The organism is Undibacterium sp. Di27W (assembly GCF_049340345.1).
In the GTDB taxonomy this organism is placed as follows: domain Bacteria; phylum Pseudomonadota; class Gammaproteobacteria; order Burkholderiales; family Burkholderiaceae_D; genus Undibacterium.
In genome coordinates, this window is the sequence record NZ_JBMPOS010000015.1 from 53,478 (window position 1) to 111,148 (window position 57,671).

The 57,671-nt window shown below is 50.4% G+C and carries 39 protein-coding genes (2 of these 39 cut by a window edge); 10 read left to right on the top strand and 29 right to left on the bottom strand.

What is annotated here, in order from left to right; all coding sequences use genetic code 11:
* The 3 genes from ACO0LF_RS25330 to ACO0LF_RS25340 all read right to left on the bottom strand — a co-directional run.
* Positions 1–538 carry the 5' portion of a hypothetical protein gene (locus ACO0LF_RS25330; protein WP_423019109.1) on the bottom strand. The gene continues 389 nt to the left of window position 1, outside the view, so 538 of the gene's 927 nt are visible here — the first part of the coding sequence; it begins with the start codon at positions 536–538; its stop codon lies off the left edge, out of view.
* A gap of 12 nt (positions 539–550) precedes the next feature.
* Positions 551–943, bottom strand: a complete 393-nt coding sequence (locus ACO0LF_RS25335; protein WP_423019111.1) for a flagellar protein FlaG — start codon at positions 941–943, stop codon at positions 551–553.
* Between the two features lie 213 nt (positions 944–1,156).
* Positions 1,157–2,023, bottom strand: coding sequence for a LysR family transcriptional regulator (locus ACO0LF_RS25340; protein ID WP_423019113.1), 867 nt, complete (start codon positions 2,021–2,023; stop codon positions 1,157–1,159).
* 124 nt (positions 2,024–2,147) lie between these two features.
* Between ACO0LF_RS25340 and ACO0LF_RS25345 the strand changes: the two genes are divergently transcribed.
* A complete protein-coding gene (locus ACO0LF_RS25345) occupies positions 2,148–3,149 on the top strand; it encodes a quinone oxidoreductase family protein (protein WP_423019115.1) in 1,002 nt (333 codons plus the stop codon).
* Positions 3,142–3,678: a lipocalin-like domain-containing protein gene (locus tag ACO0LF_RS25350; protein ID WP_423019117.1), complete on the top strand. Its 537-nt coding sequence runs from the start codon at positions 3,142–3,144 to the stop codon at positions 3,676–3,678. The genes ACO0LF_RS25345 and ACO0LF_RS25350 overlap by 8 nt, the downstream gene beginning before the upstream one ends.
* Positions 3,679–3,702: 24 nt before the next feature.
* Here the strand turns inward: ACO0LF_RS25350 and ACO0LF_RS25355 are convergent, their stop codons facing one another.
* The 3 genes from ACO0LF_RS25355 to murB form a co-directional block, all read right to left on the bottom strand.
* Positions 3,703–4,302, bottom strand: coding sequence for an HAD-IA family hydrolase (locus tag ACO0LF_RS25355; RefSeq protein WP_423019119.1), 600 nt, complete (start codon positions 4,300–4,302; stop codon positions 3,703–3,705).
* A gap of 54 nt (positions 4,303–4,356) precedes the next feature.
* Entirely contained in the window at positions 4,357–5,886 is a 1,530-nt protein-coding gene (locus ACO0LF_RS25360) for a C13 family peptidase (RefSeq protein ID WP_423019121.1), read from the bottom strand.
* A 134-nt stretch (positions 5,887–6,020) separates the two neighbouring features.
* Positions 6,021–7,049 (bottom strand): UDP-N-acetylmuramate dehydrogenase, encoded by a 1,029-nt coding sequence (murB, locus tag ACO0LF_RS25365; protein ID WP_423019123.1) that lies wholly within the window; start codon positions 7,047–7,049, stop codon positions 6,021–6,023.
* 88 nt (positions 7,050–7,137) lie between these two features.
* Between murB and ACO0LF_RS25370 the strand changes: the two genes are divergently transcribed.
* The gene (locus ACO0LF_RS25370) at positions 7,138–7,623 is read left to right on the top strand and encodes a YajQ family cyclic di-GMP-binding protein (protein ID WP_186957195.1); all 486 of its coding nucleotides are present in this window, start codon (positions 7,138–7,140) and stop codon (positions 7,621–7,623) included.
* 43 nt (positions 7,624–7,666) lie between these two features.
* Positions 7,667–8,305 carry a retropepsin-like aspartic protease family protein gene (locus ACO0LF_RS25375; RefSeq protein ID WP_423019125.1) on the top strand — a complete coding sequence of 213 codons (639 nt, stop codon included), beginning with the start codon at positions 7,667–7,669 and terminating at the stop codon, positions 8,303–8,305.
* A gap of 126 nt (positions 8,306–8,431) precedes the next feature.
* Here ACO0LF_RS25375 and aroG read toward each other — a convergent pair whose 3' ends face one another.
* The 12 genes from aroG to ACO0LF_RS25435 form a co-directional block, all read right to left on the bottom strand.
* Entirely contained in the window at positions 8,432–9,493 is a 1,062-nt protein-coding gene (gene aroG / locus ACO0LF_RS25380; protein WP_423019127.1) for a 3-deoxy-7-phosphoheptulonate synthase AroG, read from the bottom strand.
* 543 nt (positions 9,494–10,036) lie between these two features.
* The gene (locus ACO0LF_RS25385) at positions 10,037–10,459 is read right to left on the bottom strand and encodes a tetratricopeptide repeat protein (RefSeq protein WP_423019129.1); all 423 of its coding nucleotides are present in this window, start codon (positions 10,457–10,459) and stop codon (positions 10,037–10,039) included.
* Positions 10,460–10,517: 58 nt separating this feature from the next.
* Entirely contained in the window at positions 10,518–15,407 is a 4,890-nt protein-coding gene (locus ACO0LF_RS25390; RefSeq protein WP_423019131.1) for a cellulose synthase subunit BcsC-related outer membrane protein, read from the bottom strand.
* Between the two features lie 239 nt (positions 15,408–15,646).
* Positions 15,647–20,116, bottom strand: coding sequence for a cellulose synthase subunit BcsC-related outer membrane protein (locus ACO0LF_RS25395; RefSeq protein ID WP_423019133.1), 4,470 nt, complete (start codon positions 20,114–20,116; stop codon positions 15,647–15,649).
* A 244-nt stretch (positions 20,117–20,360) separates the two neighbouring features.
* Complete coding sequence (gene bcsA, locus ACO0LF_RS25400; protein WP_423019135.1) at positions 20,361–24,905, bottom strand: UDP-forming cellulose synthase catalytic subunit; 4,545 nt, start codon at positions 24,903–24,905, stop codon at positions 20,361–20,363.
* On the bottom strand, positions 24,906–25,673 hold the full coding sequence (gene bcsQ, locus ACO0LF_RS25405) for a cellulose biosynthesis protein BcsQ (protein ID WP_423019137.1): 768 nt from the start codon (positions 25,671–25,673) through the stop codon (positions 24,906–24,908).
* The gene (gene bcsP / locus ACO0LF_RS25410) at positions 25,670–26,509 is read right to left on the bottom strand and encodes a cellulose biosynthesis protein BcsP (protein ID WP_423019139.1); all 840 of its coding nucleotides are present in this window, start codon (positions 26,507–26,509) and stop codon (positions 25,670–25,672) included. Before bcsP ends, bcsQ (ACO0LF_RS25405) begins: the two co-directional genes overlap by 4 nt.
* 41 nt (positions 26,510–26,550) lie before the next feature.
* The gene (gene bcsD, locus ACO0LF_RS25415; protein WP_423019141.1) at positions 26,551–27,042 is read right to left on the bottom strand and encodes a cellulose biosynthesis protein BcsD; all 492 of its coding nucleotides are present in this window, start codon (positions 27,040–27,042) and stop codon (positions 26,551–26,553) included.
* 332 nt (positions 27,043–27,374) lie between these two features.
* Entirely contained in the window at positions 27,375–28,142 is a 768-nt protein-coding gene (bcsQ, locus tag ACO0LF_RS25420; protein ID WP_423019143.1) for a cellulose biosynthesis protein BcsQ, read from the bottom strand.
* Positions 28,143–28,185: 43 nt separating this feature from the next.
* Entirely contained in the window at positions 28,186–29,646 is a 1,461-nt protein-coding gene (tldD, locus tag ACO0LF_RS25425; protein WP_423019145.1) for a metalloprotease TldD, read from the bottom strand.
* A 158-nt stretch (positions 29,647–29,804) separates the two neighbouring features.
* Positions 29,805–30,599 carry a carbon-nitrogen hydrolase family protein gene (locus tag ACO0LF_RS25430; protein ID WP_423019281.1) on the bottom strand — a complete coding sequence of 265 codons (795 nt, stop codon included), beginning with the start codon at positions 30,597–30,599 and terminating at the stop codon, positions 29,805–29,807.
* Between the two features lie 37 nt (positions 30,600–30,636).
* On the bottom strand, positions 30,637–34,815 hold the full coding sequence (locus tag ACO0LF_RS25435; RefSeq protein ID WP_423019147.1) for a YhdP family protein: 4,179 nt from the start codon (positions 34,813–34,815) through the stop codon (positions 30,637–30,639).
* Positions 34,816–35,143: 328 nt separating this feature from the next.
* On the opposite strand from ACO0LF_RS25435, the gene glnE reads away from it, so the two are divergent.
* From glnE to ACO0LF_RS25460, 5 genes are all read left to right on the top strand, one after another.
* Entirely contained in the window at positions 35,144–37,912 is a 2,769-nt protein-coding gene (gene glnE, locus ACO0LF_RS25440) for a bifunctional [glutamate--ammonia ligase]-adenylyl-L-tyrosine phosphorylase/[glutamate--ammonia-ligase] adenylyltransferase (protein WP_423019283.1), read from the top strand.
* Positions 37,913–38,211: 299 nt separating this feature from the next.
* Positions 38,212–39,357, top strand: a complete 1,146-nt coding sequence (locus ACO0LF_RS25445; protein WP_423019149.1) for a histidine kinase — start codon at positions 38,212–38,214, stop codon at positions 39,355–39,357.
* Positions 39,350–40,459: a sensor histidine kinase gene (locus ACO0LF_RS25450; protein ID WP_423019151.1), complete on the top strand. Its 1,110-nt coding sequence runs from the start codon at positions 39,350–39,352 to the stop codon at positions 40,457–40,459. The genes ACO0LF_RS25445 and ACO0LF_RS25450 overlap by 8 nt, the downstream gene beginning before the upstream one ends.
* 24 nt (positions 40,460–40,483) lie before the next feature.
* On the top strand, positions 40,484–41,260 hold the full coding sequence (locus ACO0LF_RS25455) for a LytR/AlgR family response regulator transcription factor (RefSeq protein WP_423019153.1): 777 nt from the start codon (positions 40,484–40,486) through the stop codon (positions 41,258–41,260).
* A 435-nt stretch (positions 41,261–41,695) separates the two neighbouring features.
* Entirely contained in the window at positions 41,696–44,230 is a 2,535-nt protein-coding gene (locus ACO0LF_RS25460) for a TonB-dependent receptor (protein WP_423019155.1), read from the top strand.
* Between the two features lie 134 nt (positions 44,231–44,364).
* Here ACO0LF_RS25460 and ACO0LF_RS25465 read toward each other — a convergent pair whose 3' ends face one another.
* The 5 genes from ACO0LF_RS25465 to ACO0LF_RS25485 form a co-directional block, all read right to left on the bottom strand.
* The gene (locus tag ACO0LF_RS25465; RefSeq protein ID WP_423019157.1) at positions 44,365–45,507 is read right to left on the bottom strand and encodes an OmpA family protein; all 1,143 of its coding nucleotides are present in this window, start codon (positions 45,505–45,507) and stop codon (positions 44,365–44,367) included.
* Positions 45,508–45,580: 73 nt separating this feature from the next.
* Complete coding sequence (locus tag ACO0LF_RS25470) at positions 45,581–48,400, bottom strand: beta strand repeat-containing protein (RefSeq protein ID WP_423019159.1); 2,820 nt, start codon at positions 48,398–48,400, stop codon at positions 45,581–45,583.
* 529 nt (positions 48,401–48,929) lie between these two features.
* Positions 48,930–49,976, bottom strand: a complete 1,047-nt coding sequence (pbpG, locus tag ACO0LF_RS25475; protein ID WP_423019161.1) for a D-alanyl-D-alanine endopeptidase — start codon at positions 49,974–49,976, stop codon at positions 48,930–48,932.
* Between the two features lie 184 nt (positions 49,977–50,160).
* The gene (locus ACO0LF_RS25480; RefSeq protein ID WP_423019163.1) at positions 50,161–50,853 is read right to left on the bottom strand and encodes a nitroreductase; all 693 of its coding nucleotides are present in this window, start codon (positions 50,851–50,853) and stop codon (positions 50,161–50,163) included.
* A gap of 5 nt (positions 50,854–50,858) precedes the next feature.
* Complete coding sequence (locus tag ACO0LF_RS25485; protein WP_423019165.1) at positions 50,859–51,290, bottom strand: acyl-CoA thioesterase; 432 nt, start codon at positions 51,288–51,290, stop codon at positions 50,859–50,861.
* 366 nt (positions 51,291–51,656) lie between these two features.
* On the opposite strand from ACO0LF_RS25485, the gene ACO0LF_RS25490 reads away from it, so the two are divergent.
* Positions 51,657–52,214, top strand: a complete 558-nt coding sequence (locus ACO0LF_RS25490; protein WP_423019167.1) for a phasin family protein — start codon at positions 51,657–51,659, stop codon at positions 52,212–52,214.
* Between the two features lie 119 nt (positions 52,215–52,333).
* Here ACO0LF_RS25490 and ACO0LF_RS25495 read toward each other — a convergent pair whose 3' ends face one another.
* From ACO0LF_RS25495 to ACO0LF_RS25520, 6 genes are all read right to left on the bottom strand, one after another.
* Positions 52,334–52,465 (bottom strand): MFS transporter small subunit, encoded by a 132-nt coding sequence (locus tag ACO0LF_RS25495; protein WP_423003506.1) that lies wholly within the window; start codon positions 52,463–52,465, stop codon positions 52,334–52,336.
* Between the two features lie 32 nt (positions 52,466–52,497).
* Positions 52,498–53,835 carry an OFA family MFS transporter gene (locus ACO0LF_RS25500; RefSeq protein ID WP_423019169.1) on the bottom strand — a complete coding sequence of 446 codons (1,338 nt, stop codon included), beginning with the start codon at positions 53,833–53,835 and terminating at the stop codon, positions 52,498–52,500.
* Between the two features lie 384 nt (positions 53,836–54,219).
* On the bottom strand, positions 54,220–54,945 hold the full coding sequence (locus ACO0LF_RS25505) for an ABC transporter ATP-binding protein (RefSeq protein ID WP_423019171.1): 726 nt from the start codon (positions 54,943–54,945) through the stop codon (positions 54,220–54,222).
* Positions 54,945–55,715, bottom strand: a complete 771-nt coding sequence (locus ACO0LF_RS25510; RefSeq protein ID WP_423019173.1) for an ABC transporter ATP-binding protein — start codon at positions 55,713–55,715, stop codon at positions 54,945–54,947. Before ACO0LF_RS25510 ends, ACO0LF_RS25505 begins: the two co-directional genes overlap by 1 nt.
* Positions 55,716–55,726: 11 nt before the next feature.
* Entirely contained in the window at positions 55,727–56,917 is a 1,191-nt protein-coding gene (locus ACO0LF_RS25515) for an ABC transporter permease subunit (RefSeq protein WP_423019175.1), read from the bottom strand.
* 11 nt (positions 56,918–56,928) lie between these two features.
* Positions 56,929–57,671, bottom strand: the 3' portion of a protein-coding gene (locus ACO0LF_RS25520; RefSeq protein ID WP_423003518.1) for a branched-chain amino acid ABC transporter permease. The gene runs 187 nt beyond the window's last position; the window shows 743 of its 930 coding nt (coding positions 188–930); its start codon lies off the right edge, out of view; it ends in the stop codon at positions 56,929–56,931.

The following is a 57,671-nucleotide window of genomic DNA, read 5'->3' on the forward strand; positions in this document are numbered from 1 at the left end:
GTGCGCCTATCCACCAATCCGGCAAAAACTCACTATGGGCAGTCAGCACATGACCAAATTCATGCAAGAGCAAGAACTGTATGGCATTTTTGCGATTATCGTTTTCACTGGCTTCAATTTGCAAACTCAGTTGATAGGCTGAGCCTGGCAAAAATGGGGTACTTTCTTTCCAGCTAGCCCATTCATTAGCGCTGCGCTGCAAGAAAGCCGCGTCGTCCATGAGAGTGACCAGGCCCAATACCTGTCCGTCAGGTCCGGCTATCACATCCGTGACAGCAGATGAACCCAGGCCACGCCCAAAATACACACCCAGCAAAGGCTTATCCAGCAATTCCAGGACAACCGAAGGCAGCTCAGCCATGGCGGCACGTACATCGACTAAAAACTCGGGAGTGATTTCGGTCTGGACTGGTGTGTACTCAGCATCAGTATACCTGGCTACATAGCTAAGCAATTCCTCAGGGGCATTGCCTAGCCGGTCGAGAATGGGGAGCTGGCCTTGCCTGATCCAATAATCCGCATCCTGGGTCAGGATCATGCATTTATCCGTTCAGGCAAGATCGTTGAGGAATATACCTTTTTTGCCATCAAGGTCCTGGGCAATCGCCAATACTTCTTTGGAAGGGATTTGCCGCAACACAGCCTTGGTTTCATTATCGACAATCTGCACAACGACTTTCCCGGAATCATGATCAAGATTGAGATTAACGCTATTATTTAAGCCTATGGCCCGATTGATCTGCTCCACAGAGCTTTTTAATTCGGAGGCACTGATATCATGTTGGGCACTACTATTTTTTGCAATATCCTGACCAGACTCACTGGCTGATATGGGCGCAGCCGAAGTACTGGCCTTGACCGGGATGGGTGCAGACCTGACATCTTGTCGAGAGTCAACACTGACACCGCCAGCGCTCCCGTTTGTTATTGAATTGATGCTCATTTCACTCTCCGACCCTCGAATTAAACAGCATGACGGATTACCGCATATTGTGTATTACGGTCGATTTTGTCAAAAGTTTAGGCCCTGGCTACTTAGGCATGCAGATATTAGTGTATGGAAATGTAAGCGCCCATGCCAAAAAATTAAACAATGTTAATATTTACAATACTTTAAAATAGTATCAATGCCAACTATTTTTTGATAAATATGCAATCAAGTCAACATGTCGTTCATTGCCTTGCTGGCAAACAAGTCGATCAGGCTATCGGCTACTGCCCTGACTCTGGGGGAACGACGCACATCCTCATGCATGACCAACCAGAGCTTCCTGGCGGCAACATCAACTTCCTGCTCCACCTTTAACAGATTACGATGGGAATGGCGCAAATAATGCGGCAACACCGTCACCCCCATGCCTGAAGCCGCGAACTGGCTCAAGACCAATTGATCATTACTGCGCAAGATGAGCTTGCGTCCATTGATATAGTTTTCCAGCCATTGATGATGCGGGGTCGCAGAATTTTTTTCGTAGGCAGCAAATTCCCAGGCTGCCTCTTCACGGTTTTTCAGGTAAGCCTTGCTGGAATACACACCATACTGGATGGCTGCCAGCGGCTTGATCACCAGGCCTGCGGTTTGCGGCCGTACCATGCGCAAGGCAATGTCTGCTTCGCGCTTGCCCAGGCTGACATGGTGGCTTTCGGCAAATAATTCCAGTTCTATGTCTGGCAGTGCCTGGCTCAGAAATTTCAACTGAGGTGCCAGCAGAAAGGCGCTCAAGGCAGGTGGTGCAGAAATGCGCACCAGCCCTTCCAGCTTCCCCATATTCAGGGCTTTTCGCTCAAAAGAAAACCAGCGCTCCTCGACTTCCCTGGCCTGGCTCAATAGCTCATGCCCTTCTGCCGTCAATTGCCAGCCGCGTACCAGCCTGTCAAACAGGCGTAGTTGCAATGCCTTTTCCAGAGCATCAATACGACGGGCAACCGTAGTGTGCTCTACCTGCAGGCGGCGCGCTGCCCCGGTCAGTGTCGTGCTGTCGACCAGTGCCAGAAAATAACGTAAATCATCCCAATTCATCATGGTGCAATTATGCACAGTCCAGGCGAATTTTTCAGTAATTTTCTTTCTGCATGAGTTTGGCTAAGCTGCGTATCAAGACCCATCCCCAGGGCACATCGCAGCAACATACAAACAGAAAGAACAAATGCAAGCCATACAATTATTTTCGCAAGGTCGGCCAGATGTACTGGAAGGCCGCGACATTCCCATGCCTGTTCCTAAAGAAGGTGAAGTGCTGGTCAGAGTGGATTATGCAGGCATCAACTATGCCGATGTGTACCAGCGCAATGGTCAGAACCCTGCCTCCCTGCCCTGCATACCCGGCGCAGAAGGGGCAGGCATGGTAGTTGAAGGCAATGCAGAACTAACGGCAGGCAGCGCCGTTGCCTGGTTGTCGCACGCAGGTTCCTACGCTGAATACATCGCCATCCCCGCCTGGAAACTCATCGTTTTGCCAGCTAAATTAAGTACACAAGAAGCGGCGGCGGCCATGCTGCAAGCTGTCACCACTCAATATCTATGCGAAACCAGTTATCGCGTGCAGGCAGGTGATACGGCACTAGTGCATGCTGGTGCCGGAGGTGTGGGTCTGTTGCTGACGCAGACTTTGAAACACAAAGGGGCAAACGTCATCAGCACAGTGTCCAGCGCCGAAAAAGCGGTGCTGGCAAAGGCCGCCGGGGCCGATCATGTAATTCTCTACAATCAGACTAATTTTACGCATGCAGTCAAAGATCTGACGCAACAAAAAGGCGTCCATGTCGTCTATGACTCAGTCGGCTTGAGCACTTATCTTGGCAGCATGGCTGCATTGCGGCCTTTGGGTAGTCTGGTCCTGTTTGGTCAATCCAGTGGGAATGTACCGCCCATAGACCCCATGCATCTATGTCGTCAGGGTTCGCTATTTTTGACTCGCCCTACACTAGCCCACCATGTTGCTGATGCCGACAGCCTCCAATATCGCAGCCAGCGCGCCCTGCACTGGTTAGCCGAAGGTATCTTGCACTTGCGCATACATGCAATTTACCCACTGGAACACGCCGCACAAGCACACGCAGCACTGGAATCACGGCAAACCACGGGCAAGTTATTGCTGGCGATCAGCGCTTCCGCAAGAAACTCTATCAGGAACAATCATCATGCATAAAATTACCCAGTACTTTCTGGGCATGAGTATGCTCAGCCTCGCCAGCCTCAGCTTGCCAGCACTGGCTTTCATGGATCAGGAAATAGACAGGAATGATGCCATCCAAAAACAATTGACGGGTACCTGGACCCTGATTGCAGCGCCCGAAATCCATGCCGATGGCAGCCGTGTAGAAACCTTTGGAGAGCATCCACAAGGCTTGCTCATCATCGACGACAGCGGACGTTATTCACTGCAAATCTATAAATCCGGACGCAACAAGTTTGCAGCAGGCGACAAGCGCAAAGGCACGGAGGCTGAGTTTCGAGCCGCAGTGCTGGACACCAGTTCTCACTATGGACGCTGTTTTATCGATGCTGAACGTAATGTGCTGGTATTCAGGATAGAGCATGCCTCCTTCCCGAACTGGGATGGCAGCGAACAAGCCAGGCAATTTGAATTGAAAGCGAATGAATTGACTTACCGCGTGCCAGCCAGCGCCAGCGGCAATGGCACGACCGCAATATCATCATGGAAGAAAATACGCTGAGTGATGGCTGACAGGACGGGCGGATCAAAGAAGATGATTTGCTCTCAGCGTCGCCCGCACTGCCTCAAAGCCATCGGTATGAAAAGCCTTGATACCCATACTGGCCGCAGCCAGCACATTCGCCTGACTATCATCAAAATACCAAACCACATCAGGGGTGGCCTGGCATTGTGCCAGTGCCATCGCAAATGCAGCTGGATCTGGCTTAATCGCACCGAGCAAATGGGAGGACAGTGCCAGGTCAAAATCCTGGTCCAGCCTGCCGAATTTTGCCCAATGCAGTACATTGGAATTACTCAGGCAAACCAGTCGATAAGACTGCCGCAAGGTCTGTAACATGGCCAGTGCGCCAGGATAGTAACCGGTTGGCCAGGACAAGAATTCTGCAATGAAGGCTTGCTCCGTCAAGGGCAAAGACCATTCCAGCAGAAATGCCTGAGCAAATTCTTGCGGCTGGCATTGCCCCAATTCAAACCGGCGCACTGCATCCGACTTCAGCCATTTCTGCTTTAATTCAGCCACCGACATGGCATACGATAGCAATGCCTGCAAGCGGCTGAAAGTGTCATTTTCTATCAGCACCCCGCCCAGATCAAACATCAACACTTGCGGCTGCTTCATCATACCCACTCCCTGGAATTGCTGGCCTGGCCTGCTTACATCAGAATTGCGAGCATCCTATTTTACTGCGGTAGCGGCAGGAGCCGAGATCAAACGCTGCTCCAGCAGCTTCAGCCTTGTACGTATGTGCTCGCCCACCGCAATTTGCGGATTGGAATAGCCATCCGACTTGCCTGCTTCTTCTTCACGCTGCTTGATGATGGGCCTGGCCGCTGCATGTGCCACTTCAAAAGACAGGGTCTTGTCACGCAATTGCTCATCATACATGGCACGCCCAAAGAAAGTCAGATCAGATTTGCTGCCGCAGCCGTAGGAAGTATGATCTGCGTCCGAGGCTGTCATGACCAAGGAATTTTCATCCGACAAAGGGGCCACCCAGTTACCGGCATAGCAGGCAGAAATCGAAATAACCCGGTATTTGATACCAGCTTCATCCAGCCAGCGCTTCAAGTCTTCTGGTGTGACGGATTTAACGCTGAGTGGCCACATCCCGGCTGACAATTCACCATCGCTGGCACCATGCGAAGACATGTGCAGGAACAGGATATCTTCATTGACATCCATGCGCTTAGCGATATGCTGGATGGCTCTTTGCAAATTCAATGGCGTAGCCCAGGGCAAGCTATCCATGGTGCCAGGATTATTGGCCAGTTGCAGACTACGCCCCTCTGCATCAAAGCGTTTTGCCATCACTTGCGTGACCATGCTGGTTTCATTCAAAAAGACATTCTCTTCGCCGTAGGGGGCAAAACTCAGGCTGTATAAATCAATGATACCTGGTCTGTGAGGCTGAATATCGGCCAATTTTTTATTCAATAGTGCTGCCTGCCCTTCAAATACTTCCTGACTGATTTCCCGCTGCTTTTCAGCAGACTCGTCCTCGCCAGATTGCACATGCCTGGGATACCAAAAACTTGGCGGACGCGTGACTACTTCCATCGCTGAGCTGCCTACCATCACCACCAGTATCAAAAAAATGTATGATGTGCGGCGACCACTTGCTCGCCATAAAAAGACTGACTGGATAGCCATAGTCACGGCGAGTGGCGTCAGGTATAACACCCAGCTCATAGTCAGCCCCAGGGAGTTATGTTTCAGCCACCCCAGTTGCATAGTCAGACTCAAAGGCCAATACAAGACAATATTAAGCAATAGGCCCTGCGCCATGGACAAGACAAATAAATGACTGGCACTGGGTGCTGTACTGGATTTGCCTGCTCCGTGATTCTCGGGGGAGTGGCGCAAACAAAAACATAGCCAGGCCCAGGCAGCAAAGGGAAACCAGTCCGTACCAAAAGCGCGAAAATTAAAGTCGGCAGGACCGGGCGCTAGCAACCATTGAAAACAGATAGCACTCAGCAGGTATCCTGCAACCAGAATCAAAATGGTGAGTGGCGAAACAGGGATGCCTTCCCAGTATGGCTGCCGTAAAAAACTGACTCTTAAAGCCGCAACGAATAAGTGAGTCCATCCTGCCTTTTGACCTGAACTTTTGCTTTCCGGTGAGGTTGCAAGTAGTTGTTGCTCATGATCCCTACCGGCTTCTTCAGGCTCATTTATGGTATTTGTGATTTTGGATTCTGACATAGAAACTCAAGCTAAGTTGTACTTGGATTTGTACTTGGATTAGTTCTACTTTAAATAATATGGGCAAGATCGATGTGCAAATTAGCGCAACATAGTGCCAGATGATAGAGCAAAAGTAGTGTAAATTTATCTATTCAATAAAAGACTGGCTCTATCTCCAGCTCAACGGCAAACTTGACATGAACATCGGCCTGTACAGCCTGCGCCAATGCCCGCACTTCGGCACCCGTCGCGCTACCATGGTTCACCAGTACCAAAGCCTGTTTTTCATACACACCAGCCTGGCCCAATTTCTTGCCCTTCCAGCCACATTGATCAATCAACCAGCCCGCTGCCAGTTTGTAGTCACCATTCTCTTGTCGATAACTCACCAGGTTGGGGTAAATGACCAGTAAGGCATCACGCTGGCTGGCAGGCACGATAGGGTTTTTGAAAAAGCTGCCGGCATTGCCTATCCTGGCGGGATCTGGCAATTTTGCCTGACGTATAGCGACCACCGCATTGCTGACATCTTTTGCAGTGGGATGCTCAATGTGATGCTGATGTAAATATTGTGCGACATCGGTGTAGCCCAGTCTGGCTTGCCAGCGTTTATGCAAGGCAAAGCGGACGCTGACGATGACCATGCGGTCTTTGTGCTCATGCTTGAATACACTGTCGCGATAAGCAAATTGACATGCCGCCTTGTCTATAACGACCAATTCGCCGGTTTCAAAGTCAAAGGCTGTCAAGCTGGTAAAAACATCCTGGATTTCCAATCCATAGGCACCGATGTTCTGTATAGGTGCAGCCCCTGCCGTGCCGGGTATCAGAGACAGGTTTTCTAATCCACCCAGCCCCTGCTCCAGCGTCCACAGCACAAATTCGTGCCAGTTCTCGCCTGCACTGGCCTGCACATAGACATAGTCTTCGTCTTCGCCGAGGATTTGCCTGCCCTTGAGAGCCACCTGCAAGACCAGGGCATCGACCTGATCCGACAAGACCAGATTGCTGCCACCACCCAAAATCAGGCGCGGCATGGAACTGAGCTGGGCATCTGCCTGTATGGCTTGCAATTGTTCTATCTGTTCTACACGCAAAAACTGGCGTGCACGGGCGGCGATACCAAAGGTATTCAGGCTTTGCAGAGAATAATCTGCTGAAAATGTGAGTAAATTCGTCATAAGACCCAAATTATAGCCTTTGCTCTCTCATGACTGCCTGCATTTGCTAAAATGGCGGCTAATTCATCATTTTAAGCAAGGAAGCAAGATGCCCTCTTTCGATACCGTCTCTGAAGCCAATATGGTTGATGTCAAGAATGCCATTGATCAAACCAATAAAGTGGTCACCAACCGCTTTGACTTAAAAGGCAGCAGCGCCAAAGTCGAACAAAAAGACCGTGAATTGACGATCTATGGCGACTCTGAATTCCATCTCGACCAGGTTCGACTGGAATTGACCATGACTTTAGCGAAACGCAATGTCGACGTGCGCTTCCTGGACATGGGCAAGATAGAAAAAATCGGTGGCGACAAAGTCAAGCAAGGCATCAAGGTTAAAAACGGCATAGAAACCGAAGATGCAAAAAAAATCGTCAAAGCCATCAAGGATAGCAAGCTAAAAGTACAAGGCAGCATACAAGGCGACGCAGTACGTGTGACTGGCACCAAGCGTGATGACCTGCAGGCGGCCATGGCCATGCTGCGCAAGGAAATCAAAGACTTGCCTTTGGAATTCAATAACTTCCGCGATTAAACCTGGAATTAAGCCAAAAATTAAGCCAAGAATGTCCTTCCCTGTGAAAAATCTGAAACTACTGAGCACCCTGAGCCTGCTGGCTTGTTCGATGCTGGCCCACGCTACCGATATAGGAGTAGTTGGTTTATTCCCGGGTAAGGCTATTCTGGTCGTCGATGGCGCACCACCCAAAACTTATAGTGTAGGCAGCAATATAGGCAGCGATGCCAAGCTTATTGATGCAGATAGAGAATCAGCCACGGTCATGGTCAATGGCAAACGCAAGGTCATCACCCTGGGCCAAACCGTACACAGGTCGGCAGCCAGCAGTAATAGTAGCGTGGTATTGAAAGCCGGAGACCGTGGCCACTTCATGGCCCAGGCAACAATTAATGGCGGCAGCGTGAATATGCTGGTCGATACGGGCGCCAGCCTGATCGCCCTGCCCGCTGCCGATGCCATCAGACTAGGCATCAATTATAAAAAGGGTCAGCCAAGCTCCAGCCGCACTGCTGGCGGTATTGTACCCACCTATATCATCAAGCTGGATTCCGTCAGGATTGGTGACGTGGAACTCAATCAGGTCGATGCCTCAGTCATAGAAGAAGGCCTGGATGTACCTTTGCTGGGCATGTCTTTCTTAAACCGCATGGAAATGCGGCGCGAGGGAGATCAGATGACTTTGACTAAGCGGTATTGATCTCTGGCTATTTGATCCACAAATTGTGATTCAGCATACACAAATCAAACTCATCTGCCAATATTCTGGCTTGCAAACTAGTGCAAGCCAGAAAGTATTGGAAATACTTTGGCCGTATTAATACGACTAATACGACTGCTTCAAACGCCTTTGCCTGACAGCCTCAGCCAGGCCTTCCAGTACCTTGATACTGGCTTCCCAATCTATGCAACCGTCTGTCACTGATTGACCATAGACCAGTTCCTTGCCTGGCACCAGGTCCTGGCGACCAGCAACCAGGTGGGATTCAATCATGACGCCGACGATGCGGGTATCACCATCGGCAATTTGCTTGCCTATGTCAGCGCATACGGGGATCTGGTTAGCTGGATTTTTTGAACTATTCGCATGTGAAGCATCTATCATCAGACGCGAAGCCAGGCCACTATTGGCGATATCCTTGCAAGCGGCATCGACACTGACCGCATCATAATTAGGTGTCTTGCCACCGCGCAGGATGATATGGCAGTCTTCGTTACCATTAGTGGAGACGATGGCAGAATGGCCGCCCTTGGTCACTGATAAAAAATGGTGAGGCTGTGAGGAAGCTTTGATCGCATCAACAGCGATTTTGACATTGCCATCAGTGCCATTCTTAAAACCTACCGGGCATGACAGGCCAGATGCCAGTTCCCTGTGGACTTGTGATTCTGTGGTGCGGGCACCGATTGCACCCCAGCTAATGAGGTCGGCTATGTATTGCGGGCTGATGACGTCCAGATATTCCGTGCCAGCTGGCAAGCCGAGTTCATTGATGTTGAGCAGCAGTTCACGGGCAATGCGCAAGCCGTCATTGATGCGGAAGCTATTGTCGAGATAAGGATCATTGATCAGTCCTTTCCAGCCTACTGTGGTACGTGGTTTTTCAAAATACACGCGCATGATGATTTCCAGTTCACCGGCAAAGCGCGGGCGCTCTTCTGCCAGGCGATGTGCATATTCCATCGCGGCCTTGGTGTCATGGATGGAGCATGGGCCGATGACGACCATGAGCCTGTCATCCTGACCATGCAGGATACGGTGCAGGGCCGTGCGGGCATTGGCTGCGGTTTCCGAGGCTTTTTCAGAACAGGCAAACTCACGTATCAAATGTGAGGGTGGAACCAGTTCCTTCATTTCGCGTATGCGTAAATCATCGGTGCGTTGCATGTCTTCTCCTGGTAAATACTAAAAATATAAATCTATTCGTGTGCCAAACAACAAGACCTGAAGATTTACCACAAAGACACGGAGACACAGAGGGGGCTCAGAGTAAATTCCATCAATTCTAGAATTTCATGTATTGCCCGCTTCGTTTTTCTCTTGCTCTTCTCTGTGTCTCTGTGCCTCTGTGTTGAGTGGTCTTGTTTAAAAACCGTATTTATTTATCAAAATCTAAATAAAAAAAACCGCCTGATCGGGCGGTTTTTTAGAATTTTGGTTTAGCTCTTTTTCTTCGAGTGCTTACCGTCTTTCCACCGCCCTTGGCTTGGAATAGCTAAAATAAAAGAAGAAAAAGAAAGCAATTTGTTTCATATCAATATTTGCAATAGTCGCGTATATACTCAGCTTATTCAGCTCAATTATTGTTTTTGCATGGTTTCACTCGTCAAAACGAGTGCTTCAAAACTATAGTGCCTCAGAATTCAGCAATTTGCAAGAATGTTCCCGAAATAAGCTTATGCATGTTTTGGTGCAGCTACTTATTCTTCCTCATTTTTTCCACAATGGTGGCGGTTCTGGCGGGATATCGCCCTGATTGGGATAAGCACCGGGGACTGGGGCTTTTCTTTGCACAGCAAGCACTTGTGGGGTATTGCGGTTCATCCAGTTGCGTAATTCATTGAGGTTGGCAACGATATCGGCACGATTAGGTGCGAGGCGGTTTGCTCTTTCCAGCAAGTTTAGGGCTTTTTCATTGTCGCCTTGCGCTGCCAGGGCCACCGCCTGATTATTCAGTGCAGAAGCGTCAAAGGGATTGATTTTGGCAGCCTCGGCAAATTTTTTACTGGCTGCGCTATTATTTCCTTCCGCCAGGAAGTTACGCCCTTCTACATTCGGGTCTTGTGCATACACACTGGTGCTTGCACTCAGCATCAGCAGACTGGCGCTGACAAAATGATTTATGGATCTCATGACTTTCATTACGCTTTCTCTATTCTTTCTCTATGAATAGCTTAGTAGCTCAACTAGCTTAATACCCCTGATAGTAAGCCTTGGGAGCAACAGGCGGGAAACCGACCGGGCTCTTGCGTGGCTCAAAGCTATATCTCAAATACACTGCCGCCGAGGTGTCGTTGAAATCCCCTGAGTTGTCTGCACTGAGTTTGCCTCCCAGGAATAAATGCGGAGTCAGCTGGTATTCGGCTGCTCCGCCTATCTTGAAGGCAAAGGCCGTCCTGGTCTGGCCAGGGTAGCTGGTCTGGATGTTGACAGTAGGATTGGCTGCCGCAAATTGTTCGAGATCAGCCTGGTCTGCCGGTGAGTTGGGGTAGTAAGCAGCAGCCAGTTCTCTGAAGTGCTGGACGCCGAGTGAGGTCGCCAGCTGGTAGGAGAATTTGCCTTTGCGTCCTGCGATCTCCAGCGGTATGCCTACTGCAACATAGGATTTGGGGCTGAAGTAGCCGCCATGTCCGTAGGTGAAGTAGCGCAGGTTTTTGTTGTAGAAGAAGGAGGTCAGACCCAGTCCTGTGGTGAAGCTGAAGTCGTTGCTTTTGTAAGCGCGCCAGTAGGCACCCAGGCCAAATTCTGCTTCGGTGTTTTTGACGACGTTTTTACCTGTCAGACTGTAGTAGCCAAGGCTGGCGTAGACGCCGCCATCTTCTCCATCGTAGGAGGTGTCTATCTTGACGCCAGTACGGGTGACGCCACCCCAGGTGAGTCCATACAGGCTGTCTTTGGCACCAGCGTAGGAGAGGTAGCTGTCGGTGACGGAGCGGCGGGCGAGTTCTATGCCGAGGTTGGCACCATCGTCGCTGCCACTCCAGCGCAGGCCGCCGACGACGTTCTGGATGGGGAAGCCTATGGGGCTTGATCCTATGTCGGCGCGGACTCCGGCAATTTCGTAGCTGAGGCTGAGGGCAACGCCTTTGGCTTCTTCATCAAGACTGGCTGTTGTGGGCAGGCCTTGCTGGCGGGCGATGGTGGTGAACGGGACTTTGGCATATCTGGCGCGTTCTACTACGATCGCATTGCGGCCAAACTGGCCTGCAATATTGCTGTCGTTGAGGTTGAGGGTGCCTGCATCCGCTACGACGGGGATGATCTTGAGCCCGAACTGGCCCAGGCCTAAGGTGCTGAGGCGGGCTTCTATCGGGGTTTCAAGATCGCTCAGGGCCGACAGGCCTTTTTCTCCACTACGTACACGGCCTGCTACTGCGACCGTGATGTCGCTGTGATTGAGTTCATTGATGGCGTCTATTTCTTTGAGCAAGGCCGATTCTTCTGCACTGACATTGGCTGGCTTGCTGGCTTTGCTTCTGAGGGGAGCGGTATTACTGGTATTGGCCGCTACTGTGCCAACATAGTTTGCACTGCTGCCGCCAGACGCATATTGCTGAGGCACTGCCACTGGTGTCGCCGTATAGCTGGTCTTCGGTGGAATATAAGGTGTTGGGACTGCAGGTGCATTTCCCCCATAGCCACTACTTCCTGCACCATCATTATTTCTTGGTACTGCAGCCGGTGTTTGCAATGGATTAGCTTGCAATGGATTAGCTTGTAACACCGGAACTTGCGTCAGCGGACTACGCGTCAAATTGGCTGGTGGAATTTGATATACCGTGACAGCTCCGCTGGCGCTGCCAGTATTACCACTGGTGCCGCCCTGCACTGTCGCTGGCACAGCAGTTGGCGCATAAGCTTGCGGCGGTACAGCTGCAGGCGACCTGGCATTTTGGACAATTGCAGGCAATTGTGGAATCGCAGGTACAGGCGCCGGTGTAACTATCGCTGTCGTCGTCGCCTGGTTGCCAGCACGAGCTTGTGCACCAGCCAGGGCTGCAGCCGATAATTGCGGTATCACATATTGCGGTGCTGGCTGAATATATTGCGCCTGCGGCGCAGGTACATACTGACGCTGGACATACTGTGGTTGCGCGTATTGTGGTTGCGCATATTGCGCTTGTGGATATTGCCCCTGGAATTGTGCCTGAGCCGGTGGCGCATATTGCGGCACTGCCTGCTGCATGGGCACGCCTACCGGTGCAAATATGGCACTCTTGGAATTAGGTATTTGAGCTTGCTGAGCTTGTTGCATAGGAGCGTAATTGGCGGCGGCTGCGGTTTGCGGCCTGCCATTACGATCGGCAAACGGGTTCACGCTGAAATCATTGGCATTGGCTGGCTGGGCCTGTGCCACCAGACGTATGCCATTCGCCCCCATGCCATTATTTGGCCTTTGTGCCTGCTCCATGGCCAGTGCCTGACGGAAGTATTCGAGCGCCCGGCCATTATTGCCCTGGGCACGTGCAAGATTTCCGGCCAGGGAAATAAAGCGTGGATTATCTGGCTGCAATTGCATCAGCGTAGCCAGGTATTGTTCTGCCGAGTTAAAGTCTTTGACCTGTATTGCTGCATAAACCAGGGCTTGCAATACCTCGGGATTTTCTGGTTCGGCTTGTAATACGCGTTGATATAAATCCTTGGCCGTCTCGGTATCACCTGCCGAGGTATAAATACGCGCCAGCGACAATAGCAAGAGATTGTCGTCAGGATCTGCCATCAGCATGGGCTGGATAAAATTGAAGGCACTGGCATAATCACCGGCCTCACGTGCGCGTTCTGAATAACGCATGGAGACAATACGCTGCAAATCCTTATAGTCAGCCACCTCTGCCACCGTCAGGTTGGGCATCTCTGTGACTTTGCGCATGACAGCCAGCAATTCAGCTTCCTGGTTTGCTCGCAGCAAGGCCATGCCATATTGCAGCAGCAAACCAGCCTGAGGCTTGGGTGTGCTATCCACAGCACGCTTGACCAGCGCCAAACCATGGGCAGGATCACCCACTTTCATGTGGAAAGCTGCGATGATGCCAACAAACTCTGCATCATTGCCCGCAGCGTTTTCTATCAGACCCAACAGCTCGCGGGCTCGCAAAGTATCACCGCGATTGGCAAAGACATTCAGGCGATCGACCTGCACCCTGGTCCACAGGCGTTTTTGCAGCTCAAACATTTCTGGTTTTCTGGCACCGGCGGGCAAGCGTTCCAGTGTCATCAAACCTTCCCACCACAATTGCTGCATGGCGCTTAGCAAGGCGCTGGCATACAGGGCTTCAGCCTGGGGGTTTTCTACGTTGGCGATCGCATCCATCAAGGCGCGCGCAGCACCGGGGGCATTCTGGCCAAGGTAAATTTTTGCCAGGGCCATACGCAACCAGGGGTTGTCAGGGGTGATGAGTACTGCATCTTCAAGGCTGGCCTGGGCTGTGGCAATATCCCCTGCGGCTTCGGCCAACTTGGCCTTATCCCATAATTGTGTGGCTTTCAATTCAGACAGCACTTGCATCTGGCGCGGCGACATGAAGGCGCTCAGTTCCTCCAGATCCTTGATACGTTTTTGCAAAGCCAGCAAACCTATCAGGCTATCGAGCGCACCCAGATTTTTTGCATCATTCTTTAAGACCAGGCGGAAATTTGCCTCGGCTCCGGCCGGATCATTTTCTGCCATCAGGGCATCGCCCAACTGCAGTATGCCTACACTTTCTTTGGGGTCCATTTCGACAGCCTTGCGCAACAAAGCTATACCTTTGGCACTATCACTGTTTTCAAATGCCGTGCGTGCGTCAGCTATCGTGCCCCAGTAATTGGCTCGATCAAAAGCGGGCTTCCATTGATCTTTGCGATTCGCTGGCGATAAATCCACTGCTTTTTGCAATAGAGCCCGTGAATCGATAAATTCATCCTGGCGCATTTTCACCAGGCCCATGCCGCCATAACCAGCAGAATCCCTGGGGTGGGATTTGATCAAGGCCTGGAATGCAGCTTCTGCTGTCTTGAGATCATTTTCATCAAGGGCCTTGAAGGCGGCCATGCGGGTTTTGTCCAGACTATCACCAGCAGTTTTTGCATGTGCCTCTGCCTTGGTTTCGGCCTTGCTGGTGGCTTTAGATTCGGCTTTAGATTCGGCTTTAGATTCAGTCTTACTTTCAGCCTTTGCTACGATTTCTGCCTTGGGTGCAGCTTCAATTTTTTGCCTGGTTTCTGCCACTGCCTTAACGGCAGTACTCTGTTTTGCTGCCGCCATTACTTTGGCGGGGTTGTTTTTTTCTTCAGGCACTGCGGGTGCGGCTGGATGACTTAAGCTGGCCAGACGTTCGCTGATGACCTGGTCTTCAGGAAATTTATCCAGGTAGCGGCGAAAGTGCCTGGCATTTTCATTTTTCACGCCCATCCAGCTCAGTGCTTGCCGCCAGGAGTCGCCAGCTTGCTTGCCGACATCCGCCTTGGCCGTCAATTGTTCCAGTGCAGCCATGCCTTCTATGCGCGTAGGTTCGCGATAAGTCAGCACCTGGGCATAGGCCAGGGCATAACGGCTATTGCCTGGATTTTCCTTGAGCAATTTTTCCATTCCGCGTTTGGCGTCAGGATAGCCAGCCTTGGTACCGGCAAGTACCTGGAAATATTCAAATGCAGCATCACCCTTGAGTTTGGCGGGATCGCCCATTTGCTTATACGCTTCTACCGCACTGTCAGCATCACCCTGCTTGGCCAGTTTGCGAGCCTCTTCGAGTTGCCCGCCACCTACGCCGTTGTTGCCATGAAGCACGGCATTTTCAGCGGTACGCAATTGCGTGATTGTGGCTTGCGAGCCCCTCAGCTTGGAGTAATAGGCTTTGGCTTGCGTCGTGTTACCAGCCTTGGCTTCAAATAATATCAAGGCCAGCAAGGCGTCGACATTCGAGGGTTCGATTTTTAAGATCTTGCGCCAGGCATCTGCGGCATTTTCATCCTTGCCGCGCTGTGCCCAGAACTGCGCCTGCTCTTTCAATTGCTGCGTCAAAGGGGAGTTTGCGAGTGCCGCCCCGCTTTCCAGATATGCCGTCAAAAGCGCTAATACCAGCGCCTTCTTCTTAAAAGTCATTCATGTCCCCTTTTAACTACTTATTGCCTCATGAGTATATTGTCTATCAATGTCTTCAATGTCTTATATACAAACACTCACGTCACCTGCATTTTGAAGTAAGCCAGCCCAAATAGGAAGTATATGTGTGGTGCGAATTGTAAATCTATTGTAAATCCGATAAAAAAGCCGCCATATCCTCGCAGATATGGCGGCTTTTTTATCTTTTCCAGACTGGCTATATCAGAAGCTCAATTAGCTCAATACCCCTGATAGTAAGCCTTGGGAGCAACAGGCGGGAAACCGACCGGGCTCTTGCGTGGCTCAAAGCTATATCTCAAATACACTGCCGCCGAGGTGTCGTTGAAATCCCCTGAGTTGTCTGCACTGAGTTTGCCTCCCAGGAATAAATGCGGAGTCAGCTGGTATTCGGCTGCTCCGCCTATCTTGAAGGCAAAGGCCGTCCTGGTCTGGCCAGGGTAGCTGGTCTGGATGTTGACAGTAGGATTGGCTGCCGCAAATTGTTCGAGATCAGCCTGGTCTGCCGGTGAGTTGGGGTAGTAAGCAGCAGCCAGTTCTCTGAAGTGCTGGACGCCGAGTGAGGTCGCCAGCTGGTAGGAGAATTTGCCTTTGCGTCCTGCGATCTCCAGCGGTATGCCTACTGCAACATAGGATTTGGGGCTGAAGTAGCCGCCATGTCCGTAGGTGAAGTAGCGCAGGTTTTTGTTGTAGAAGAAGGAGGTCAGACCCAGTCCTGTGGTGAAGCTGAAGTCGTTGCTTTTGTAAGCGCGCCAGTAGGCACCCAGGCCAAATTCTGCTTCGGTGTTTTTGACGACGTTTTTACCTGTCAGACTGTAGTAGCCAAGGCTGGCGTAGACGCCGCCATCTTCTCCATCGTAGGAGGTGTCTATCTTGACGCCAGTACGGGTGACGCCACCCCAGGTGAGTCCATACAGGCTGTCTTTGGCACCAGCGTAGGAGAGGTAGCTGTCGGTGACGGAGCGGCGGGCGAGTTCTATGCCGAGGTTGGCACCATCGTCGCTGCCACTCCAGCGCAGGCCGCCGACGACGTTCTGGATGGGGAAGCCTATGGGGCTTGATCCTATGTCGGCGCGGACTCCGGCAATTTCGTAGCTGAGGCTGAGGGCAACGCCTTTGGCTTCTTCATCAAGACTGGCTGTTGTGGGCAGGCCTTGCTGGCGGGCGATGGTGGTGAACGGGACTTTGGCGTATCTGGCGCGTTCTACTACGATCGCATTGCGGCCAAACTGGCCTGCAATATTGCTGTCGTTGAGGTTGAGGGTGCCTGCATCCGCTACGACGGGGATGATCTTGAGCCCGAACTGGCCCAGGCCTAAGGTGCTGAGGCGGGCTTCTATCGGGGTTTCAAGATCGCTCAGGGCCGACAGGCCTTTTTCTCCACTACGTACACGGCCTGCTACTGCGACCGTGATGTCGCTGTGATTGAGTTCATTGATGGCGTCTATTTCTTTGAGCAAGGCCGATTCTTCTGCACTGACGTTCGCTGGCTTGCTGGCTTTGCTTCTGCCTGGTGTGGTCGCTGCATATTGCTGCGGTACTGGCACTGGGCTTGCCGTGTAGCTGGCCCTGGGTGGAACATAGGGTGTCGCTGGCGTATATTGCGCCAGCACGGTTTGTGCCGGATAAGGGCTTTGCATGGTCGCGCCATTGCTATAAGTATCTGGACTATAGCGATTTGGTTCAGGTGAGACACCTCCAGCTTTCGGCAATGGCGGCTGTAAAATATTCACAGGTGCCGTTGCAGGCGGCGGACTCGAACTTGCCGGCACACTGGCCGGCACTGCCTGAGATTTGGGTGCGGGAGGCAGAGTCGGCAATGTCGGTATAGCCTTGGCGGCTGCATTAGGGGTAACACTATTGAGTGGTGCCGCTGCTGGTGCTGCCTGCGATGTTAAAGGCTTGCCCACAGGTGCAAAAATACCACCGGTATAGCTACTGGCCGGGACCTCTTTCAAAGTTGGCGCATTGCGAGAAGCCGGCGCTGCATTTGGCCCTACCATTTGCAATTGTGGCTGTCCTGCTGTTGTAGCAGGCTTGCGATCGGCAAAGGGATTGAGCTTGAAATCACTGACTGCGCTGGCAGGAGCTGCATCCACCAGGCGCAAGCCATTCGGGCCTGTTCCGGTAAGGGTTTTTTGTGCCCTTTCCATTGCCAGTGCTTCTTTGAAATAACTGAGAGCGCGGCTATTATTCCCTTGCGCCCGTGCGACATTCCCTGCCAGCGACAGATAACGTGGGTTGTAAGGTTCTTGTCGCAGCAAGACGCTCAGATAGCGTTCAGCATTGCCAAAATCCCGGGCTTGTATGGCGGCGTAGACCAGGCCTTGCAAGACTTCGGTATTGTCTGGATCACTTTGCAAGACTCTGACATACAATTCCCTCGCCGCCTCACTGTCACCAGCAGCGTTGTAAATTCTGGCCAGTGTCAGCAACAACATATTGTCATCGGGATCAGCGATCAGCATGGGCTGGATATAGGCATAGGCATTGGCGTAATCGCCCGCTTCGCGCGCGCGCTCGGCATAGCGCATGGCCAGCACTCTTTGCAATTGCATGAAAGCAGTGATCTCGCCCTCTTGCAAGTTCGGCATGGCAGCAACCCTGCGCATGACAGCTTCCAGTTCTGCTTCCTGATTGCTTTGCATCAAAGTACCGGCGAACTGCAACAATAATCCAGCTGATGGCTTGGGCGTATTTTGCACAGCCTGGCGCAACATCGCAAAGCCACGCTCCTTGTCACCAAACTGTATATACAGATTGGCCATGGTGCCGGTAAATTCCAGGTCATTGCCAGCCACCTGTTCTATGGATGTCAGAACCTCTCTTGCCGCCGCTGTATTGCCACGCTTGCCCAGCAAGGTGATGCGGTCTATTTGCACGCGTATCCACAGGCGTTTTTGCAAATCCACCATTTCTTTCTTGCGTGAAGGGACTGGTACTCTTTCCAGTGTCGTCAAGGCTTCCCACCAGAATTGCTGCATTTCACTGAGCAAGGCGCTGACGTAAAGAGCCTCTGGGTCTGGTGCTTCTACATTGGTCATGGCGTCGATGAGCGCCCTGGCCTGGCCAGGCATATCGCGCTTCAGGTAGATTCTTGCCAGTGCCATGCGCAACCAGGCATTGTCAGGCTTGATCATGATGGCATCTTCCAGCATCTTTTGGGCTGTATTGATGTCGCCTGCGGCTTCAGCAGCCTTGGCCTTATTCCATAAATCTTCTGACTTCAAATTCGCCACTATTGCCAGATGACGTGGCAACATGATATTGCCCAGGGCTTCCAGATCGCCGATACGTTTTTGCAAGACCAGCACGCCGATAACACCATCAAGTGCACGAATATTGCCATTGTCTGCATTCAACACCCGGCGATAATTTTCTTCTGCCCCTGCCAGGTCATTTTCAGCCTGCAAGGCATCAGCCAGTTGCAAGATACCTGCAGGTTCCTTGCTATTGAGCGCAATCGCCTTGCGTAAAAAGCCTATGCCCTTGACACTGTCGCCATCTTCAAAAGCAGTCCTGGCTTCAGCGACGATGGCCCAGTAACTGGCATCTTCATAGGCTTGCCGCCATTGGTCTTTGGATTGCCCTGGTGAGTAGTCGACTGCTTTTTGCAAGAAACCCCTGGCTTCTATGAATTCTTCCTGACGCATTTTGACCAGGCCCATGCCACCATAGCCGGTAGGGTTCTTGGGATGGGATTTGATCAATGCCTGGAATTCATTGGCGGCAGTGTCTACGTCATTCGCATCCAGGGCCTTGAAGCCAGCAATACGGCTGGTCTCTATGGGGTTTTCTGCCACTGGTCTAGGCTTGGCTACCGCTTTTTCGGCTTTCTCTGGCTTATCAGCCTTTTCGATTTTTTCGGCTTTTTCGATTTTTTTGTGTTCTTTGGCAGGCTTGCCCTCGGCTGCCTTGCTGTCTTCAGCAGGCGTTGCGGTTGGCGCGACCGTAGCCACGACTGCAGGTGCGGCAACGTTGGCAGGTCTGCTCATGCTGGCGAGCCTGTCCTGTATCAGTTTGTCATCCGGGTGTTTATCCAGATAATGACTGAAGTATTTGGTATTTTCAGGTTTCAGGCCCATCCAGCTCAGCGCCTGTCGCCAGGATTCTGTCGCCTGTTTGCCGACTTCTGGTTTGTTGCCCAGATTTTCCAGCAAGTTCATGCCTTCTACCCTGCTGGATTCACGATAGGTCAGCACTTGCGCATAAGCCAGTGCGTATTTGGCATTTGCAGGATTTTCCTTGCTGAGTTTTTCCAGACCTTGCCTGGCTTCGGCATGGCCATTCTTGGTACCCGCCAACACCTGAAAATACTCATAGGCGGCATCGCCTTTCAGCTTGGAAGGATCGCCTATCTGTTTATAGGCATCAACTGCAGCATCGGTATCCCCCTGCTTGGCAAGTTTGCGCGCATTCTCCAGTTGCCCTACCCCACCTGTGCTGCCCTGGCGCAAGGCTTGTTCTACACTGCGTATTTGTGCCGATGTCGCTTGAGTACCGCGCAGGCGTGCGAAATAGGTTTTGGCTTGTTCAGGGTTGCCTGCCTTGGCTTCGAGTATGGACAGCGCCATCAGGGCATCAACATTATTGACATCGACCTTCAACAGCTTGCGCCAGATATCGGCCGCATTATCGTCGCGACCACGCTGCTGCCAGAACTGTGCCTGTTCTTTTAATTGCTGCGTCAAAGCCGTTTCTGCGGACGCAGTTCCGCACTCAAAAAAAACCGTCAAAAGCGCTAAGAGCATCGCTTTTTTCTTCAAGACCATTTACATCCCCTAATGATCGCTTTTTTCTGTGAGCATATTTTTTATCGCCAGCTCAGAAAATCAGCACTGTGTCAGGTTTGACATTACCAGAGCAAAACGGGCAGCGCTATCTGTTTATTTCTTATTCAGATAGTACGCTGCCCTCCTGGTCTGTTTTAATGAATTATTTCTTTTTGTCTTCCAGGGCCAGACGGGATGCTGCTTTCTTACGCAAGAAGCGGAACAACATGGTCGCAGCGATCAGCGAGGCCAGCATCAGGAAAATAATCATGATGAAAGGCTGCGTAGACAAATGCCATTTGATCCATATCCACCATGGCAGGCTGCCAGAGTAATAGGTATCACCAATTTGCGCATTGGCGATACGGTCACCTTTGATCAATACCAGGTCGCCCTGGAATTTGCTGCGCAAATCAGCCTTGTTCAAACCCATGGTCAGGTCTGACAAACTGGCAGTATCACCCGAGGTCATGACGATCACGCTACGCCCGCTGGACAAGGGCGACTCAAATTGCATCATGGCACCAAAGGCATTACCCGTCTTGGCCAGCATTTCACCGGCATGGCGCTCCATGGTATCGAGATCACGGCCTGCCCAACGCGTCACCAGGCGCAAGAAACCGGTTGGTAATTGCAGGCGATTACCGTTTTCATCCATGCTCATAGGCATGTATTTCGACCATTGCTTAAGCAGGGGCAAATTGGCGCTGGCACCGAGCAGCAGGAAATCCTTGTCGCTGAATTTTTCTACATCAGCACTTCGGATCAGACTGGTGTTCAGGACAGGATAACCTGTGGACTCACCCATGCGACCCATGACATTGAGAAACAATTCCATCTCCTGGGCATTCGGACGGTCTGGCATGACGATGGCAGTCTGTGCCAGATCAGCCATGCGGGTGAATGGGAAACCGGCATTGGCCATGTAAGCCAGATTAGGCATGGCTGCATAGTGCGGCATATTCGAAAAATCGATCGTCGAATCCGGATCGATGGCAGAGCGCACATTGTCCAGGTAGACATCCTTACAGGCACCTTGTTTAGGGTAATCGTAAAAGAAATGGAATTGCAGCTGGTTTTCTGCACCGATACGGAAAGTCGGCACCTGGATTTCATCCTGCGCATAGCGCTGGCCATCCTTGAAGAACAGCATGACTGATTCCTTGATCTTGCCTTTTTCTACCTGGCCGCCAGACAAAGGCAGGGAACGCACGAATTCATCATTGATACCTATGTTCAGCGTTGACTTGTCAACCGTAGGACGGGGGGTAAAACGATAACGCAAATCGATAGGCACGCCTTCTTTTTGCCATGTGAACAAGTCAGGTGCCACGCGCAAATTCACACGTATCAAATCTGGCGTCAAACCATTGACTCTCAATGCTGGTGCGGCAGCCAGTTCACCAAACTTGACTGGTCTGTCAGTAGGCAACCATTTCGGTGCATCGTAAGGTTTGCGTGGATCGATTTCTTTGAGGTTCTTGATCAGGGCAGACTCACCGGACATGGCCATTTGACCCATGGTCAAAGCTTGTACTGCTATCTTGAGTTCAGCTACATCGCGGCCCAAAACCAGCAGCAGCTTGGCTTTTGGGTTACTGGGGTTGGGCATGATCGCCAGGGTAGGCCCGGCAATCGCTGGCAGGGTCACGCCTGCTGGCGCTTCATTGGCGGTAGCGAACAAGACCGCATTGCCACGTGGCAGAGTATTGGCTTCTATAGGGAAACGCGCACCACGATACGATGAAAGATGACCGAACCAGGAAGCCACGACACCGGCATTACGCAACACTTCCAGTGAAGGCGTGGCAGGCAAGATGAACGGCAGCTCCAGCAATTTGTTGTCGCGCCTGTCAAAGAAAGGCGCTGGCAACATGCCCAGATCATTTGCCAGCGTCAGCGGGGAAACGGTCAATTCCAGGTTGGTGGTATGGCTGACCTTGGCCCACAGGCTGGAATGATAGGGGTCTTCACAATCCCGGGTGTAATGGCCTATGAGTTTAAAACTGAGTTGATTGAAGTCAGCAAAAAAGCGCGGATCGATGACGTCTTCACGAACGATACCCTTGGAAGTCTCTTTGGGCAGAGGCACGACACTGACGAGTTCATTGTTGACCAGGACCTGTATATGCGACAGGTCAGGCAGCAGCGCTGGGGAATAAGCAATGCCATATTTGATCTTGGCAGCGGTGATCACCTCATCACTGCGGACTGTGAAGGGAAAAGAGCGCTCGCCTTCTGTGCCACGCAACTCAACACTGGAGCCTACCCCGACCATGTCTTTCAGGCTGAGGTTATAGGTCTTTTGTCCACCGACTACTGAAGTTGGCTGCAGTTCTTCAACTGCCAGTTTTTCAGCGACCACAGGCTCTGCCGTAGCCGATGCACCAGACCGCTTGGATTTGGCCAGTACATCGTCCTGGTAGGTAATCGCACTCAAGCCGCAAAGTATGGCCAGAGCCGTGCTACTGCCTTTGCGTGATAATTTAGTCCGTATACTTGTCACGATGGTTTTCACGATGGACGCCTCATTTATTTTATTCATATGTTCTGTTCTTTCCGCTACGTATTGCTTGATGCTGGTACCAAACCTGCTGAATCCGCGCATGCTGTGGTAAGCGATTTCTTTCAGGCCATTGAGCGGATGGTCTATATCCCTGTCATTTGACCAGCTCAGCCAGACGTCGGCACGGCCTATGGTGCAATTGATCAAGTCCATTTCCTGTTGCAGATCCAGCGGCAGGAATTGCACACTGAGCAGATTGTCTTTGAAGAACACCGTCTTGGCAGGGAAAACTGATTCCCCGTTAGTGCCATACAGCGACACCATCAAATCTTCATCCCTGAGCATCTGGAAACCATCTGGCACACGGAAAGACATGCCACCCATGGAGAAATCTTCAGTCTTGCAAACGATGGAGTGCCCATTATTCAAACGCAGGGTAGCACCCAGTACGGCCCTGACCCTGTGCGTGCGCCGGACTTGCTTGGACTCCGTCGCCACCGCCAGCGTCGCCCCCAGGATGACCAGGTTATAGATGGTCCACAGCATATTGAGGATGACAGTATCCATCTCATAGGTGTTCCACCACAGCGCCCGGCCAAAGCCGACAAAGAAGCCAAGTATGTTCATGCCCAGCATGATCAGGTAGGGCTTGGAAATGGTCCAGTCAAAATGCTCTTGTTCTACCAGACCACCCTTGGCGGTCACGTTGAACTTACCCAGCTTGGGGTTGATCAGCGCCACCAGCGTAGGGCGGAAGATATACCAGGCCAGCGTTGCCTCATATACCTCAGCCCAGAAAGAATGCCGGTGCGCTCCCTGTATGCGTGAATTGGTCAGATTGGCATGCAAGAGATGGGGTAAGGAATATGCAGCAATCGACAAGGCCGACGCCTTGATAATATGCACCTCAAAAAACAGATAGGATAGCGGCGCCAGCAAGAACACCATGCGGGGCAAGCCATAAAAGAAATGCAGCATGGCATTGCTATAACAAAGCCGCTGGCCAAAACTCAAGCCCTTCCCCAGCAAGGGATTATCAGTACGGAAAATCTGTGCCATACCACGCGCCCAGCGTATGCGCTGACCTACGTGAGCAGACAAACTCTCGGTCGCCAAACCAGCTGCCTGCGGCAAGGCCAGGTAGGCAGTGTTATAACCGCGGCGTTGCATTTTCAATGCAGTATGTGCATCTTCGGTCACGGTCTCTACCGCAATGCCGCCAACTTCTTCAAGATAAGTGCGACGCAGGATGGCGCAGGAACCACAAAAGAAAGTGGCATTCCACAAATCATTACCGTCCTGTATCAGGCCGTAGAACAACTCGCCTTCATTGGGCACATTGCGGAAGGTTTGCAGATTGCGCTCAAACGGATCTGGTGACAGGAAATGATGGGGGGTCTGTACCATGGCCAGTTTGGGATCGACCAGGAACCAGCCCATGGTGTATTGCAAAAACGAGCGCGTAGGCATGTGATCGCAATCGAAGATGGCGACAAAATCCCCGGTAGTACGCTTCAGAGCAGCATTGATATTACCGGCTTTCGCATGATTATTATCGGCCCGGGTAAAACATTGCACCCCCACCGATTCAGCAAATTCGGCAAAGGCCGGACGACGTCCGTCATCCAGGATAATGATATTGAGCTTGTCCTTGGGCCAGTCTATGCCCATCGCTGCCAGCACGGTAGGCTTGACCACGGCCAGGTCTTCGTTATAGCTGGGGATGAACAAATCGATGGTAGGCCACGATGACGTGTCAGTGGGCAACATCACCGGCTTACGTTTCAAGGGCCAGGCAGTCTGTAAATACCCCAGCAACAGCACCAGCCAGGCATACACCTCCGCCATGATGAGTACCAGCGCGAAAAACAGGTCAATCAGATTGTCCGTGCCTATGGTGTAAGTAATACGCCAGTAAATGTAGCGGCTGGTGGCGCTGATGGAAAACATCACCATGACCAGCGATATCAGTGTACCCGTATAGCGACGTAAATACAGCGCGGTACTGAAAATGATGATGGAAAACAAGGTTTGCAACGGTAAGTCCAGCGGTATGCTGATGCTGGACCAATACAAAAAGACAGCGACCATCAAGGCCATAAAACGCGGCAACCTGCGCTCCCAGCCTGGCCAGTTGACCATGCTGCGCCCCAGGTCGTTGAGGCGACCGTAGAGATAGCGGGAATTGAGTATCGAACGCATTTAATCAACCAATCTGAAATTTGTTTGCAGCCAGGATGTCAGCTCCTGCATATCATGGGTGGCAGAGCAATGCTGGGAGTAATAAGATACTGGAGTCTGACAGGCCAGGGCTTCACTGACGGCTTCATCCTTGTGTATGGTAACGGGGATGAAACGCTTGCCCAGGCTGCTACGCAACATGCCAAAGACATCGCGACTGAGCTGCTTGGAGGCGTCCATCTGATTCAGCAAATAACAATAACCCAAAAAGTCTTTGCGACCGGCACAGTAGTAGTCAATCAGCGACTCTATCGATGGTATGGTTGAGTAAGAAGCAGCATCTGGTTTCAACACAACCAGAGCATAATTGGCGACACTCAGGACTTGCTGCAGATAAATACTGGGGCCAGGCGGGGTGTCAATTAATACCACGCTGTTTTCCGCCAGCTTGAGGCTGGCAAGATGCTTTGCCAGCCATTTGGGCAAGTCTTTGATGTCTTGTTCAAAAACACCACGCTGTGCTTCATCCACGCTGCCATAAGGCAAGAAATTCACGCCATAAGCGCTCTCAAACAAGACGTCAGTCCAGCTGCCATCCATCGTCTCCTGCTGCGCGATGCCACTGGCATCATCGTGCGCCATCCCAAAATGCAATCTCAGTGCATTTTGCGGATCAAGGTCAAGTATGGTAATGCGCGGCCCCAGCCGTGCCAGCGAGGCTGCCAGATTGGCAGTCACTGTTGTCTTACCTACTCCACCTTTGGGAGAAATGACGGCGACTACCCTCATGGTTTAAATATCTTATTAAAGAATGAATTTGTTGGAGTACTGGCAGGCTTGGCTTCTTCTTGCTTGCCAGCCAAACGACCAAATACTGAACTCACAGGTTTTTCTTTGGCCGCTGTATTGCCCATAGACGGAGAGACTGCATCCTCATTGCTGGCCGCAGCCAGTTTTTCCGGCATGGCATGGCCAGCTATATTCTGTAGAAAAGCTGGCGTGGCAGTTGGTGTGGGTGCTTCGGCAGGCTTTGCAGGTTTTTGTGCGGGAAACACCGGCCGACTGCTTTTGACAACAATTGCGCTCTGCGCCGGCGCTGCTTCATGCCCATTTATGGCCTGCTCGCGGCTGCCAAATAAACTGCTGGCCACACTACTCTTTTGCTCACTGACATTTTTTCTTTGTGCAGCAGGCATGATGCTGGACAGGAAAGCAGGAGCCGGTGCTGGCTCAATCTCAGGCTCTTCCGCCACGGGAGGCTGCATCAATAATTGTTTCAAGGGCAACTGCACAGCAGACTTATTGCTTGCCGCAGTGTTGGTCGCAACAGGTGTCGCTGGCGTTGCCGATGTTGCTTTTACCAGAGTTGCCCTGCTAGCGGTCGACTTAACAGCTGCTGGACGAAATGCATTTTCATTTTGATGCACCGGTGCTGGTGGAGTAATTTCTTCTTCCCTGAGCACGGCTCGTACAGGTGCCGTCGCAGGTGCTGCATGCAAATGCACATCGCGCAATAAAGGCCAGCGCTGCTTAGCCAATTCACTGTCTGCATCCCGATTGATCTCGCGATAGGCATCGGTAGATTGCCCGAATTTCTGAAAAAGATTTTTTACATCATCATCCATAGTGTCCACCAGTTCCGGTTACTTGTAGCGTCAACAAGACATTAACGACGTGTGAAATAAGACGGCTCTTCTGACTGCTTCTTCAAATCAAATACAAATAATTGCCCTTCATCAAATACCCCTTCACGCTGTATCAGACGCAAGGATTTATCCATGCCCAGGCCTTCAAACCACTGAGCGTATATGCCTTCCAGCAAGGACGGCGTCCAGTCCAGGGCTTTATCACCAAAAGCCACTTTCAGCGGTGCTGCGTGATGGGCCACCACCAGGGAATCAGCTTCTTCCACCAACTCCACCCACCCCCAGTTCATGTCTGACCAGACACGGTTCATGCATGCTTCCAGCGCCTGCAAACTGCTACCGTCGGTGACATTGAAACCTGCCGCCATGGTGCGTCCCAGTTGATGCATGAAGGCACGTAAATCTTTGACATCTCCCTTGGAGGCAAATTCAGTAGAAAATGCTCCCAGGAAAGATCTCCACTGGCTTGAGCACTGATGCTCTTCGTAATAACGAATGGTATTTGTCGACATACTTTTGCACCCTTGCGTTGACTTTTTCTCTATGGCTACTATCGTGACACGCAAATCATAGAGAGTGTTGATTCGTTGCGACTTTACCACTCGCCAATATTGCTAGTCCAGCCAAAATGAATGGTGAAATGTCAACAATTAATAATAAGATCAAGGATTTATAGATATTTCATTATGTTGAATAACATTTTCACAATTCGCAGCTAAAACTGCTCAGTTTGCTGCTTATTCCTGTGAAAAATCCATATTTCGCGGATGATCAAATTGCATTTCAAAAAAATCAAAATTTCTGCAAGCATGTAAAAACACAAACATGCCTTGCACCGTCAAGTTCAGCGCCCGCTCTTTAAGCCAGCCAGTAACCAGTCTATGATTTTTTGTATGCTTAAAGACGCAGGATTATCCGGTTTATATTCGAGCACGGGACGCTCATAAGCGAGCGCCTCCTCGACTTGAGGACTTTCCTGGACGACGAAGGGGACCATGCGATTCCCCAGGCGATCAGCAATCAAAGTCAGCACATCCTGCGCCAGTTGCCGTTGCGAACCCTGGTTGACGATATAGGCTGAACCAACGTCAGCCTGACTTCTATGACCATAGGTAGAAATCAATTCTTCCATCTCGGGCAAAGTTGAATACGAGGCTGCATCTGCCAGCACCACGACCAACAAAAAATCGGCAGCATGTATCGCCTGCTTCAGGTAAACCGAGGGTCCAGGCGGCGTATCCAGCAAGACGATGGCATTGGCAGGCAATTTGGCAGCCTGCAGTTTTTTGCGCAACCAGACTTCCTGCTGCTCAAGCAGGGTTTCAAAACGTATGCGCTGTTTTTCGCCCCCATTGCCAAAGGGGACAAAATTCACCCCAAAAGGGCTGCTATAGCAAGCATCCATGAGCTTGGCGCGGGCAGCTGTCAAGAGACTGATGCCATTGGTTTCACCTTGATCAAGACCACCCAAATGCCATTGCATGGCATTTTGCGGATCAAGATCAAGTATCGTCACAGGAAAACCACGTTGCGCCAGACCAACGCCAAGATTAGCCGTAATGGTGGTCTTGCCCACCCCACCTTTGGCAGAAACGATGGCGACTACCAGCATGTGCGCAACTCCAGTTTGTCAATACATGGATTGACACAGGGCATCAGGCAGTTCCCCCGACTGTCAAACCTTCTATGCGCAAACTAGGCTGGCCTACACCAACCGGCAGGCTCTGCCCCTCCTTGCCACAGACGCCTATGCCAGCATCGAGGCGCAAATCATTGCCTATCATGCTGACATGATTCAGGACTTCCGGGCCATTGCCGATCAGGGTAGCACCCTTGACCGGATAACTGATCTTACCGTTTTCTATCATATAGGCTTCACTGGCTGAAAAAACGAACTTACCATTCGTTATATCGACCTGACCGCCGCCAAAGTTGAGGGCGTAGAGACCATTTTTAACAGATGCGAGAATTTCTTCCGGATCTTTGTCGCCTGCCAGCATATAAGTATTGGTCATGCGCGGCATGGGCAGGTGGGCAAAGGATTCACGTCTGGCATTACCGGTGACTGGCATTTTCATCAGACGGGCATTCATGGTGTCCTGCATATAGCCTTTCAGAATGCCATCTTCTATCAGTGTGGTGCACTGGGTGGGATTGCCCTCATCGTCCATGTTCAGGGAGCCGCGACGGTTCAGCATAGTGCCATCATCCACCACGGTCACACCTTTGGCCGCAACACGCTGGCCTATGCGGCCAGAGAAAGTGCTTGAACCCTTGCGATTAAAATCGCCTTCCAGGCCATGGCCTATGGCTTCATGCAGCAAGACACCTGGCCAGCCTGGGCCGAGTACCACGGTCATGGGGCCAGCCGGAGCCGGGCGGGCTTCCAGATTCACCAGCGCTGACTTGACAGCTTCATCTGCATATTGCTCCAGCAAGGCATCGCTGAAATAGGAATAATCATAACGACCACCGCCACCGCTATTTCCCATTTCACGACGACCATTTTGTTCTGCAATGACTGTCAGCGAAACCCGCACCAAAGGGCGGATATCGGCAGCCATGACACCATCGCTGCGCGCCACCAGTACCACATCATATTCACCAGCCATGCTGGCCATGACCTGGACGATGCGCGGGTCTTTCGCTCTGGCAATTTTCTCCAATTTTTCCAGTAACTGGACTTTTTGATTGGCATCCATGGAATGCAAAGGATCATCGCGTAGATACAGGGAGCGGTTGTCCAGCCCTTGCAGACTGGATGCCACCTGGATTTTACCTGCGCCCTGGCGGCCTATCGTGCGAGTTGCCTTGGCGGCATCAAACAGTGCTTGTTCAGAGATTTCATCCGAATAGGAAAATGCCGTTTTGTCGCCAGATACGGCACGCACGCCCACACCCTGGTCTATGGAAAAACTACCGGTCTTGACTATGCCCTCTTCCAGGCTCCAGCCCTCGTTGCGAGTGAACTGGAAATACAGGTCAGCATAATCGACCTTATGGGTAAACATGCTGCCCAGTACCTTGCTGAGCTTGGCCTCATCCAGGCCAAAAGGAGTCAATAAAATGTCACGCGCAATGGCGAGATGACTAATAGCGGGATCAAATGGAGTCATAGAATAAATTATTTATACAGCACATCAGATTAGCGCACTTTGCTAGCAAAGTTGTGGCGCACGTAATTACATTGTAGAGCATCTGCCAGATTCGCTGGGCCTCACGCGTGACAACAGTGACAATAATGACAATAGGCCAAGCTTAATCCGGCCTTATTTCATAACCTGCGGTGGCGCAATGCCGGCAAGCTTTCACGTATGCTGGCGATCAGGCTTTCATCAATATCTCCACTGACGATGCCTTCGCCTTCTTCCAATACATTCAAGACTTTGCCCCAGGGATCAATCAACATACTGTGCCCCCAGGTACGACGGCCATTCACATGCTTGCCGCCCTGGCCACATGCGAGTACATAACACTGGTTTTCTATGGCGCGGGCGCGCAACAGAATTTCCCAGTGCGCCTGACCGGTTGTATAAGTAAATGCTGCTGGCACCACGATGAGTGAACAGGTCCCAAGTGCCCGGTACAGCTCAGGAAAGCGTAAGTCATAGCAAATCGAGAGCGCCACTTTGCCAAAGCCCGCATCAAAACTGCTGACTTGGTCTCCAGCAACAATGGTGCGTGCTTCTTCATACGATTCTTCACCCTTGCTAAATCCAAATAAATGGATTTTGTCGTAGCGCGCCACCAGTTGGCCTTCTGGATTAAACACCAGCGTCGTGTTCAAGACCTTGTCAGGCTCGGCAGCCTTCAGGGGTATGGTGCCGCCTATCAGCCAGACGCCAAGGCTGGCAGCCATCTCCGCCAGAAAATTTTGCATCAGGCCTGATCCCGGGGCTTCGGCGATCACTACCTTATCGGTTTCCTGCAAGCCCATCAAAGGCCAGTACTCCGGCAATAACAATAATTTCGCGCCACCATCTGCGGCTTCTTGCAACAAACGCCTGGCAGTAGCGATGTTTTCTGCCAGCACTGGCGTGGAAATCATTTGTATCGCTGCAATCTTCATATTCACCTCATTTGTCCTTAGTATGCGATCCCAGGTTTCAAGGTTTGCTGGCAGCCTTTACACTGGCCTGACTATCTCGCCCTTCGACCTTGGTTACGGTGGGTTCTTTCCATGATCCGCTGACCTTATATTCAAACGTAAACGCCTTGCTCAAAGGTTCCTTCAAGAATAGTTGCGCCAGAAAAGTCCCCAAGCCTATCACCGGGTTCACGGCCAGGCCATACAGTACCGATGCCGTGCCTACATTGACAATCGGGATGACCGTGACATGCAAATCCTGTGCTTCATGGACGATATCAGCATTTCCCTGCAAGAGCACAGTGGCATTGACCCCCAGCATTTTCAGGTTATCAGTTTTCGCCACACCCTGCTCTATCTGGGCAATACCAGCAATCGAGTCAAAAGCAAAACCATCAGAAAACACATCACGAAAATCCAGCGTCAAGCGGCGCGGCAGGGATTGCAGGCTGAGCACACCCAGCAGCTTGGCCGCTCCCGGGTCCACCTTTAAAAATTGCCCACTCGACAGCACCATCTTGATTTGCCCATTCATGCTGGGTATGTCCATGGCGAAGGGTAAGCCATTCCAGTGCACTTCCCCTTCCAGCTTACCCTTGCCGCCACGTAAAACATCGACAAAACCCAGGCGATCGAGTAACTTGCCGGAGTTCACCACATCCAGTACATAATTAAGCTGGGTACGTCCGGCACCGCCCTGACTGATCCATTTACCGTAGGCAGTAAAGTCAGCATCCGGGTTTTTCAGCATCAACCTGTTGATCTGCCACTCACGTGCACCACCCTGGCTGCTGACCTGATTCACGGCCTGCAGTTCCAGGTGCCCTAGCTTCTTGTTCAATAACTCAAAATTTTCAGCAACGATGTCCAGGCCAGGCATTTGCGTCGTGGTATTTTTTCCTTCCAGTAACTCGCTGACCTCAGCCGCAGCAGACTGGGGAATGATGAGATTACTCAGGCGTGCTGTCACACTGGCCACGCCTTGCCCCCCTGCTCCCTCACTCCAGGTCAGGTAACCAGCGGCTTGATTGGAATGTATATTCGCCTGCCAGACTTTATTTTGCCTGGAAATACCCACTACAACATTGTCCAGTTGCTTGCCCATGATGCGTAATTCTGGTGTTCTTGCAGCCATGGTAGTTGGCTCCAGATAGGGAGACAGGTCCAGTTCGGCAGCGTCCCTTTCAGCTGCACCTGAGCTGGCTTGCTGTGTCGTCGCGACCGGTGACATCAGGCGGCGCCACTCATCAATATTGAGCGATTTCAATTCTATATTGGCATTCAAGCCGCTATCCGGCTCTGGGGCTGGCGCATTCACGCCTATACCGCCGCGCAACACTTGCCAGGCTGCAGTTCCCTGTTTTTGGCGGAAGTATCTGGCATTGATGGCATTACCCAGGCTGACCCGGATTTCATCGCGCCAGGTTTGCGCATCCAGACCTGCTTGTGGCAGCAATTCAAAATGCAAAGGCATGATTTCAGCCGCACTTTTTTTCAATGGCACAGGGAAATTCAAGGCCACGCCTGCCAGCGTAGAGTCAATGATGATTTCCGGCTGCCGCTTTTTAACATGGATACTGGCGCTATATCTGCTGCTACCGCTGATACGATCTGCCAGTTTATCCGTCATCGAGGCTGGCATGATCTTGCGTATGCCTTCTGCAGTGACGTTGCCATCCAGCCTGACCTTGACGCTATTATCTTTTTGCGAGCCACCGCTGATTTGCACAGCACCACCGAGTGCACTGCCTTTCAGTGTACCGAGATTAACCCCGGTCTCGTTGAACTCCAGCTTGCCATTCAAGCCCGTCACCTGAGGTATACCTGGCTGCAGCAGCACGTCGTTATTGGCAAACTGCAAGACCCCTAGTACCTTGGACTCTATCAGGTGCTGCAGGGGCAATTGCAGCTTGAGTTGCAAAGCGGCTGGCGCCGAAGTTTTGGCCTCTTTTAAAAAATGTCCCAGCCAGCCACTCACCGGGCTGGCACTGACATAGGCCAGCATGTTTTGCAGACTGCCGCTGACGGCACCATCGATATTGAGTATGGCACCATGATGTGAAAGGTCGGGAATGATGGCTTTCACCTTCTTCAGGTCCACCCCCAGGGTTCTGGCGGTATCGCCAGTAATTTCCATCCTCGCCTTATCAAAGACAAAACCACCTTTGATATCTTCTATCACCGGCCAGACCGGCTTGCCCTCTTCATTCAAAGCCCCGGCGGTAAAATCAAGCTTGGCCCCGTTCAAATTGCCCTTGATGAGAAACTCCCCCTTATGGGCTTTTTTACCATCCGTGCCATTAAAAGGAAAATGGGCAAGATCACCACGTATGCGCACGCTGACATCATCGGCCTTGCCTTCCAGTATGGAATTCAGCAACCAGTGTCGTAAATGCTCTTCTGCCACCGCAGGGATATAGCGATCCAGCTGCTTCAGATCAAAACCGGAAATACTGCCAGTCAAATCAACTTCCCCAGGCTGGGCATCGGCCCCATGGCGCATGGACATGATATGTTTGCCAGACAAGACCGCGTGCATGCCTTCTTGCTGTGCATCCATTTTATGGATCTGGAAAATCAGCTTATCCTGCTCAACAAACTGCCATTGCGCATGCATATTCAGGCGTGAGAATGGCATGAGCGGATCAACAAAGTAACTGGGCAGACGCAAGGACAAGTCTTTCGAGTCCAAAATAAAACTGCCGCCCTTGTCATTGGCTTCCAGGCTACCTGACAGGTTTTCAAATCCGGGAATGGCGGGCACTGCTGCCTTGGCGGGCAATTGCGCCGTTTTAGCCCTGGCCAGTTGTGCTGGTTGCGCCTGCATGGACAAATCGATGAACTGGCCTTTGACGCTATAAGAAGAAACATCAGGATAAGTACCCTGCCACTTTGCAGTGAATTCCCTGAGTTGCCCCTTTGGGGCGAAATCGACCATCATCTGGCGCTGATCTGCTGGCAGTGGCAGATGTTCGGCAAAATTTGCCAGAGTTTGCAAGTCCAGGGTCTGGGCATACAATTCCACTTTTTCCGGCTGGCCTTTTTCACCAGGTGTAAAAGTCTCCTTGATGGTGGTTGCCGGCAATTGCTGACCTTCGCGATTGCGCATGGAAAAATTGATGAGCGAGATGCTGTGCCCCGCCTGCCCCATGAAAGCAGCCAGGAATTTTTGTTTGACTGTCTGGGTTTCACTGGCGATCAGGCGACCGCTGACCAAAGCCATATCCAGCTCAGGCAAGTCTGCACGGAATTTACCGCGGACATCGGCCAGACTGAGATCCGCCGTCAAATCAGCCAGCCTGCCTTTATCCAGGTGCAACCAGGCACGCACAGAACCATAGGCTTTTTTAACATCTGCCGGGTAGTCTATATACGTTTTCAGCGCAGCCAGGTCGGTACGGTGCAAGTCTGTATATAAATCACCAGTCCACAAAGAAAAATCAGAAATCTTTTTGGCAAAGACGGGATGCTGGAAATCACCGCGTATATCGAGTGGCGCTGACAAACTGGCATCCGGTGTCGCCTTTAGTGCAAACCGATGATGCCGCCACTGATTTTGCAAGAGAAAACTGACATCAGGCATGGATAAAGCTGCTGCATTGCGCGTTTTATCTGTCCAGCGCAGCGAACCATTACGAATAAGAATCTCATGCTGTGCCAATACCCAATCCAGACCCTGGCCCTTGCCTTCTGCGCTGGGATCTATATAAAATCCGCCGACATAGAGTTTGCCGTCGACCTCTCTTTGTATATCCAAGGCGGGCTTATTGATGACAATACGTTCAAAACGCAACTCTGCAACAGCCAAAGTCCACCAGGACATGGTAGCCGACACCTCAGGTAAAACCAGTGCCTGAGCACCCTGTTTGTCATACAGGACCACATTCTTCAGCATCAGTTGTGGCTTCAAACCCTGCCAGGATGCATGCAAATTGGCAATCTTCAGTTGCCGCCCCAGGGAAGTCGAGATCGCATGCTCTATATCGGGTTTGTATCTGTCTACATTGGGTAATACGACATAGCGCAGTACCAGTACCAGGATGCAGAACAAGAAATACAATGAAAGAATAAGCTTGAGCGTAAAACGCAAGCTTTTGTCACAGGTACGCCAGGTGAAATGGCAAAGCCGCCAGAAATGGCCGGGCTTTTCATCCTCATCCGAGGTATTAGCAATGGTCTCTTGATCTGCTTGTGTCATTGCTAAGATTTATTTTATTTGTAAGTAAAACTTGCGTAAAAACAATGCAATTGCATAAAAACAGTTCTCATTATTCTTGCGCAAATCCTCACACGCTGAAAAGCATGGCAGCAAAATCCAGAAAATTTCACACATACTGACTACTCAATCACGGTCTCTATTATTTTTTTAATCATTGTCCGACTACTTTTGGTAAATTCCCTCTCTTTCAACAGTGATCTCCATACTCCCAAGGAGTATAAATTCAATTCCAACTTTTTGCACAAGTCCAGTGCCGCATAGCCCGAAAGCTCACGATCGCTTAGAATTAATAACAACACTGACCAGACTGCGCCCCATTATGACTGCAAGCACTACCAATCAGGCTGAAATTCTTCAGGCTTCCCGTTTTTTTACACATTGCATACAAGCAGATGCAAGCCGAAATGCGCAGTTACAGCAAGTTTCTGAATTATCCCTGAGCCCGGAGCATTTTGCGCAGTTTTTACAAAAAGAAATATGCCAGGGTGCCAGTCTTAACAAAGCCATGCGCCGTTTGCGCAAACTGGTGGTGTGCAGCCTCATCAAACGTGATTTATGCGGCCAGGCGGATCTCAATGAAGTTGTGACAAGCATCAGCTTGTTTGCTGATTTTGTCGTGCAACAGCATTTGCAAGCCCTGAGCGCAGAAATGCAGACCATGCATGGCACACCTATCGGGGAAGAAAGCGGCACAGAACAAGCCATGATCGTACTGGGCATGGGCAAGCTGGGGGGGTATGAACTGAATGTTTCTTCTGACATAGACTTAATTTTTTGCTATGCAGAAGATGGTGAGACGAGAACCACAGATTCGACACAGCGCAGCCTGTCCAATCATGAATACTTTAGCCGTCTGGGTAAAAAGCTCATCGCCGCTATCTCTGAAGTGACTGAAGATGGGTATAGCTTCCGCGTCGACATGGCCTTGCGTCCGAATGGCGCATCTGGCCCGCTGGTCGCCAGCTTCAATATGATAGAAGAGTACTTCCTGATACAAGGGCGAGAATGGGAGCGTTATGCCTGGGTCAAGGCCAGGGCCATGACCGGTAATGCTGACGATATCGTTGCTCTGGAAAAAATCATCCGCCCCTTCGTCTATCGCCGCTACCTCGACTATGGCGCAATCGATTCCCTGCGCTCCATGCATGCCCAGATCCGCGCCGAGGTCGTGCGTCAGGAAAGCAAGCACCCAGAGCGCAGCAATAACGTCAAACTCGGACGTGGCGGCATACGTGAGGTGGAATTCCTGGCCCAGGTCTTCCAGCTGATAAGGGGTGGCCGCGACGCCAGCCTGCGTGACCGCTCTACCCGCCTGACTCTGCAGGTCCTGGCCGAAAAAGGCATCATGGATGTACCCATCATAGAAAAACTGCTGGAATCCTATACCTTTTTGCGCAATCTCGAACATAGACTGCAATATCTGGACGATGCCCAGACCCATACCTTCCCCGCCAAGGAAGAAGATCAGCAAAGAATTGCACAAATGATGGAATGCGCCAGCGTCACTGAATTACTGGAGCAATTACGTCCACACCGCGAATTCATCGCAGAGCAATTTGATGCGATCTTCCGCGACAAGGCAGAAAACAATAGCGAGAATGAACAAGGCATGCTGGCTGTCAGCCTGTCCAGCCCGGACAGCGATGAATTGATCGCTGCCCACCTGGCAGGTTTGGATTTTTCAGTACAGGATGCCAGCGCATTCAGCCAGCGACTCCAGGCAACCTGGCAATCACCCAAGGTGCAATCCTTGTCTGAAGCCAGTCGCATGAAACTGGTTGCCCTGGTCAACAATGCCCTGAACATCATTGCCAGACAAGGCAGCAATCAATTACTGGCCTGGAACCGCCTGCTGGATTTCATGGAAGCCATTGCCCGCAGGGCAGCCTACCTGGCTCTCCTGACCGAATATCCGCATGCACTGGCACGCGTGATACGCATGATGGCGGCATCCGACTGGGCGGCCAAATTCCTGACCCGTCATCCCCTGTTGCTGGATGAATTGCTGGATGAGTCCTCACTCCATCAGCGCCCTGACTGGCCGGCGTTCCGCCTGGATTTGCAAGAACACCTGGCGCAACATGCGGGTGACACTGAAAGACAGATGGAAACACTGCGCGAGATGCATCATGCCATGCAATTTCGCTTACTGGCACAGGATCTGGAAGGTCAGCTCAGTGTAGAGCATCTGGCCGATGAATTATCGCAACTGGCCGACATCATCGTCGCGGCGGTATTGCAGTCCGCCTGGCTTACCGTTGCCAGCAGACATACAGCAGAACCCAGTTTTGCTGTCATTGCCTATGGCAAGCAAGGTGGCAAGGAACTGGGCTATGCCTCTGACCTCGATGTCATCTTCCTGTATGAAGATGAAGATCAGGACGCGCCAGCCAATTATGCCAAACTGGCACAGCGTTTTATCACCTGGATGACCAGCCATACACCAGCGGGCATCCTGTTTGATATCGATATCGCCTTGCGCCCCGATGGTGCCAGTGGTTTGCTGGTTTCTTCAGTCGCATCCTTTGCTCGCTACCAGGAAAAATCTGCCTGGCTATGGGAACATCAGGCACTGACCCGCGCCCGTTTTTGCGCAGGCAATGCCAGCATAGGCGAGCAGTTTGAACAAATACGTGAAACAGTCCTGCGCCAGCAAAGGGATGCAGATAAATTGCGAGACGAGGTAATCAGCATGCGCAAGAAAATGCGTGATGCGAATGTCAATCGCAGTGACTTGTTTGACCTCAAGCATGAAGCGGGTGGCATGATAGATATAGAATTCATCGTGCAATATCTGGTCTTGAAATACGCTTGCCAATACCCTGAACTGACTGCCAACAAGGGTAATATCGCTCTCTTGAAACGTTGCGGTGAACTTGGTTTGATCGATGTGCGGCTGGCGAAAAAAACTGCCGATGCCTACCGCCTGTTCCGCAAACTTCAGCATGGCATACGCTTGCAGGGAGAAGACCGTGCCAGGGTCTCGCTAGAAATAGTAGAGCAAGAAGCCAGCGCCGTCAGGGATTTGTGGCATAGCCTGTTTGTGGATATTGCGTCCCCTGGTACCGCGCATTAACACGCATCATTAAAGCGCTTCATTAACGCGCTTCATTAACGCGCTTCATTCACTGCATTGATGAATACCATGCGGGAGAGGAAATCCACTCCCCCACTTCCTCAGCAGCTCTTACATGCGATACATTTTTACAGGCATGGGAACTGGCAGGCAAATAAAACCACATGGCTTGACGTCTATCCCCATATTGACATCACCCATCCCTGGCTTTGCACATTTGACTTCAACTATGTCAAAGTAAGGCCATTTTCGGTCAAGTCTCAACATGCTTTATAAAAATAATATCTAGCCTTCCAACGATGAGCAAGCAAGCACTCTCTACCGAATCAGCCAATGAGTCAGCCAACTTCACACTGTCACAAGTGCCATGGTGGAAATCGACTATGGTCGTCATCATGGTCTGGAGTATCTTTGCATTCATCTGGACGTCGACCAGCTATGTAGATGGCTTTGCAGAAAATCCTGTCAACCAGCGTGAATGGGATTTCAAGCTCAATTTCACTGTGCTTATCCCCTATATCCTGCTCAATAGTATATTGGCGGTGTTTTTTAATAAGTATGCTGAAAAATTATCACGCCCCCATGTTTTATGCTTGTTGTTCGTCACGCTGATTTTGTTGTTCGTGCCCATTGCCGAATTCTATCAATTGATTATCTTTGTCCAAAAGCTCTCAAATCGCTGGCCTGATATGCTAGACATAGAAAAAAGTTACAGGCCTGTGTATTTTTCGCAAAGTGCGATGCATACCAGCCTGGCCTTTTTTGGTCAGGTCTTTTATACCCACTGGTTACTACATCACCAGCGTGAAATCGCCTTTGAAAAAGCGATACAACAAAACCTGTCGCTCAAAATCAGGATATTGCAAGGTAAGCTGGAACCCTATTTCTTACTCAGCTCACTGGAAAACATACAAAAACTGATACACAGCACAGCCCAGGCAGAAGCCAATACTGCCTTGGTGCGTCTCAGCAATTTGTTGCGCTATGTACTTGAGCATGACGCCAATGAAGCAATTCCAGTCGCCGACGAAATGCAGTTTTTACGTGACTACTTCAATCTGCAAAAGCTATGTCTGGGGCAAGGCTTCAGCGTTACCTGGGACAAGGAAGAAAGAGACTGGCACTCCTACACCTGTCCGGGCCTGATTTTGCTGAGTCTGGCTGACTCCAGTATCTGCCAGATGCTGAAGGGATATGCAAACGATCATCAGATACTTGAACTGCAATTCAAATGCTTTGTAGTTAATCGCCAGTTTTGCGCCAGTTTTAGTTTTCCGCAAACAAAAGTATTGCCGCAAGACGGCAATCCCGGCTACATCATGGTAGGGCAAAGACTGGAGATTTTATTTGGTGGGCAGGCGCAGTTGAGTATGCAAAACAATCTGCAAGAACAAAGGCAAGCTATTTCCATCCACTTTCCTTTGCAGGCAATCTCAAATGACTAGCTCGGGCATGACAAAAATACCGGGCAAGCTGTCCCTGGCTTTTCTGGCGGTACTGCCATGGCTGGTATCGACGATCGTACTTGGCATCGTCATGTTGACACCAAAGCCGGGAGCCGATTTACCGATCAACTTTTGGAGCGTCTTGCTCTGGCATGTGTTTGGCATGCTAGCACTGGCCATCATCAATACCTTGATGGCTTATGCTTACTATCACCATTGCAGGCAAATGCTGCGCCTGAAAAATATGCTGATAACTGCCTTCTTGCTGCTCGTGGCGGGCCTGCCCTTATTGGTGACCAATATACTTGCTTCAAAACTGGCGCGCAACGGCCTGAATCTGAGTGTGTTGCCGGATATGGTCTTGCGCTATAAAGCCGATGACTGGTATTACTTTGCCTGTGTCTTGTTGTGCATATTCATGTTTCATACCAGCTATGCTGCATGGCGGCAGGGGCATGAGAGAAAACTGCAGTTGCAAATTGCCGAAAGTGAAAATCTGGCACTACGGCTGCATTTTCTACAAGGCCAATTGAAACCACACTTTCTCTTCAATGCCCTCAATAGCATCAGCGCCCTGGTACGTGGAGAAGATCGAGAGCTGGCCAGCAAAGCCTTGCTGCAATTAAACAACTTATTGCGTAATGCGGTACGGGCCAGCCAATGCCAGTGGCTCAACATGGCAGAAGAAATCGCCTTTGTACAAGATTATCTGGCCATGCAGTCACTACGTTTTGGCGACCGCATGCATATCTGTTTTGACATAGCAGATCATGAATGGAGTAACATTGCCGTCCCGCCCTTGTTGCTACAGCCGTTGGTGGAAAATGCAATACATCATAGCGTAGAAAAAAGCCAGGAGTATTGCACTATCGCGCTGGCGCTACGCCTACAAGACAATATCGTGATATTTGAAATCCGCAATCCCCATCTCCCCCATATTCCGGGCCGTAGCGGACATGGTCTTGGTATCAGCACCATAGGGCAACGTTTGCTGATTCTTTACCAGAAAAACGCCAGTTTGCAAGTACATGCCGAACCAGATCTGTTTACGGCCAGGCTGGAATTTCCAGCACGCGCACTGGCACAGCACATCACACAATAATCTTCCTGTTCACAAACGCTTTTCATGAAAAAAATCCTGGCTGTTGATGATGAACTCCCGGCACTGACCAATATACAATTGGCCCTGCAAGCACACCGCGGTTGGCAACTACTGGCAAGTTGCCATTCCACTGCACAGGCACGCGCAATGCTACAAACCGAGCAAGTTGACCTGATTTTGCTCGATATAGAAATGCCCATGCAATCCGGTCTGGAATTCGCCCGCGAACTCAGCCAGCAGCCCAAACCACCACTAATCGTTTTTATCACTGCATATAATAAGCATGCCGTCGCTGCCTTTGAAGTGTTTGCGCTTGACTATTTGCTCAAGCCATTTGAAGACGAGCGTTTTGCCACCATGCTGGAACGTGCCAGCATGAGTATAGAGATGGATCAGCAAGCCGCCCAAAATGCAGCAATGCAGGATTATTTCCATAATCAGGATGCCATGCAAGCTGGCGAAAAAGAGCCTCTACTGAATCACATCGTCGTGCGCTCTGTGGGTTATATAGAACGCATAGGCATACATGAAATCATCTGGATCAGTGCCGCAGGAAACTATGTTGAACTCCACTTGCGTGACAGAGTGGTCATGCATCGCTCAACCATCGCTTTTATGGAAGCACATTTGCCCCCCGATTTGTTCGCACGACTGCATCGCAATTCCATCGTTCGTTGCGACGCAATGCGCAGCATTGGTATCAATAGTGAGTATGGTTATTTCACTGCACTCAGCAACGGTGATAAAGTAAGTATCAGCGTCAGGAATTACAAGCGGGCCAAGAAATTACTGGACAAGTGATTGTTTACCTCGTGCCGTATTGTTTAGTTCTGCGCAATGCTCTCATCCACCTGTACAGGAATTTACGCAAGTTATTGCAATCATCAAGCACTCTGCGCCTGCTTCAAGCTTGCGTCTGTCCCTGCATTATTGACACCCATCCCATTTGCTTGATTTACAACACGTACAAACCAATTTCCTCAAAGCTTGTCCCTTTATACATGAGCTATTCATGATTGCAGGACAAAGTATTGCTGACGAAATGGACACACACGGAAGTCGCTGTGCATCAGCAGATATCCGCCAACAAACGGGATAAAAAAGCCCGCCATTTGCTGCAGGCTAAGTGTCATGACTATGCGCGTGGATACTGAAGCAGCATCATGCAGTCGGACCAAAAATCGGATTGTCTTGATCGTGCATTTCAAATAAACAATTTCCTTAAGGATGTCGTCAATGATGCAAGAAAAAATAATAGCCTGTTCCGTGCGCCTGATGTTTATTGGCGGTATTACCATGGGAAGCGGTCTATTTGCCCATTCAGCTTTGGCTCAAGAGGCAAAAACCGAGGCAGAGAAAGTTCAAAAAGTGACAGTCACAGGCTCTGCCATCAAGCGCGTAGATACTGAAACTGCAGCCCCTATAGAAATCTATAGCAAGAAAGATATAGAACGCACTGGAGCGACCACGGTTTCCGAATTGATCAAGAATCTGGCTTCGCTGGACGTGAATGATAGTGGTGAGCAAACCGCTAATTCCCCTGTTGGCTCTGGCGTAACCAATGTCAAAATGCGTGGACTGAGCGAGCGCAATGTGTTGATCTTGTTGAATGGCCGCCGTTTGCCAGCCAATGCGCTGGCTGATGGTACTGGTGCTGGTGCGGCAGTGGATGTAGGCAGCATCCCTCTCAGCGCCCTGGAACGGGTAGAAATATTGAAAGATGGCGGCTCGGCCATTTACGGCGCAGATGCAGTGTCTGGGGTGATGAATTTTATCACCAAGAAAAATTACCAGGGAGCCGAAGGCAAACTTGGTTATGGTAAAAGCTCACGTTCAGATGCCCAGGAAAAAACCGCCAGCCTGGTATTTGGTGTGGGTGACTATGAACAGTCTGGATTTAATGTATTGGCCAGCCTGGATGTAATCAAACGTGACCCTATCATGAGAAATGCGCGTGAGATCAGCCGCTCAGCAGATTTCCGCCGCTTCTTTGGTGGCACTGATAATCGCAGCGGCTACTCACCTTATGGCAATATCAAAACTGGAGGACAGTTAAAACCCTGCCCGCCAGAAGATCTGGCAGGCGATACTTGCCGCTTCGATACCAATAAGACTTTGTTGACTGCAGTGAATGGTGCAGACAGATTCAATGGCATGCTACTGGGCAGTTTAAAAGTCAGCAATGACATCCGTGCCTTTGCCGATTTCACTTACTCAGAAAGTAAGGATCATTTTGAGGCCCAGCCCGCACCCGGAGTTTACCAGGATGAAAAAGGTCGCAATATCAATGGCCGCTTCATGCAAATTGGGCCGCGCACGACCGATAAAAAAGCTACTTTGACACAAGTCGCTGCTGGCCTGGAAGGCAATACCAGAGGAATAGACTGGGATATCTCTGTTGGCAAGGGCATCAGTGAAGTCAGCAACAAAGACTCCAATTATGCGCAAACCGAACTCTTTAATGCGGCGATTGCAAATCACTTGATCGATCCAACCAGCATGAGCAATTCAGAGGCCGAGATCAATAAATTTCGTTTGACACCAATCCGTACTGGCAAATCAGAATTGAGCTTTGTCAATGCAAAAGCATCTGGTGCCGTCATGGACTTGGCGGGTGGTCCTTTGTCTTATGCTGTTGGTGTTTCTTACCTGAAGGATACCCTCGCTGACAATCCTGATCAAAACCAAATCGACAACCTTGTCTTTGGCAGCATACAACAGGCAAAAGTCAATGCCAGCCGCTCTTCAAAAGCCATCTTTGCTGAATTATCCATACCCTTCATCAAAAATCTAGAGGCACAGGTAGCGGTGCGTTATGACTCCATCGATAGCGTAGGCAATAAGGCCAGCCCTAAACTGGCTATCCGTTATCAACCACTTGAAAGCCTGATGGTGAGAGCATCTTTTGCTGGCAGCTTCCTGGCTCCCACACTCAAGCAAATGTATGGCGGCCTCGACGCGGGTGCGGAGTCGACTAATCTTTCCAGCATTTGTTCAGCCTTTCCTAGTCTTTCTGGAAAATGTGTGAATTTCCCTTATTTAAGGGTCAGTGGTTCTAACCCTGACTTAAAACCAGAAACGGGGAAAACCTATAACCTGGGCTTTGTTTTTGCCCCAAGCAATGTTGTCTCGCTTGGTGTAGATTATTTTAAAATCAGCAAGAAGAATGAGATTGGCGTATTGGAACTGGAAAAAGCGATTGAACTTGGCCGTTATGAAATCAAGGGTGGCGAAGCACGTATCTTATTGAATAACCAGAACCTGGCCAGCACAGATGTGTCTGGTTTTGATCTTGATTTTCGTTTGAATCTGGCAAAGACAGCTTACGGAAAATTCAGCCTGCGCAATTCCATGACCATCTATACCCAGCTTGATTCCATCCCCAGCGCTGGTGAGCCAACAAAAAATAGCCTGGGTATTTTTTTAAATCCACGTTACCGCAATACCTTCACCCTGAATGCCGAATATACGGATTTCAATCTTGCATTAATTGCCCGTACCAGTGGATCAACTCTGGATTCAGACTTGGGTAAGGAAAAAATCCCGGCAGACACGCCAACCATCCCTTCATTTACAGAAGTGGATTTTGGTGCGCAATATACAGGCATAAAGAACCTGACACTGAGTTCAGGCATCAAAAACATGTTTGACAAAATGCCTCCTTATAGCCGCATGGGTTCACTGGGACAATACGGTAGCTTAGGATATTCGACTACACATAATCCACGTGGTCGCTTCTTTTATATGAGTGCGAATTACAAGTTCTATTAAGCTGGAAAATCACAATTCTTAAAAAACTTGTGACCAGGGTTTTATTGTATTCCCTGCTTAGCGCTTTGCAATGAAAAAATGTCGTTCAGCTTTAACACTGAACGACATTTTTTATCTGACTACCCGTTCTTCCCTTAACGACGTGAACCCACCACTTCTACCGTGACGCGGCGATTTTTTGACCTGCCCTTACTGGTTTTATTGTCGGCGATAGGCTGAGTTTCGCCCTTGCCTTCAGTGTAGACACGCGATGCATCTATGCCCTTGCTGATCAAATATGCCTTTACTGCTTCCGCGCGACGGATGGACAATTTTTGATTGTACACATCTGAACCTACCGAATCAGTATGACCGACGGTAATCATCACTTCAGTATTCATACCCTGCAATTTACTCAGCAAATCATCCAGTGCCCGTTTGCCCTCAGGTTTGACTATCGATTTATCAAAGTCAAACAGTGCTTCTGCACTGAAGGTCACTTTTTCCGAGACTGGTTGCGGCCTAGCCGGTGGTGGTGCACTCTGCACTACAGGCGCTGGAGCTTGTTCCATCACTGGTGCAGGTGCTGGTGGGGCTGTATAAGCAACTGGTCGTGCATAGGCGGGCTTACCCAGTTTGTAGACCAGACTGAATGAATAAAAATCGACATCGCCACGATTACGTACCGCATCATTGATGCGATATCGCTCTCCTTCGGCACGTATTGCCAAGGCTTCTGTAAATTTATATTCCATCCCCAGCCCGACTTTTGGATTCAGCTTTTTCTCGGTAGGATTCGGATCAGTCACTGCTAACAGTCGATTTCCAGTGAAGTGCGCATCGGCCCTGGCATAATTGGCACCGACTCGACCTAGCAGAGAAAAACGTTCGGACAAGGGTAACTGTCCAATCAAATCCAAATTAAATCCCCTGAAGCCAACCTCTCCATTGATGGTCCCTGCAGGAGTAGTGGTGGCATTGAAGCCAAATTTACCCAAGTCAAAATAACCCGCTTCCAAAGCAAAATATTTGTTCATTTGCTTACCCATAAAAAGTTTATAGGCGGTGTCACGTTCATCTGACCTGAATCCCACAGAACTTGCCCCATTGTCCATCAGGCTACGTATTATTCTCTCCCTGTCAATGCTGGTATTTGCACGACCTGCCCCCCCACCTATATACCAGGCGGTATCTGCCCAGTCCGGGTTGTTCCAGGGTTCATCTGCTTGTGCCAGTTGACTGATCAAAAGTGCACAAGCAAACAAGCTCAGCTTTGCTATATTTTTTGGCAGCGCCATGTGTTTCTCCAGTTGAATTTACTTAAATTTTTGTAAGGGGTCGACGTAACCCCTTACAGGTATTCACCAATGATTAGCGTGTAATCACATTATTTTTGAGAGTGACTGCACTCCCGCTCAGGACGCGGCCATTCTGCAAGCTCGCCGTATCACCCATGCTGATTGCTGCTTGCCCCAGGACGCTGCCTTTAAACACACTATTGGCACCAAGCGTGGTTGCTGCAGCAGGTACCCAAAACACGCTGGAAGCAGATGCCCCGCCGCTCAAGGCAACGATGGAGTTTGCTGCCGTGTTCAAAGTTGAACTACTACGGAACAGGTACAGACCTGGACCATTCATCGTCACAGTACCGGTGATCGTGATGGCACCAGCGTAGCAATACACACCTGGTGTAAAGCTGAGACCACCAAGATCAATCCCACCAGGAGCGTTGACGGTACAGGCACGGTTATTGGCATCCGCAATTGCCACTTGCAAATCAGCCAGTGCAGTAGTCAGGATAGGGCCAGATTTGTAGTTGCTGTATCCGGCTGCCTGCACAGGATCAACCGTCTGCGACGTCGAACCTACATCACCTGAAACCAGCGTCAGGCCACCAGAATTATTGGTGATGGAAGTGCCAGCCAGGACCGCAAAACTGGCAGCGCTACCCAGATTAATGCTGGCGACTGGCGCAGCAGTGACAGTAAAGCTGGTAGTGGTGATTTGCCCAGCTTGTGCCGCAGAAATATTCGTCACGCCCGGGCTAATTGCCGTCACTTGTCCGGTAGGTGAAATGCTGGCAACACTATTGACACTGGAAGTCCAGGTCACAGCAGTACTGATATTGCTTGTCGAGCCATTTGAATATGTGCCCGTCGCTGTGAACTGCTGCAATGACCCCACTGAGGCGCTTGGATTTGCTGGCGCAAGGCTGATACCTGTCAATATAAATGCAGGTGTCACCGTCAGGTTGGCACTGCCTAGCTTGCCAGAGAAACTGGCTGTGATTGCTGCCGCTCCAGTGGACAGGCCATTGGCTACTCCAGTAGCTGACACGGTAGCAACTGCCTGATTACCTGAAGTCCAGGTCACCACATTGCTGATGTTGACATTGCTGCCATCCGAATAATTACCAGTAGCGACAAACCCCTGCGCGGCGTTGACTGCAATGGTCGGCGTTGCTGGTGTGACAGTGATGGAGTTCAAAGTAGCCGCCGGCAAAACATTGAGTGTAGCCGATCCTGACTTGCTGCCAAGAATGGCGACAACAGGAGTAGTACCCACGCTAGCCGCATTCACCACACCACTTGCGTTGACTGAGGCAATCGCATTGACGCCAGAACTCCATGTAACGCTATTGCTGATATTGGCGCTGCTGCCATCAGAATAACTACCAGTTGCCACCAGGCTTTGTGTGCTACCTACAGCAATGTTGGCGTTTGCCGGCGTCACAGCTATCGAAGTCAAGGCCGCGCCCGATGAAACAGTCAGGTTTGCTGAGACTGTTTTAGTACCGGAAGTTGCGCTTATGCTTGATGTCCCCGCTGATACTCCTGTGGCTATACCGGTCGACAAAATTGTTGCGACAGCCGTGTTGGCAGAACTCCAGCTTACGGAGTTCGTCATAACAACATTACTACCATCAGAGTAAGTACCGATCGCTGAAAATGCCTGAGTTGAACCCGCAGCTACATTGGCAGTCAAGGGCGTAATTGCCAGCGAGTTCAAAGTAACGGCAGGTATGATGGTCAGGGATGCCGAACCAAACTTACTACCCAGCGTTGCTGTGACCAGTGAGGTTCCAGTCGCCACGCCTGTTGCCAGGCCATTGGGCAAGATCGTCGAGATCAATGGAGGACTAGTCGTCCAGATCACGCCACTCGTGATATTCGCAGTAGTGCCATCCGCATAATTGCCGCTGGCATTGAATTGCTGCGTACTACCCACTGCCAAATTCACATTCGGTGGTGTCACTGTAATGGACAACAAAACAGCCGAGCTGACATTGACCGTAGTCGTCGCGCTTAAGCCATTGTAAGTTGCTGTCATTATCGAGGAACCCGTAGCCAGGGCTGTTACCAGACCATTGCTTGCGGCAATCGTCGAGACTGTGGCGACGGCCGGTGTAGCAGAGGAAAAACTGCTATTACTGGTCACATTGACGCTGCTGTCGTCAGTATATTTTGCAGTCACAGTCAATTGCTGCGTCGTCCCGATTTGCAAACCTGGATTTGCTGGTGTCAACGCGATGGAAACCAGACTCGCCCCAGTCACCGTCAGCTTGGTACTGGCCGTAGTTGTGCCTGATGCCACAGCAATAACAGAAGAACCTGCCGTCACACCTGTAGCGAGGCCGGTATTGCTGATGGTGGCAATGGCAGGCGAAGCTGAAGTGAAGCTGGAAATCGCCGTGATATCAATGGTCTTGCCATCAGAGTAAGTTCCCATCGCTGCAAATTGCTGCTTGCCCCCTATCGCCACGGAGGGGTTGGCAGGAAGCAAGTTGATGGACTGCAGGGTTGCTGCTGAAACTGTCAGATTCGCAGAAGCCGATTTGCCGCCAAAACTGGCAGAAATTACCGCTGTACCACTGACTACCCCTTTGGCAATACCAGAAGTGCTATCCACCGTCGCGATAGTCGGGCTGGCAGATGTCCATGCTGAAGTTGTAGTGACATCACGGGAAGCGCCATCGGCAAAAGTTGCCGTGGCCACAAATTGCTGCATGCCACCGCTCGCTACCGTGGCTGTTGCGGGGCTGACTGTCAGTGTTGTCAGTGTTGATGAGGGCAAGCCCAGAATTGGATCACGGCCTTGATCACCACCACCGCCGCAACCGGCAACAAGTGTGGTGATGAGCATTGCAGAGACGCACGCAAGCGGCCTCAGATAGCGCTGTAGGATATTCATTATTGCCTTTTTCAGGTAAGTTCGGTGCCGAGTAATTTCGGTGTGGCCGCAATGCAATTCTTTCTGCTTCTTTATGCCGTATTCCCGATCGCTACCTGAGGTGAGATGACTAGTCTGAGTCGATATCACTTATTGGAGGCAGTCTGTATTCTTGAGTGCGCTGACAAGTAGACCAAAAGTCTTAAGCTCGAAAACGTATCAAGCATCCCTTATCTCTTTTTCACCAGACTTGATCTGTGCGATAGCGCACTCAACATCAATTGAATTTATTTAAACAACAGATGGAGATGCATAGAGCGATTAGCACCAGGAAGGGCATTGCTATGCTATTAGCGGACATCTGAATATAGGAACATTGCTGCTTGTAAATGTGCTCAATAAAAGATGCGCAGAAAGTAAATCGTCACCCGAGCATAAAGGCTAAGGTGAGAGTGTCAAATATCGACAGGCAAAAAAAATACCCGCACTTAGCGGGTATTTTGATAATGTTTAAACAACACTATTTTTTAAACTGATTTCCTACTCTGGTTCAAATATGCGGTTTAATCGTCTCCAGCCATTTCTTCATACGGTCAGCATCTGCCAGGCGTGAGTACTTACCTTTGGAATCAAGAAAGACCATGACGATATTGCGTCCTTCTATCATGGCTTGCATGACCAGGCAGCGGCCAGCCTCTGAGATATAACCGGTTTTTTGCAGACCAATTTCCCAGGCTGGGTTGATCACCAGCTTGTTCGACGTACCATATTCCAGAGGCCTGCCACCGGGTGCGACGACATATTTGGAGTCGGTAGAATACTGCCTGATCACAGGGTGCTGATAAGCGGCGTTAACCAGTTTCACCAAGTCACGCGCACTGGCGCGGTTTTGGCTGGAAAGACCACTGGAATCAACATAATGGGTTTCTGACATACCCAATTGCTTGGCTTTGACATTCATGGCAGCCACAAATGCGGGCAAACCACCTGGATAATTGCGACCCAAGGCGGAAGCTGCGCGATTTTCGGAACTCATCAAGGCGATATGCAACATGTCAGAGCGCGAGAGTCTGGAACCTATCTTCAAGCGGGAGCTGGTATTTTTTTCCTTATCGATGTCCTCATTGGTGACTTCTATCTGCTCATCCATGTCTTGATGCGCTTCTACCACGACCAGACTGGTCATCAATTTGGTGATGGAAGCGATGGGTAATGAGACATCGGAGTTTTTTTCAAACAAGACCTTGGAGCTATCCTGATCGACCACGTAGGCGACATTTGATTTTAATTCCAGCGGATCCTGGGTATTTTTCAGACCTACGCTATCACCCATGCTTGGTTTTTCAGGTACTTCGCGCACGACGGCAAGGCGTTCGGTAATGACTTTACGCTTACCATGCACCATGACAGTACGCTTGACGAACTTGCCAGATGCAGTGGTGATGATGATTTTCTTATGGGATGCTGCATGCGTCTTGCTGTGAGTTGCATGCTTTTTGGAAGTGTTTTTATGTGCGTGATTTGCAGCCAGCACACTCGCCACAGGCAAGAGTGCGATGAATGAAAAAACCACTGCATGTCGGGCAAATTTCACCATTAATGACTCCAGATTTAATATGCCAAAAAGATAGTGCAGTGTAGCAAAATTCGGAAATTCCGCAAGGAAAATAAGGAGTTATAGATGCTTATTGATATGACGCCTTAAACAAAGTTGCAAAATTTTGTCAAATTTTTGACCAAATTTAATCATGCCATGCGCAGGCTTATCATATAAATAATTTTCATTCTAAAAATTGTACAAATTCTGTGACACTGGCGCGCTCTGTAACCAGGGTATTTTCGATTTTGCTGTGATCGGCATAGCCAAGTGACATGCCACAGACCAGCATTTCATCTGCTGGCAATTGCAATTGTTCAGCGATGATTTTGTGATACTGGGTAAACGCTGCCTGAGGGCAGGTATCCAGGCCACGTCCACGCGCAGCGACCATGATGCTTTGCAAAAACATGCCATAGTCCAGCCAGGAGCCCTGCTCCATCACCCTGTCTATGGTGAATATCAAGCCAACTGGCGCATTGAAGAAAGCATAATTGCGACCGTGCTGGGCATGCATGCCTGTCTTGTTTTCACGCCCCAGCCCCAGCAAGGCATACAGATCCCAGCCTACTTTGCGGCGACGCTCTAGATAAGGTGTTAGCCATTTGACGGGATAATAGTTGTATTCCTCTTTATGCCCCCCCTGGGCTTCGCTGTTATGGGCAACCAGAATGGCATCTGACAAGCTTTGCAGCTTATTGCCGGTCAGCACATATACCTTCCAAGGCTGGGTATTGCTACCAGAAGGGGAACGTGCTGCCACTTCCAATATAGCTTGTATGTCCTGGCGAGTTACTGGCCTTGCCAGGAAAGCCCGGATGGAACGACGTGAAGTAATCGCCTCATCGACGATTTGCTGTGTTGCAGAAGTAATCATGAGTATCAAGCCTCGATAGTTTGCAAAAGCTGGCGCATGGCATCCGGGATGGCGGTAGGGCGACGATTTAGTCTGTCGACATAGACGTGTACAAAATGCCCCTGGGCCGCTGCAGTATCCTCGCCATTCTTAAATATCCCCACTTCATAGCGCACACTGGAATTACCCAGCTTGCTGACACTGACACCAGCCTGTATCTGGTCCGGGAAGGCAACAGAGGCGAGATAATTGCATTGGGTTTCTATGACAACGCCAATGACCGGGCTATTTTCTATATCCAGTACACCATTACTAATCAAAAACTGATTCACTACGGTATCAAACCAGCTGTAATAAACAACATTATTGACATGGCCATAAGCATCGTTGTCCATCCAGCGGGTGGTAATGCCATGAAAGTGCTTATAGTCTTTTCTTGTTTTTGCCACTATTGCCATCGCCTGCCCACCTCTCTGGATAGAAAAAATGAATTGCCCGGACGTAAATCTCCGCACGAAAGTCTAACATAGGCTGAGCACTTCATTTTCTGGTCATAATTGCCATACATAATCACTTCAGGAAAAGTGTCTTCACTGTTTTCTCATTTTCCTGTTGGGGTAATGACGTGATTTGAAACAAGCATTTTGTCATGCGTAATTGTTATATTGCAATGCACAAATATGACTTGACTTCATATGATGAATCAATAAAATGTGATTTATTGCAACGCACAATTCCATAGCTTATTAATTAAGTTTAGCGCTGCAACATTTCACTTAGCAATCGCCAGGTTTCTTGTATTTCACTTTCCTTAGGAGATTTCGATGTCTACTGCACCTGAACAATTTTCTGCAGCAACCAAAGCCAATTTCGATGCTCAACTTGCCCTGTTCACAAACTTGACAGGCAAAGCATTTGAAGGCGTAGAAAAATTCATAGAACTGAATTTGAACGCTGCCAAATCTTCCCTGGAAGAAAGTACTGCTGCCACCAAGCAATTGCTCGCAGCCAAAGATCCACAAGAATTTTTCAACCTGACGGCAGCACAAGCCCAGCCTACAGCAGAGAAAGTATTGGCATATAGCCGTCATCTGGCCAATATCGCTACTAGCACTCAGGCTGAATTCACGCATGCGGCAGAAGCACAAATCGCTGAAACCAATCGCAAAGTCTTGTCGCTGATCGATGAAGTCTCCAAAAATGCCCCTGCAGGTTCCGAGCAATTTGTCTCCTTCTTCAAAACATCGATAGACAATGCCAACGCCAGCTACGACCACATCAGCAAATCCACCAAGCAAGCTGTTGAAGCACTGGAAGCAAATCTGAACAATGCCGTTACTACAGCCAGTAAAGTAGCAGCTCCAAAAGTAGTCAAGAAGTAAGTCGAAACCATAAGTCTAAACGAGTCTGACAGGGAGCTCCCCCTCCCTGCCCTGACAAGTGAGCAGCAAGCAAAAAGCCCCAGTCAAAGCTGGGGCTTTTTGCTTTTTGCATGAACAGCTTATGCAAACATGGCCACGACTTTCATCGCTGTCTGCCAGACCCCCCATCCCAGAGGGACGCAGGCCAGAGCCCAGTAAAAAATGACTTTCCCTGTCATGCTGGGATCAATATGTTTGTTTACGTCTTCCATGATTACTCCAGTGAAAATGATGATTTTTGTGCTTATTGGGTAGCCAGTTGTGCTGGCATTTCTGCGCTTGTATGGGACTCTGGTGCCTTGACGAAAAGATTCAAGGCGAACTCGGCAACCAGCAAACCACCCAGGATATACACCACCGTCGAGTAAGCAGCTGCATCAGCCAGCCCCTGGTTCTTGACCAGATAATCACGACCTGCATTCACCACCAAAGGACCGATGACACCCGCCATGGACCACGCAGTCAACAAGCGGCCATGTATGGCGCCCACTTCTTTTTTACCAAACATATCAGCCAGATAAGCAGGTATGGTCGCAAAACCCGCACCATAAAAACTCATGACCAGTGCAAACAAGGCCACGAACAAGAGCATATTGCCAGCCGCTGCTGCACCAGGAATCGCCCAGTATGCCAGTGCACCAACACCGGAATACATGGCATAAGCCCACTTGCGACCTATCTTGTCAGAAAAACTGGACCAGATAAAACGACCCGCCATATTACACAGGGATAGCAAGCCGACAAAACCTGCCGCAGCGGCAGGAGAAATACCGACCATCTTTTGTGCCATCAGCGAAGCCTGACCCAGGATGCCGATACCAGCCGACACGTTCAACAAAAGTATGCCCCACAACAACCAGAACTGTGGTTTGCGTATGGCTTGGGCAACGGAAAAATCATCTGCACCCTTAGAAGCGATATGAGCCGCTTCTGTCTTGCTGGGTACCCAGCCTACTGGCAAATAACCAGGAAAAGGCAGACGGGCAATGCTGACAGCTGCTAACTGGAAGCACAGATACACTACCGCCATCGTCACAAAGGTTGCAGGAATACCGCCATACAGCGAACCTTCACTGAAATACTTCATCAGATTTACAGCCAGCGGTGAGCCAACCAGAGCACCACCACCAAAACCCATGATGGCCAGGCCAGTCGCCATGCCGCGCTTGTCCGGGAACCATTTGATCAGGGTTGACACTGGCGAGATGTAGCCTATACCCAGGCCAGTACCACCTATCACACCATAACCAAGAATGACGATAGGCAAGGAACCTGCGACCACACCCAAAGCAGAGACCAGGAAGCCTGCAAAAAAACATAAGGCCGAAGCCAGCATGGCTTTGCGCGGCCCGACTCTTTCTACCCATTTGCCAAATATCGCCGCGGACAAGCCCAGGAAGATAATGGCAACAGAAAAAATCCAGCCTACACTGGTCAGACTTGATCCCAGCACTTTGACCAGGGGCCCATTAAATACCGAGAAGCCATACGCCTGACCCAGTGGAAAATGTATCAACAGAGCTGCTGCTGCCATCAGCCAGCGGCTATAACCTGGAGCGGCTGTCGCGGCTTCCTTGCTCATTGTTGTATTTATTTGATGAAAAAACCCCATGCGCTCTTCCTTTGTTATTTTAGGTAAATGAATGAAATTAAAAGGTATATACCTTGACGCAAATCAAGGTCAAGGCTGGAAACAAGTGCTTGCAGAATACATTAAATACTTACATTGCAATACGCAAATTCATGAAAATTTCATAGGAAAATAATGATTTTTGCAATTTTATATTCGTACAATTTAGCTGCCAGATATGGATTTCCCGGGCGGGAATTAGTGCGCCTGCAGCAGTAACTCCCCATCAACGAAAAAAGCTTGCGGCAAAAAAAATACCTGCAATCGCTTGCAGGTATTTCAAATGCTCGGGTACAAACTTGCTGCGTACCGGGCTTAGCTTACTTCATGGCCGTATTAACCTTCACCCAAATAAGCTGCCTGGACTTTAGGATCACTCAACATATCTTTGGCATTGCCGCTCATGGTAATCAAACCCGAATCCATCACATAGCCGCGATGCGCTGCCTGTAAAGCCAGCTTGGCATTTTGCTCAACCAGCAGGATGGTAATACCCTGGGCTGACACATTACGCACGACTTCAAAAATCTTTTCCACCATGATAGGTGACAAGCCCATCGACGGCTCATCCAGCAACAGCAGATTAGGATGACTCATCAAGGCACGTGCCATCGCCAGCATTTGTTGCTCGCCACCGGACAAGGTACCGGCCAATTGCGCTGCACGTTCTTTCAAACGTGGGAAAATGGAAAACCATTTTTCTATATCTGCATTGATGGCTTCTTTATCATTGCGGATATAGGCACCCATCATCAGGTTTTCCAGAATCGTCATACGCGTGAAAACCCCGCGTCCCTCTGGCACCATGGCCAGATGGTTCTTGACCATTTCGAAAGAATTGACGTTACGGATGGAAGCACCCATGTAGACAATTTCACCCTCTACCTTGCAAGCCGGCAGTGTGCCAGTAATGGCTTTCAGTGTCGTGGTCTTGCCAGCACCATTGGCGCCAATCAAGGTGATCAACTCACCCTTATTAACTTCCAGGTCGATTCCTTTAACGGCCTTGATACCGCCGTAGGCAACTTTCAGATTGCTTATCTTTAATACGTTCTCAGCCATTAGTGACCTCCTCCCAAATACGCTTCGATAACTGCCGGATTTTTCTGTATATCTGCAGGCAAACCTTCTGCAATTGGCTTGCCATAATCCAGAACAGTCATCCTGTCACATAATCCCATCATCAATTTGACGTCATGCTCAATCAGCAAAATGGTTTTGCCTTCAGCCTTGATCTTGACCAATAATTCGCGCAGGGCGAGTTTTTCAGTTGCATTCATACCGGCAGCAGGTTCATCCAGTGCCAGCAATTTAGGATCAGTTGCCAGTGCACGGGCAATTTCCAGGCGACGTTGATCGCCATAAGACAGAAACTTGGAAGTGCGATCTGCAAACTGGCCTATGCCTACAAAATCCAGCAGTTCTTGGGCACGCTTGCGAATGTCCAGCTCTTCTTTACGCGCCGATGGATGACGGAATACGGCACCAAAAACACCCTGATGCGTACGGATATGCCGACCTACCATGACATTTTCCAAAGCGGTCATTTCACCAAACAAACGGATGTTCTGGAAAGTCCTGGCGATACCCGCCTTGGCCACTTCATGCGGAGCCGAAGGTGAATAAGGTTTGCCATCCAGTTCAAAAGTACCGGTATCAGGCTGATACAAGCCGGTAATGACATTGAAGAAGGTCGTTTTGCCTGCGCCGTTCGGGCCTATCAGGCCATAAATCTGGCCCTTTTTGATATTGATGCCGACATTCGACAGCGCCTGCAAGCCGCCAAAACGTTTATTGGCGCCTTCGATTTTTAAGATAGTCTGTTCAATCATCTTGATCTTCCTTATGCTGCCGCTTCGTTATTCTTGGCCATACGATCTTCATGCTTCGGTGCTGGCCACAAGCCGGCAGGACGATTGAGCATGATGGCAACCATGGCGAAGCCGTACAACAATTGACGCAATACTTCGGCCTCTATCCAGACTTTCCCAAAGATCAGGTTTTGTACTGGTTCAACCACGTGGCGCAATACCTCAGGCAAGGCAGCCAGCAACACAGCACCCAGAATGACACCCGGGATATGGCCAATACCGCCCAATACCACCATCGCCAGAATCACGATGGATTCCATCAAGGAGAATGATTCCGGGGACACGAAGCCCTGGAAGCTCGCAAACATTGCACCAGACACGCCGCCAAAAGAAGCACCCATGGAGAATGCCAGCAATTTGATATTACGGGTATTGATGCCCATAGCCTTGGCTGCAATTTCATCTTCACGTATCGCTACCCAGGCACGGCCCAGACGAGAATCTTGCAAGCGCAGAGAAACAATCACAATCGCGATACACAGGAACAGGAACAGGAAGTAATAGGCATTTACCGAAGGCATGCTCATGCCCAGGAACTGCACAGTTGCATTCGAACCTTCTTCGCCTTTCAGTGATACACCGAAGATGCGGATAGGATCGATCAGGTTGATCCCTTGTGGACCATTGGTGAAGTTGATCGGTGCATTCATGTTGTTCATGAAAATACGGATGATTTCACCAAAGCCCAAAGTCACGATGGCCAGATAGTCGCCACGCAGCTTCAAGGTAGGTGCGCCCAGCAAAGCACCGAACAAACCAGCGACCGCCGCCGCAAATGGCACAATAATCCAGACTGAAAGGTGGATACCGTTCTTGGTGATTTCTGGCCCGCAAACGGCGACCAAAAATTCCCCTACGGCCGGATAATTATTAACAAAGGATTCAAGGATGACTGCAAATTGCTGTGAGCCGAAGATCGCTGCCAGATAAGCGCCTACCGCATAAAACGCGATATACCCCAGATCCAGCAAGCCGGCAAAACCGACCACGATATTCAAACCCAGCGCCAGCATAATATACAAGAGCGCGAAGTCAATAATCCTGACCCAGGAATTACCGAAATTGGACGCCACGAAAGGGAACAACACCATGACGATGCCCAACACCGCGAAGCTGGTGTAGGCCTTGGTTGGATTGGCTTTTACATCAAATATGGTTGACATTGATTTTCTCCTTACGCACGGTCAGCAACACGCTCACCCATGATGCCGGATGGACGCAAGGTCAGTACGATAATCAAAACGACGAAAGCAAAGATATCCTGGTAATGACTACCGAGGATGCCGCCTGTCAGGTCACCGATATAACCGGCGCCCAGGCTTTCAATCAGACCCAGTACGATACCACCCACCATCGCACCGTAAATATTACCGATACCACCCAGTACCGCCGCCGAGAAAGCTTTCAGGCCAGGCACAAAACCCATGGCAAACTGTGCTGAGGAATAGTTGGCTGCCCACATCACGCCAGCAATAGCAGCCAGTGCGGCACCAATCGCAAATGTAGCAACAATCACCTTATTGGAATCAACACCCATCAGGCCAGCAACACGCGGATTTTCTGCTGTCGCTCGCATGGCCCTGCCCATTTTGGTTTTTTCAACCAGCAACACCAGACCCACCATCGCCAGTGTCGCCAGTATCAGCAAGAAAATCTGAGTCTGGGAAATCACGGCGCCACCAATTTGCACAGGAATGGAAGGCATCACGGAAGGGAAGGAAATCGGGCTGCGGCCCCAGATCATCATAGCGAAAGTCTGCACCAGTATGGAGATACCAATTGCCGTGATCAAGGGGGCCAGTCGCGGTGCATTGCGCAGTCGACGGTAGGCAACACGTTCAATCAGGACGTTCACCGCGATACAGACTGGAACTGCACCCAGAATCGCAATAATGAGTTTGATGATGCCCGGTAAAT

Coding starts and splice junctions, on each gene's coding strand:
- bcsD (WP_423019141.1), bottom strand. CDS start 27,042: ATGTCGACAAATACCATTCGTTATTACGAAGAGCATCAGTGCTCAAGC.
- ACO0LF_RS25355 (WP_423019119.1), bottom strand. CDS start 4,302: ATGATGAAGCAGCCGCAAGTGTTGATGTTTGATCTGGGCGGGGTGCTG.
- pbpG (WP_423019161.1), bottom strand. CDS start 49,976: ATGGTGAAATTTGCCCGACATGCAGTGGTTTTTTCATTCATCGCACTC.
- ACO0LF_RS25505 (WP_423019171.1), bottom strand. CDS start 54,945: ATGGCTGAGAACGTATTAAAGATAAGCAATCTGAAAGTTGCCTACGGC.
- ACO0LF_RS25455 (WP_423019153.1), top strand. CDS start 40,484: ATGAAAAAAATCCTGGCTGTTGATGATGAACTCCCGGCACTGACCAAT.
- ACO0LF_RS25340 (WP_423019113.1), bottom strand. CDS start 2,023: ATGATGAATTGGGATGATTTACGTTATTTTCTGGCACTGGTCGACAGC.
- bcsQ (WP_423019137.1), bottom strand. CDS start 25,673: ATGAGGGTAGTCGCCGTCATTTCTCCCAAAGGTGGAGTAGGTAAGACA.
- bcsQ (WP_423019143.1), bottom strand. CDS start 28,142: ATGCTGGTAGTCGCCATCGTTTCTGCCAAAGGTGGGGTGGGCAAGACC.
- ACO0LF_RS25435 (WP_423019147.1), bottom strand. CDS start 34,815: ATGACACAAGCAGATCAAGAGACCATTGCTAATACCTCGGATGAGGAT.
- bcsA (WP_423019135.1), bottom strand. CDS start 24,905: ATGCGTTCGATACTCAATTCCCGCTATCTCTACGGTCGCCTCAACGAC.
- murB (WP_423019123.1), bottom strand. CDS start 7,049: ATGACGAATTTACTCACATTTTCAGCAGATTATTCTCTGCAAAGCCTG.
- ACO0LF_RS25335 (WP_423019111.1), bottom strand. CDS start 943: ATGAGCATCAATTCAATAACAAACGGGAGCGCTGGCGGTGTCAGTGTT.
- ACO0LF_RS25480 (WP_423019163.1), bottom strand. CDS start 50,853: ATGATTACTTCTGCAACACAGCAAATCGTCGATGAGGCGATTACTTCA.
- ACO0LF_RS25370 (WP_186957195.1), top strand. CDS start 7,138: ATGCCCTCTTTCGATACCGTCTCTGAAGCCAATATGGTTGATGTCAAG.
- ACO0LF_RS25385 (WP_423019129.1), bottom strand. CDS start 10,459: ATGAGATCCATAAATCATTTTGTCAGCGCCAGTCTGCTGATGCTGAGT.
- ACO0LF_RS25490 (WP_423019167.1), top strand. CDS start 51,657: ATGTCTACTGCACCTGAACAATTTTCTGCAGCAACCAAAGCCAATTTC.
- ACO0LF_RS25465 (WP_423019157.1), bottom strand. CDS start 45,507: ATGGCGCTGCCAAAAAATATAGCAAAGCTGAGCTTGTTTGCTTGTGCA.
- aroG (WP_423019127.1), bottom strand. CDS start 9,493: ATGCAACGCACCGATGATTTACGCATACGCGAAATGAAGGAACTGGTT.
- ACO0LF_RS25500 (WP_423019169.1), bottom strand. CDS start 53,835: ATGAGCAAGGAAGCCGCGACAGCCGCTCCAGGTTATAGCCGCTGGCTG.
- ACO0LF_RS25460 (WP_423019155.1), top strand. CDS start 41,696: ATGATGCAAGAAAAAATAATAGCCTGTTCCGTGCGCCTGATGTTTATT.
- ACO0LF_RS25450 (WP_423019151.1), top strand. CDS start 39,350: ATGACTAGCTCGGGCATGACAAAAATACCGGGCAAGCTGTCCCTGGCT.
- ACO0LF_RS25360 (WP_423019121.1), bottom strand. CDS start 5,886: ATGTCAGAATCCAAAATCACAAATACCATAAATGAGCCTGAAGAAGCC.
- ACO0LF_RS25390 (WP_423019131.1), bottom strand. CDS start 15,407: ATGACTTTTAAGAAGAAGGCGCTGGTATTAGCGCTTTTGACGGCATAT.
- ACO0LF_RS25445 (WP_423019149.1), top strand. CDS start 38,212: ATGAGCAAGCAAGCACTCTCTACCGAATCAGCCAATGAGTCAGCCAAC.
- ACO0LF_RS25345 (WP_423019115.1), top strand. CDS start 2,148: ATGCAAGCCATACAATTATTTTCGCAAGGTCGGCCAGATGTACTGGAA.
- ACO0LF_RS25350 (WP_423019117.1), top strand. CDS start 3,142: ATGCATAAAATTACCCAGTACTTTCTGGGCATGAGTATGCTCAGCCTC.
- ACO0LF_RS25485 (WP_423019165.1), bottom strand. CDS start 51,290: ATGGCAATAGTGGCAAAAACAAGAAAAGACTATAAGCACTTTCATGGC.
- ACO0LF_RS25495 (WP_423003506.1), bottom strand. CDS start 52,465: ATGGAAGACGTAAACAAACATATTGATCCCAGCATGACAGGGAAAGTC.
- ACO0LF_RS25430 (WP_423019281.1), bottom strand. CDS start 30,599: ATGAAGATTGCAGCGATACAAATGATTTCCACGCCAGTGCTGGCAGAA.
- tldD (WP_423019145.1), bottom strand. CDS start 29,646: ATGACTCCATTTGATCCCGCTATTAGTCATCTCGCCATTGCGCGTGAC.
- bcsP (WP_423019139.1), bottom strand. CDS start 26,509: ATGGATGATGATGTAAAAAATCTTTTTCAGAAATTCGGGCAATCTACC.
- ACO0LF_RS25510 (WP_423019173.1), bottom strand. CDS start 55,715: ATGATTGAACAGACTATCTTAAAAATCGAAGGCGCCAATAAACGTTTT.
- ACO0LF_RS25515 (WP_423019175.1), bottom strand. CDS start 56,917: ATGTCAACCATATTTGATGTAAAAGCCAATCCAACCAAGGCCTACACC.
- ACO0LF_RS25470 (WP_423019159.1), bottom strand. CDS start 48,400: ATGAATATCCTACAGCGCTATCTGAGGCCGCTTGCGTGCGTCTCTGCA.